The organism is Mycobacterium fragae (genome assembly GCF_002102185.1).
In the GTDB taxonomy this organism is placed as follows: domain Bacteria; phylum Actinomycetota; class Actinomycetes; order Mycobacteriales; family Mycobacteriaceae; genus Mycobacterium; species Mycobacterium fragae.
The window spans coordinates 1-57,671 of sequence record NZ_LQOW01000022.1; the positions used below are offsets into that span (position 1 = coordinate 1).

Here is a 57,671-nt window from a genome sequence, read left to right on the forward strand (position 1 = left end):
TCTCCAGCGGCAGACCAAAAAGAAAACCCGAACCCTAAACGAGGGTTCGGGCTATTCCTATGTCCTGAGACATCACAGTGTGCCCTCGGTGGGATTCGAACCCACACTGTCTGGGTTTTGAGTCCAGTTCCTCTGCCAGTTGGGATACGAGGGCTTGCCCGTCTACGGCCACCCACCATAGAGGATCCAGGTGGGGGCACAGCGTCACAACCCCGAGGTCGATGATCACCACCGGCCACGACAGAATGTCGGCATGACCGGTTCTACGACCGACGTCGAGGCCCCTGCACCTCGCCGAGTTCTCATTGCCGAGGACGAAGCGCTCATCCGGCTCGACTTGGCGGAAATGCTGCGGGAAGAGGGCTATGACATCGTCGGCGAGGCCGGCGACGGCCAGGAGGCCGTCGACCTGGCCGAGCAGCTCACGCCCGATCTGGTGATCATGGACGTGAAGATGCCACGCCGCGACGGGATCGATGCCGCATCGGAGATCGCCAGTAAGCGCATCGCGCCGATCGTCGTGCTGACCGCATTCAGTCAGCGCGACCTGGTTGAGCGAGCACGGGACGCGGGGGCCATGGCTTACCTCGTGAAGCCGTTCACGATCTCCGATCTGATCCCGGCGATCGAACTGGCGCTGAGCCGGTTCAGCGAAATCAGCGCGCTGGAACGCGAAGTGGCGACGTTGTCCGACCGGCTGGAAACCCGCAAGCTTGTCGAGCGGGCCAAAGGTCTCCTGCAGGCCAAACAAGGCATGACCGAGCCGGAAGCGTTCAAGTGGATTCAGCGGGCGGCCATGGATCGGCGTACCACGATGAAGCGGGTGGCCGAAGTCGTGCTGGAAACCCTGGATGCGCCCAAAGAGGCCTAGCCTCTCGGCGTCGAGTGTGCGGTGATGGCGTCGACTGTGCACTCATGGCGTTGCATTCGCCTGGATTCCGCCCTCAGTGCACACTCGACGGCGCGGAATCGCTCACCGGGCGACGATCACCGACGAACCGTGACCGAACAGCCCCTGGTTGGCGGTGATGCCGACCTTCGCGCCCTCGACCTGGCGGCCGGTGGCCTGGCCGCGCAGCTGCCAATGCAGCTCGCAGACCTGGGCGATCGCCTGCGCGGGAATCGCCTCGCCGAAGCAGGCCAGCCCGCCCGACGGGTTGACCGGAATCTTGCCGCCGAGCGTCGTCGCACCGCTGCGCAGCAACCCCTCGGCCTCACCCCGCGGGCATAGCCCCAAGTGCTCGTACCAGTCCAATTCGAGCGCGGTGGACAAGTCGTAGACCTCGGCCACGCTCAGGTCTTCCGGTCCGATTCCTGCCTCCGCGTACGCCGCGTCGATGATCTGATCCTTGAACACCCGCTCCGGTGCCGGTACGACGGCAGTGGAATCCGTTGCGATATCGGGTAATTCGGGCAGATGCTGTGGGTAGCGCGGAGTGACTGTGCTGACCGCGCGCACCGACGGCACGCCCTCGAGCGAGCCGAGGTGCTGACGGGCGAACTTCGCGCTGGCCACGATCAGCGCCGCCGCGCCGTCGGAAGTGGCGCAGATGTCCAACAGCCGCAGCGGGTCGGCCACCACCGGGCTGGCCAGCACGTCGTCCACCGAGGTCTCCTTGCGGAACCGGGCGTTCGGGTTGGACAGGCCGTGACGCGCGTTCTTGACTTTGACCTGCGCGAAGTCTTCGAGGGTGGCGCCGTACAGGTCCATCCGGCGGCGTGCCAGCAGCGCGAAGTAGACGGGGTTGGTGGCCCCGATCAGATGGAAGCGCTGCCAGTCCGGGTCGTTCTTGCGTTCCCCGCCGACCGGCGCGAAGAAGCCCTTCGGCGTGGTGTCGGCTCCGATCACCAGCGCGACGTCGCAGAAACCCGCCAGGATCTGAGCGCGGGCGCTCTGCAGCGCCTGCGAGCCGCTGGCGCACGCCGCATAGCTGGAGCTGACCGACACCCCGTTCCAGCCGAGCTTCTGCGCGAACGTCGCACCCGCGACGAACCCCGGATATCCGTTGCGGATGGTGTCGGCGCCGGCCACCAACTGGATCTGTTGCCAATCCAGGCCGGCTTCGTGCAGGGCGGCACGTGCGGCGGTGACGCCGTATTCGGTGAAGTCGGTGCCCCACTTGCCCCACGGGTGCATCCCGGCGCCGAGGATGTAGACGGGTTGGGGGGTCATGACGCGATCCTCCAGCCGTAGACGATCCGCTCGACGCCGTCGTCGTCGACGAACAACGGCATCGTGGTCAACTCCATCTCCATGCCCACCTTCAGGTCGGCGGCCAGCGTGTCGTCCACCACCTTGCCCAGCACGATCAGGCCCTCTTCGGCCAGCTGCACCGCGGCGACGGCGAACGGCTCGAACGGGTCGGGCGCCGGGTAGGGCGGCGGTGGCGCGTAGCGGTTTTCGGTGTAGCTCCACAGCGTGCCGCGTCGCGACAACGCGACCGACTCCAGTTGGTCGCCGTCGCAGCCCGGGTTGGGGCAGTTGCTGGCTCGCGGCGGGAACACGTATGTGCCGCACTGCGGGCATCTGGCCCCGATCAGGTGGGGTGAGCCGGAGTCATCTTCGGCGAACCAGCCCTCGATGGCGGGCTGCGTGGATGCTGGTGACACGCGGTCAGCGTACCCAGTCGCGCGACGAAACTGAAACGTGTTGCAGTTTGGTGGTTCCGTCGGACCGCATGCATAGAGTAGGGCCGTGAGCCCAGCCAAGACCGCAAGCGCGAAGACGCAAACCGGCCAGTCCGCTGACGGCAAGCCGACGTTGATGCTGCTGGACGGCAATTCGCTCGCGTTTCGGGCGTTCTACGCGCTGCCCGCTGAGAATTTCAAGACGGCCGGCGGGATGACCACCAACGCGGTCTACGGGTTCACCGCCATGCTGATCAACCTGCTGCGTGACGAACAACCGACACATGTCGCAGCAGCCTTTGACGTGTCGCGGCAGACCTTCCGCTCCGATCGCTACCCGGAGTACAAGGCGAACCGCTCGACCACCCCCGACGAGTTCCACGGCCAGATCGACGTCACCAAGGAAGTCCTTGCCGCACTGGGCATCACGGTCCTTGCCGAGCCTGGCTTCGAAGCCGACGACCTGATCGCGACGCTCGCCACCCAGGCCGAAAACGACGGCTACCGGGTATTGGTTGTCACCGGTGACCGTGATTCGCTGCAGTTGGTCAGCGACGAGGTGACGGTGCTCTACCCACGTAAAGGCGTCAGCGAACTGACCCGGTTCACCCCGGAGGCCGTGGTCGAAAAATACGGATTGACCCCTGCGCAGTACCCCGACTTCGCCGCGCTGCGCGGTGATCCCAGCGACAACCTGCCCGGCATTCCAGGCGTCGGTGAGAAGACGGCATCGAAATGGATCGCCGAATACGGCTCACTGCAGTCACTGGTCGACAACGTCGACTCGGTCCGCGGAAAGGTCGGTGATGCGCTGCGTGCGCATCTGGCCAGCGTGGTGCGTAACCGTGAGCTCACCGACCTGGTCCGCGATGTGCCGCTGGCGCAGACCCCCGACACGCTGCGGATGCAGCCCTGGGACCGGGACCAAATTCACCAGCTGTTCGACCAACTGGAGTTCCGGGTGCTGCGCGACCGGCTTTTCGAGACGCTGGCCGCCGTCGAACCCGAGGTCGACGAGGGGTTCGACGTGCGCGGGGAAGCGCTCGAGGCCGGCGCCGTCGGCGCGTGGTTGGCCGCGCATACCGCCGATCGGCGCCGAGCCGGGCTGGCGGTGGTGGGCACGCATCTGCCCTACGACGGCGACGCGACCGCGCTGGCCATCGCCGCGGCCGACGGCGACGGCGCCTACGTCGATACCGCGACGTTGACTCCCGACGACGACTCGGCACTGGCAGCGTGGCTGGCCGATCCCGACAAACCCAAGGCACTGCACGAGGCGAAGCTAGCCATCCACGACCTCGCGGGACGCGGGTGGCTGTTGGACGGAATCAGTTCCGATACCGCGCTGGCCGCCTATCTGGTGCGGCCCGGGCAACGCAGCTTCACCCTCGACGACCTGTCGCTCCGCTACCTGCGTCGCGAACTGCGGGCGGAAACATCTGAGCAGCAGCAGCTTTCGCTTCTCGACGACACGGAAGGCGTCGATGACCAGGCGGTGCAAACCGCCATTCTGCGCGCTCGCGCGGTCACCGACCTGGCCGACGCCTTGGACGCCGAGCTGGAACGGATCGACTCCACCTCACTGCTGGCCGAGATGGAATTGCCGGTTCAACGGGTGCTGGCCGGCATGGAGGCCGCGGGAATCGCCGTCGACTTGGACCAATTGACCGCGCTGCAAAGCCAATTCGGTGACCAGATCCGCGATGCGGCCGAGGCGGCGTATGCCGTGATTGGCAAGCAGATCAACCTCGGCTCACCAAAACAGTTGCAGGTGGTGCTGTTCGACGAGCTGGAGATGCCGAAAACCAAGCGCACCAAGACCGGCTACACCACAGACGCGGACGCGCTGCAGTCACTGTTCGACAAGACCGGGCACCCGTTCCTACAACATCTGCTCGCCCACCGTGACGTTACCCGGCTCAAGGTGACTGTCGACGGATTGCTGAACTCCGTTGCCGCAGATGGCCGGATCCACACCACGTTCAACCAGACCATCGCCGCGACCGGCAGGCTTTCCTCCACCGAGCCCAACCTGCAGAACATCCCGATCCGCACCGACGCCGGCAGGCAGATCCGCGACGCGTTTGTGGTGGGAGCGGGCTACGCGGAATTGATGACCGCCGACTACAGCCAGATCGAGATGCGGATCATGGCGCACCTTTCCGCCGACGGGGGACTCATCGAAGCGTTCCGCACCGGCGAGGACTTGCATTCGTTCGTCGCGTCCCGCGCATTCGGCGTGCCGATCGAGGAGGTGACACCCGAGCTGCGACGCCGCGTCAAAGCAATGTCCTACGGGCTGGCCTACGGGCTGAGCGCCTACGGGCTCTCCCAGCAGCTGAAGATCTCCACCGAGGAAGCCAAGGACCAGATGGACGCCTACTTCGCCCGGTTCGGCGGCGTCCGTGACTACCTGCACGCCGTCGTCGAACAGGCCCGCAAGGACGGCTACACATCGACGGTACTGGGCCGTCGCCGCTACCTGCCGGAGCTGGACAGCAGCAACCGTCAGGTGCGGGAAGCAGCCGAACGGGCGGCACTCAATGCGCCGATCCAGGGCAGCGCGGCCGACATCATCAAGGTAGCGATGATCGAGGTGGACAAGGCACTCAAACGGGCCGGGCTCAGGTCCCGGATGCTGCTGCAAGTGCATGACGAACTGTTGTTCGAAGTCGCCGAGGGGGAACGGGAGCAGCTCGAGGCAGTGGTGCGCGACAGGATGTGTGGCGCCTACCCGCTCGACGTGCCGCTCGAGGTGTCGCTGGGCTACGGCCGCAGCTGGGACAGCGCCGCACATTAGCCGCGCAATTTCACACTCCGCGGCGTGGGCGAGTTTGGCCAGCGTGTGCACAGTCGAGTAGCCTCGACGGGTAACTCAACTGTCCCTACGACCCCAACCTGTCCGGAGCAACCCAACAATATGCCGAGTCCCACCGTCACCTCGCCACAAGTAGCCGTCAACGACATCGGCTCGAGCGAGGACTTTCTCGCCGCCATCGATAAGACAATCAAATACTTCAACGATGGCGACATCGTCGAAGGGACCATAGTCAAGGTTGACCGGGATGAGGTCCTGCTCGACATCGGCTACAAGACCGAAGGGGTCATCCCCTCCCGCGAGCTCTCCATCAAGCACGACGTCGACCCCAACGAGGTGGTGTCCGTCGGCGACAAGATCGAGGCCTTGGTACTCACCAAGGAGGACAAAGAGGGCCGGCTGATCCTCTCCAAGAAGCGCGCGCAGTACGAGCGCGCCTGGGGCACCATCGAAGCGCTCAAGGAGAAGGACGAGGCCGTCAAGGGCACCGTCATCGAGGTCGTCAAGGGTGGTCTGATCCTCGACATCGGGTTGCGCGGCTTCCTGCCGGCGTCTCTGGTCGAGATGCGCCGGGTCCGCGATCTTCAGCCCTACATCGGCAAGGAGATCGAGGCCAAGATCATCGAGCTGGACAAGAACCGCAACAACGTGGTGCTGAGCCGCCGGGCCTGGCTGGAGCAGACCCAGTCCGAGGTCCGCAGCGAGTTCCTCAACCAGCTGCAGAAGGGCGCCATCCGCAAGGGCGTGGTGTCTTCGATCGTCAACTTCGGCGCGTTCGTCGACCTCGGCGGGGTCGACGGCCTGGTGCACGTCTCCGAGCTGAGTTGGAAGCACATCGACCACCCGTCCGAGGTGGTGCAGGTCGGTGACGAGGTCACCGTCGAGGTGCTCGACGTCGACATGGACCGCGAGCGGGTGTCGTTGTCGCTGAAGGCGACTCAGGAAGACCCGTGGCGGCACTTCGCCCGCACCCACGCCATCGGCCAGATCGTGCCGGGCAAGGTCACCAAGCTTGTGCCGTTCGGCGCGTTCGTCCGCGTCGAGGAGGGCATCGAAGGTCTGGTGCACATCTCCGAGCTGGCCGAGCGTCATGTCGAGGTGCCCGACCAGGTGGTGGGCGTCGGCGACGACGCAATGGTCAAAGTCATCGACATCGACCTGGAGCGGCGCCGGATTTCATTGTCGCTCAAGCAGGCCAACGAGGACTACACCGAGGAGTTCGACCCGGCCAAGTACGGCATGGCCGACAGCTACGACGAGCAGGGCAACTACATCTTCCCGGAGGGCTTCGACCCCGAAACCAACGAATGGCTCGAGGGTTTCGACGCTCAGCGCGCCGAGTGGGAGGCCCGCTACGCCGAGGCCGAGCGCCGGCACAAGATGCACACGGCGCAGATGGAGAAGTTCGCCGCGGCCGAGGCGGCTGCGTCCGCCGAGCGGCCGCAGGCCAACGGCAACTCGACCGAGGAAGAGTCGGGCGGCTCGCTGGCCAGCGACGCGCAACTCGCCGCGCTGCGGGAGAAACTCGCCGGCAGCGCCTAGATCCTTGGTCGTCGATATTGACGTTTTGCAGAACAAGTGCGAGTAACCCGCTGCAAAAAGTCGATCTCGGTGTAACCGCATGCTGAGGATCGGGCTGACCGGCGGCATCGGCGCCGGGAAGTCAGCGGTAACCGCCATATTCGAGCAATGCGGTGGGGTTGTCGTCGATGCCGACGTCATCGCCCGCGAGGTAGTGGAGCCGGGCACCGAAGGGCTGGCCGCACTGGTCGAGGCATTCGGTGAGGACATTCTGTCATCCGACGGGTCGCTGGAGCGGCCGGCGTTGGCCGCCAAGGCTTTCCAGGATGACGAGGCGCGCAAGACCCTCAACGGAATCGTTCACCCGCTGGTGGGTAAGCGTCGCGAGGAGATCATCGCCGCGGTCGCCGAGGATGCGGTCGTCATCGAAGACATTCCGCTGCTGGTGGAATCGGGGATGGCGCCGTTGTTCCCGTTGGTCGTGGTGGTGCACGCCGACGCCGAACTACGAGTCCAGCGGCTGGTCGAACAACGGGGCATGGCCGAAGACGACGCCCGGGCCCGTATCGCGGCGCAGGCCGACGACGAGCAGCGCCGCGCGGTCGCCGATGTCTGGCTGGACAATTCGAGCACGCCGGAGGCGCTGGCCGAGGCCGCCCGCGAGGTGTGGAACGACCGGATACTGCCGTTCGCCCGCAACCTCAGCGCCCGTCAGGTCAGCCGTGCACCCGCCCGGCTGGTGCCCGCCGATCCGACCTGGCCCGACCAGGCTCGCCGGATTGTTGCCCGCCTGAAAGCCACATGCGGGGGGAAGGCGTTGCGTGTCGACCATATCGGCTCGACCGCGGTGCCCGGGCTGGACGCCAAGGACACCATCGACATCCAGGTCACCGTCGAAACATTGTCGGCGGCAGACGAACTCGCGGCAGCATTATTGTCGGCGGGCTACCCGCGCATCGAACACATCACCACCGACGTCGCCAGGAGCGACGATCCGACGGTGTGGCAGAAGCGGATCCACGGCTCGGCCGATCCCGGTCGGCCGACCCATGTTCACCTGCGCGTCGACGGCTGGCCAAACCAGCAGTTCGCGCTGCTGTTCGTGGACTGGCTGGCGGCCAATCCCGATGTGCGGGCGGAGTATCTGGCCGTCAAGCGCCGGGCCGAAACGCAGGGAAAAGGCGACAGCGCCGCCTACGTTGCCTCCAAGGAGCCGTGGTTTGCCGACGCCCACCGGCGGGCATGGGAGTGGGCCGATGCCACAGGCTGGCGGCCCTAGCTGGGCAGTGGTGCACCGCAGGGCAACACGCCGTTCATCGGTCCGGCGTTGCCCGGTGCCGGACTGACGAATTGATCGACTTGGGTTGCGACATTGTCGTCCACGTCGATTTCGCAGTGCACCTTTGCCGAATACGGCCAGCGGATCACCACTTGCATACCGGCCTTGGCCGGGTCATCCAGGACGGTGTTGGCCTCGAATGTGTTGCCGGGGATGGAGTTCAACGAAGCGGTGTTCATTTGGTTGTTGTTGGTCACGAACGTGGCCTGGCCGCCGGGGGCCACTCCGTCGATTCGCGCAATGTAGGTGATGTTGTGCAGCTCGGCACGTGCGGTTGCGGGAGCCAGCTGGGAGCTGATCACGGCGCCCAGCAGAGCGGAGAGCGCCATCGGCTTGGTAGAGCTCATGACTGCAGACCTTACCGTCCCGTGCGCCGGTCCGGTTGACAGCGTGGACACCACACCGACGTTCGGCCGCCGATGCGACCACGGGCAAGCCGCACACCACAGCGGGGGCAGCTCGGATCCGGTTCGTCGCGGGCACCGGTGATCCACCGCGACAGCCCGGGCACTCGGCCGTGTCGCACCGAGGTGCGCAGCACGCCGGTCATCGCCGTGTGCAACCGCTTGAGCTCGTCGTCGTCCAACTCGGCAACTGGAAGAGAGGGATACAGCCGGGCACGCCAGCAGATTTCGTCGGTGAGGAGGTTGCCGAGCCCGGCGATCACAGACTGGTCCATCAGTGTCGGTTTCAGGCTGCCGCGACGCCCGGACAGCACCTCGCGGAAGGCGCGCAGGCCAAGGCCCAATGCATCGGGACCCTGCGGACCCGTGACGTCCGCGATGTCGTCTTCGGAATCGGCCAGCCAAACACCGCGCAACTTGCGCAGGTCGGCATAGCGCAGTTCGCCGCGATCCAGCGATACCACCAGCCGCTCATACCCCATTGGGTCCGCGCCGTCTGCGGCGTAGTAGGGATGGCCGGTCATACCGCTGTGCACCAGCATCGTCGGGCCGTCGGTCGGCAAGATCAGCCACTTGCCGTGCCGGCGCGGAGCACCGAAGCGGTGACCGACCAGCCGGCGTTCGAACGCGTGAGCGCTGGTGTTGCGCAGAATGCCGGGATCGCGCACCTCCACCTGCCGAATCCGGCGGCCGGGCAGCGGGCCTGACAGCTCGCGCCGAAACCCTTCCACGTCAGGCAGTTCAGGCACGCAGTTTCGCCACCCGCTTGGCCGGCGCGGTCAATGAGCGGGCGTGCCGTGACATGTCGGCCCACGGATCGCGTTGTCCCGTCATCCGTTTGGGAACGTCGCGGATGGTGAACCGGTCGGCGCGCATGCCACGGCTGTCCAGCTCATCCCATTCCAGCGGGGTGGCCACCGGGGCACCGGCGCGAGCCCGCACCGAATATGACGCAACCGCAGTCTGCGCGTAGGCATTCCGCATCACATCCAAATACACCCGGCCGTCGCGTTTGTCCTTGCGGGCTTCCACGGTTCGGTGCGCGGGATCGTCGGAGACCACCACCTCGGCGACATCGCGGGCGAACTGACGGACGGTGTCGAAGTCGGCGTCGCCGCGCAGCGGTGCCACCACGTGCAGCCCGCGCGACCCGGTGGTCTGCACATAGCGGGCCAGGCCGAGGTCGTCCAGCACCGCGGCCACTGTGCGGGCCGTCGCCCGCACCACCGCGAAATCGCCGTCGGACGGATCGAGGTCGAAGACGAGCCGGTCTGGTGTCTGCAGCCTGGCCCGCCGCGATTGCCAGCTATGCAACGTGATGCAGTTCTGGTTGGCCAACCACGCCAGCGCCTCTCGGCGTTCGGCCACCGGATGCACCACGGTGCCGCCCTCTTTGGCGACTTCTGCGCGGGTCATCCAGTCTGGCAGCGAATCGGCGAAATCCTGTTGGACGAAGCCTTGTTGGCCGATGCCGCGGGGGAACCGTTGCACGGTCAGCGGCCGGCCCTTGAGGTGCGGGAGCATCGTGTCGGCAACTTCGCAGTAGTAGTCGACAAGGTCGCGCTTGGTGATGCCTTTCTTGGCGGAGGAGTCGGGGAACAGCACCCGGTCCGGATGGGTGACGTCAACGTCGATGTGCGGCATCAGCGGGTCTCCCTTACGACGTCGCCGGCGTCCTTGTCGGTACGCAGGCCTTGGTAGCGCGGGTGGCGCAGCTTACCGTCGCGCGTCCATTCGGTGAACCCGATTTGGGCCACCAACTCCGGGCGCACCCATCGCGCGCCGATCTCACGCACCAGTCCACGGGTGAAGGGCGGTGCGTCCTGTTCGATGGCCGACATTCGCTTGTGCAGACTGCGCAGCGTGGCTTCATCGAACCCGGTGCCCACCTTGCCGGCGTAGACCAAGTCGCGGCCCTCGTGGTAGCCGATCAGCAGCGCGCCCAACTCGATTCGGCTGCCCTTTGGGGCCGTGTAGCCGCCGATCACGAATTCCTGGTCGCGCACGCACTTGAACTTCAACCAGTTCGGCGAGCGGCGGCCGTCATAGGGCGAGTCGGCGAGTTTGGCGATCACCCCTTCGTCGCCTCGCCGGCACGCAGCCTGGTAGGCGGCAATGCCGTCCTCAACGCGGTGCGGTGTGTAACGCAGCGGATCACCGCATTGAATTTCGGTGCGCAGCAGTCGTTTACGATCGGCCAAGGGCAGTGCGGTGGTGCACTTTCCGTTCAGGTGCAGTAGGTCGAACAGATAGTAGTAGACCGGGATTCCGGTCGCCCGGGCCTGTTTGGCATCGGTGAGGCCCAGCCGCCCCTGCAGCCGGGCGAAGCTGGTGCGGCGTCCCTCGAACGCGACGACCTCGCCGTCGACGACGAACCGCGTGCTGCGCTGGCCGGCAAGCGCGTCAACGAGTTCCGGGTAGGTGCCGTTGAGCGGCTGGCGATTCCGGGACAACAGCCGCACCCGGTCGCCGTCGCGAAACGCCAGGCAACGCATCCCGTCGAACTTGCGCTCGAAGATCCATTTCGGGTCGGAGAACCGCCTGTCCGTCAGGGTGGCGAGGGTGGGAGCGCGCCACTCGGGCACCGGCTCGTCGGGCAGATCGGCGAAAGCCGTCACGACAGGTCATCCAGCGTGCGCCCGGACAGCACCGATTCCGGCTGGCTGCGCACCGGCTTGCGCCGGGCGTCGGCGTCCTCGTCTCGGCGCTTGACCAGCAGCCAGGTTTCCTCCTTGCCCTCCCGAATCCGGGTGAGCGCGTAGCCGCCGCGCAGCTTCTCGCCGTCCAAGCGAACCGACATGTGGCCGCGTTCGAGGCATTCGGTCATTTCATGCGTGGTCGCGTTGGCGTACGTGCCGTGATCCCAGACGATGACGCCGCCGGCGCCGTACTCGCCTTGGGGGATCACTCCCTCAAACGTCGCGTACTCCAATGGATGGTCCTCGGTGCGACGCGCCATCCGCCTGTCCTTCGGGTTGGTCGACGGGCCTTTGGGAATCGCCCAGGAGACGAGCACGCCATCGATCTCGAGGCGAAAGTCGTAATGGTCGGTGCGCGCCGCGTGGTGCTGGATGACGAAACGGGGGCCGTCCTTCCCGGCGCGCCGACGCGACCGCCGTCCGCGTGGCTCGGGGCTGCGCCCGGATCGTCGTTTCTTGCGGTACTCGTCTAAAGCCATATCTGGGAAGTACCCACGAAATCGAGTAGCGAACTACCCTAGCCAGCCCACCGGGGCGGCACGACCATCGTTGGCCAGGCGGAATCGACGAGGGTGAGGGTTCGCACATGAAGGTTTTCTGCACCGGGGCGACCGGTTTCGTCGGCGCGCACACCGCATTGGCCTTGCTGGATGCGGGGCACGAGCTGCGGCTGCTCGTGCGCAACGAACCGGCGGCGCGGCAGTGGTTCGAGTCGCGCGGGCATCGCATCGAACGGTTCGTCACCGTCGACATCCGCGACAGAGCAGCCGTACAGCAGGCAATGGGCGGATGCGACGCGGTGTTCCACGCTGCGGCGGTCGTGTCGCTCGACCCCCGCAAAGCCAACGAAACTTACGACACCAACGTCGGCGCGACGAAGGCCATGCTGGGCGCCGCATACACGCTCGGCATCGGCAACGTCCTGCATGTCTCCAGCCTCACCGCGCTGTTCCACCCGGGCGTGCCGCGCGTCGACGAATTCATGCCACTGGCCGACGCGACCGGCGCTTACTCGCGCTCCAAGCGCGACAGCGACCAGTACGCGCGCGAGCTGCAGCAGCTGGGCGCGCCGGTGCAGATCACGTATCCGGCCGGCGTCATCGGACCAGACGACCCCAACCTCAGCAGGCTCAATAGGGCGCTGGCCGGCTGGATCTGCCGGGTGCTGCCGCGCACCACGTCGGGCATCCAGGTTGTCGACGTGCGTGACCTAGCGCAGGCACACCGCTGGCTGTTGGAGCATCCGCCCGCGAGCGATTTCGAAGACGCGCGCTATATCGTGGGCGGCCGCTTCTATCCGTGGAGCGAGCTGCACCGACATCTCGAAACGCTACTGGGGCGGCGCCTCTTCAGCCCGCGTCTCGAGCCGGGGCTATTGCGTGCGATGGGCGCAACGGTGGATCGGATCAAGAGGGTGGTGCCGTTGGAGACGCAGATCTCGACCGAGTCCATGGCGATCACCACCCAATGGTCGCCCGGCACGTCGAGCCGCTTCCTGGCGAGGTCGGATCTGCGCTTCCGCTCCGGGGAAGAGACCTTCGGCGACACCATCCGCTGGATGGTCGAGGCCGGGCATATCCCCGCCAGGAAAGCCGGCCGGCTGGCCGGTTCCCCCAGCTCACCGCTCGACGCTAGGGACCCCGCCAGGTGAGCTCCATACCCTTTCCGGCCAGCCAGCGCTGTAGGTCATAGCCATGGCGGGCCAGGCCGTCGATGGCGGCGACGGCGCGGCGTAGTGCCCGCTCACCGACCTCGGGGGTCAGCAGCCCATGCCGAACCGCGTCTAGCAGCTCGTCGACGTCGGTCAGCTCAACGTCCCGGTCTGTGCGGACCTCGAGGTCGAGGTAATGGTCTTCGGAACGCCACCGGGCCGGGCCGGGCGTGTATTCGCCGACGTCGAGGTAGTAGTCGTGGTCGCGTTCGTGGCCCGGGCTGAAATGAAAGACCGTTACGCGTAGACCCAGCGACGGCAGCAACCACGACTCCAGGTAGTGGAACTGGGCGCGGCCGGGCGTCGGGCGCGCCATATACAGGCCCCACGGCCGCACGGTGTAGTCGTCGACGGCCCGCACGATGCCCTTGGGATCAGTGTTGGTGCGAGCAACCAGGTCGAACGTCTCGTTCTTTGGAGGGTGGATAGCAGCCAGGATAGGCCCCGCCGCGGCGGGGAAGGATATCTGTCGGTGCGGGGTTCTACCCTGGTGAACATGGCTTTCGCTACCGAGCATCCGGTTGTCGCGCACTCGGAATACCGCCCTGCCGCAGACGCTGTCGAAGGGTTGGTACGCACCGGCGGCCGCTTCGAGGTGGTCAGCCCGCACGCCCCCGCCGGTGACCAGCCGGCCGCCATCGACGAGTTGGAGCGGCGGATCAGGGCGGGGGAGCGTGACGTGGTGCTGCTCGGGGCCACCGGCACCGGCAAGTCGGCCACCACCGCGTGGCTCATCGAACGGCTGCAGCGGCCCACCCTGGTGATGGCACCCAACAAGACGCTGGCAGCGCAGCTTGCCAACGAGCTGCGAGAGATGTTGCCGCACAATGCCGTTGAGTACTTCGTGTCGTACTACGACTACTACCAGCCCGAGGCGTACATCGCGCAGACCGACACCTACATCGAGAAGGACAGCTCGATCAACGACGACGTGGAGCGGCTGCGGCACTCCGCGACATCGGCGCTGCTGTCCCGGCGCGACGTCGTCGTGGTGGCGTCGGTGTCGTGCATCTACGGCCTGGGCACGCCGCAGTCCTACCTCGACCGCTCCGTCGAGTTGCAGGTGGGCACCGAGGTGCCCCGCGATGGGCTGCTGCGGCTGTTGGTCGACGTGCAGTACACCCGAAACGACCTGTCCTTCACCCGCGGCTCGTTTCGGGTGCGCGGCGACACCATCGAGATCATCCCGTCCTATGAGGAGCTGGCGGTCCGCATCGAGTACTTCGGCGACGAGATCGAGGCGCTGTACTACCTGCACCCGCTGACCGGTGAGGTGATCCGAAAGGTCGACTCGCTGCGTATCTTCCCGGCCACCCACTACGTCGCCGGACCCGAGCGGATGGCACATGCGATCTCCACCATCGAGGAAGAGCTCGCCGAGCGGCTGGCCGAACTCGAGGGCCAGGGCAAGCTGCTGGAGGCCCAGCGGCTGCGGATGCGCACCAACTACGACATCGAGATGATGCGCCAGGTCGGGTTCTGCTCGGGCATCGAGAACTACTCACGGCATATCGACGGTCGCGGCCCCGGTTCGCCGCCGGCGACGCTGCTGGACTACTTCCCGGAGGATTTCCTGCTCGTCATCGACGAGTCGCATGTGACGGTGCCGCAGATCGGCGGCATGTACGAGGGTGACATCTCCCGCAAGCGCAACCTGGTCGAGTACGGCTTCCGACTGCCGTCGGCGTGCGACAACCGTCCGCTGACCTGGGAGGAGTTTGCGTCGCGGATCGGGCAGACGGTGTATCTGTCGGCAACGCCGGGTCCGTACGAGCTCAGCCAGACCGGCGGCGAGTTCGTCGAACAGGTGATCCGCCCGACCGGCCTGGTGGACCCCAAGGTCGTGGTCAAGCCGACCAAGGGGCAGATCGACGACCTGATCGGCGAAATCCGCAAACGCGCCGAGGCGGACGAGCGGGTGCTGGTGACGACGCTGACCAAGAAGATGGCCGAAGACCTCACCGACTATCTGCTGGAGATGGGTATCCGGGTGCGCTATCTGCACTCTGAGGTCGACACCCTGCGCCGGGTCGAACTGCTGCGCCAGCTGCGGCTGGGCGAGTTCGACGTGCTGGTGGGCATCAACCTGCTGCGCGAGGGGCTGGACCTGCCCGAGGTGTCGTTGGTCGCCATCCTCGACGCCGACAAGGAAGGCTTCCTGCGCTCGACGCGCAGCCTGATCCAGACCATCGGGCGCGCCGCCCGCAATGTGTCCGGCGAAGTGCACCTCTATGCGGACACCGTCACCGATTCGATGAAAGAGGCCATCGACGAAACCGAGCGGCGCCGGGCCAAGCAGATCGCATTCAACAAAGAACATGGCATCGACCCCAAGCCGCTGCGCAAGAAGATCGCCGACATCCTGGACCGGGTCTACACCGAAGCGGAGGACAGCGAAACCGTCGAGCTCGGCTCGGGGCGCAGCATTTCACGCGGCCGACGGGCCCAGGGGGAGCCCGGCCGGGTGGTCAGCGCCGGCATCGTCGAAGGCCGCGACACCACTAACATGCCGCGCGCGGAGCTGGCCGACCTGATCAAGGACCTCACCGCGCAGATGATGGCCGCGGCCCGGGACTTGCAGTTCGAACTGGCCGCGCGGTTCCGCGACGAGATCGCCGACCTGAAGAAGGAACTGCGCGGCATGGACGCTGCCGGACTGAAGTGACGGCGCGGGGCGCGGCTTGATCTCAACCGCGGTTGAGCCCATACGGTGGTGGACGTGACCGCGACGACCACCACTACCGACACCGGCAGTTGGCGTGCGCTGCTTGGCCGCAACTATCTGGGCACCTCGACGCTGCTTGCCGGCGGGGTGGCGCTGTATGCCACCAATGAGTTCCTGACCATCAGCCTGCTGCCCAGCACGGTCGCCGAGATCGGCGGCGAACGTCTGTATGCCTGGGTGACCACGCTGTATCTGGTGGGATCGGTGGTCGCGGCCACGACGGTCTACACCGCGCTGCAGCGGATCGGGGCCCGTTCCGCGTATCTGCTCGGACTGGCCGTGTTCGGCATCGGCAGCATGGTGTGCGCAGCCGCCCCGACCATGGAGGTGCTAGTGGCCGGCCGCACGCTGCAGGGCGCGGCAGGCGGCCTGCTTGCCGGCCTGGGATATGCGGTCATCAACGCCGCCTTGCCGCGCTCGCTGTGGACGCGGGCTTCGGCGCTGGTGTCGGCGATGTGGGGTGTGGCGACTGTGGTCGGGCCCGCGATGGGTGGGCTATTCGCCCAATTCGGGCTGTGGCGCTGGGCGTTCGGCGCGGTGGCGGTGCTGACCGCGGCGATGGGCCTGCTGGTCCCCGTAGTGCTGGCCGCGGGCCGGGTCGCGCCGACCGAAACCCTGCCGGCGCTCAAGGTGCCGGTGTCGTCGCTGTTACTGCTGGGCGCCGCGGCATTGGCGGTCAGCGTCGCCCAAGTGCCGCACAACAACATCGCCACCGGCGGGTTGCTGGCCGCGGCCGCGCTCCTGGTCGTGTCGTTCTTGGTCCTCGATCGGCGGCGACCCGCAGCGGTGTTGCCGCCCAGCGCATTTGGCTCCGGTCCGCTGAAGTGGATCTACCTGACCATGGCGCTCGTGATGGCCGCGGCGATGGTCGACATGTATGTGCCGCTGTTCGGTCAGCGGCTGGCCCATCTGACTCCGGTGGTGGCCGGCTTTCTGGGGGCGGCGCTGGCAGTGGGCTGGACGGTCAGCGAGATCCTCAGCGCATCGCTTGGCAGCAGACGCGTCATTGCCGGGGTGGTCGCGGCGGCGCCGCTGATCATGGCCGTCGGCCTGGGGTTGGGCGCGGTCACCCAAGTCGACAACGCTCCGGTCTCGGTCGTCGCCTTGTGGGCGTTCGCGCTGCTGATCACCGGAGTTGGTATCGGGGTGGCCTGGCCGCATCTTTCGGCGTGGGCGATGGCCTGCGTCGACGATCCCGCCGAGGGCAGCGCCGCGGCTGCCGCTATCAACGTGGTGCAGCTGATCTCCGGCGCGTTCGGCGCCGGGTTGGCCGGTGTCGTGGTCAACAGCACCGACGGCGGTGCCGTCATGGCGGCCCGCTGGCTGTTCGCGGTGTTCGCGGTGCTGGCAGCGGTCGGTGTACTGGCCTCCCACCGGGCCACCCGCGGCCAGAGCCGCGCGGCGGAAAGCTAATCTCAGCCGCGTGGACGCTTTCGCTGCCGGGCGGCTGACCCGCGTACTGGACACCCTGCACTCGGTCGTGTATTTCGCGCCGGAAGCCAATGAGAAGTTCGGCGAACTCGGCTTCGATTTCCGCACCCACTACTTCGCCGGCCGGGCGGCGCCGATGGGCGCTGTTTCGGCGAATGTTGTTGCGGCGACGTTCTATAACTTCAACCCGCGATTGGTCGCAAGCGCGATCCCGGCTGCGTGGGAGCTGGCGTCGCCGCCGACGGTCACCCGGGTGCGCTATGAGATCGTCGCGTCAGTGCTGCCCCGGGTGCTCGGTGACGAGCTCACCGGCTCACCGGAGCTGGCCCGCGCAGCGGCGCTGTTGCGACGCGTCGCCGAGTCGATCCCCAACGCCGAGGGCCGGCCGCTATACGCCGCGCACGCCGAATTGCCCTGGCCCGAAACACCTGTCGTGGCACTGTGGCACGCGATCACCCTGCTGCGTGAGTACCGTGGCGACGGGCACATCGCCGTCTTGGTGGCCAACCGGCTCAGCGGCTTGGAAGCGCTGATCACCCATGTGGCAACGGGAATCGGCTTCACCGCCGAATCCGCTCGGCGATTGCGGGGGTGGAGCCGCGAGGAGTGGAGCGCGACCGTCGAAAGCCTGACGTCGCAAGGTCTGCTGCATTGTGAGGGTGAGTTGACGCATGCCGGTACCGAGCTGCGGTCCAGGCTCGAGGACCTCACCGACGAGCTGGGTTATCCGCCGTGGCGGGCGCTGCCGGCAGACCAGGCCGATGAACTGATGGGTTTTGCCCAGGCGGCTCGTGCGGCTGTACAAGCGGCTGGAGCTTTTCCTGCGGGGGTGTTTGGACCGCGGCACGGTCAGCCCCGCTAGCCCGGGTGGACTTGACGACCTGAGTGCGATGGAATTGCCACCGCTCGACGATCCGGAACCCGAGCTCGCCGGCGAATTGATACGCCGGTGCATGGCCCAACAGCGGCCCCGGCGATAATGCTGATCCGGCCTGATGGTCGGGAAGTGTCTTGTCGCGACTGGAAATTGTCCATACCGTGGTGCAGGCGTCGAGCCGATGCAGCACCAGCCACACCGCGACGTGGCCGTCCCACAGCCAGCCGCGATCCACTGCTCGGTCGCCACGTTCGACGTCGACCAACGGCCGAAACGCCGCCGGCCGGGTGGCCAGCAGCGCGCGGATCGGGCCGGGCCTCCATCCCACGGTGTTGTCGACCAACAGGCAGTCGCCGCGTTTGGCGTGCGCGCTGATGAGGTCGGCCACCTGGCTGTAGTCCCAACTTTCTTTGGCGTACGTCGTGCGTTGGGAGAAAAGGTAATTCGGCGCCGCCGCCGCGGCGAACACGACGACCAGTGCGGCGACGGCCCAGCGCCTCTTCGCGACCGTGACGATGCACACCGCGAGCACCACAGCCATCGCCGGCGCGGTGAAGATCACGTAGCGCGGGTAGTACAGCGGCTCGCTGATCGCCGAGTAGATCAAGCTGATGGCGGTCGGCACCACCATCCACGCGGCGCAGACAACCAACAGCGTGCGGGTGTCGCCGCCCGGTCCCGCTCGGCCGGCCAGCCGGCCCGCGATCGCGGCGACGATCACGGCGGCCGCCAGTAGCGCGAACGGGACGCTGTTGTCGAAGTACTGGTGCAGCGTGACGTCGATGATGTTGTGCCAGTTGAGCGGTGAGATCCAGGCGACCTGAAAAACCTGGCCGTGCGCGAACAGCATGAACGGCGTCATGATCGCCACCGCCCCCGCGGAGGCGATCGCCCACCACAGCAGCACGGATTTGCGGCGGGCGATCACCGGCACAACCAACGCGTATGCCGGCACCATCAGCGCAAGGCCGACATTCAGCAGTATCGAAATCATCAGGGCCACGGCGTAAAGCAGCCACAACCACCATCGGTTCCGCCGTATCGAGGCGATCAGCAGCACGGTCAGCCACACTCCGGCGGCGGCCGCGAAGGCATACGAGCGCGCTTCGATGCCGGCCCACGTCATCCGCGGCAGGATGGCGAAGACAACGCCCGCGCATACCGCGACGGAACGGGGCGAGAACTGCTTGGTGAAGACCACGACACCCGCCGCGGCGAGCCCTACCGCCAACGCGCTCGGGACCCGCGACCAGAACTCGGTCGGCGGGAACACGGCAAACCAGCCGTGCATCAACAGGTAGTACAGGCCGTGTACGGCGTCGATATGGCTCAGCAGCCGCCACAGTTCGGTCAGCGAGCGGCTCGCTGACGCTGAGATGGTTGCTCCCTCGTCGAACCAGAGCGAAGGCCGGCTTGCCGCCGCGCCGCTGATCACGGCGGCCAGCACGGTAACCGCCAGCGGGTCCATGAGCCCGCCCCGACGCCGCGGTGGCGTGCCGGCTGCGGCGACGGCGGCCCTGGGCTCGTCGATTGTCGAGGTAGCCATGATGTGTGTCACTGTAAAGCCAGAATCGTGAACCTAATTACCAGTACAGGCGAAACTCAAACAGCTCCGCTGCTCGACACCGAACACGCCGGTGGGCCTGATGCCGATAATGCTCTGGCGCCCAGAACCTTTCGTTCCCAACGGGCATCCATCACCGAGTGTGCGGGGCAATGGCTGCCGTTGCGCGAAGCGATGCTGTGGCGTTTGCCACCGCGTCGGCGTGTCGCGAATCCGACCATCTGCATGCGGCAACGCGTTACTGTCTTGGGTTGGCGTAGCAACCGACACCTGGGAGGGTAAATGAGCGCCTATCGGACCGTGGTGGTAGGAACCGACGGCTCGGACTCATCGCTGCGCGCGGTGGACCGGGCAGGCAACATCGCCGGGGCGGACGCCAAGCTGATCGTCGCGACGGCATACCTGCCCCAGCAGGAGGATCCGCGGGCCGCCGACGCCCTGAAGGAAGAAAGCTACAAGGTGACCGGCAGCGCCCCGATTTACGCAATTCTGCAAGAGGCGAAGGAGCGGGCCCAGGCCGCCGGCGCCAAGAACGTCGAAGAGCGATCGATCGTCGGCGCCCCGGTCGACGCGCTAGTCAACCTCGCGGAGGAGGTTGACGCCGATCTGCTCGTCGTCGGAAACGTCGGCCTGAGCACGATCGCGGGCCGGCTGCTGGGATCGGTGCCGGCCAACGTCTCACGCCGGGCCAAGGTCGACGTATTGATCGTGCACACCACGCCGTGAGTCGCGGAGGGCCGGCTCACCAGCCGCGCTCGCGCCACTCGCCGAGACTGGGACGCTCGACGCCCAGTGTGGTGTCATCGCCGTGGCCCGGATAGACGACGGTGGAGTCTGCGTACACGTCGAACACCCGGGTTGTGACGTCCTTGAGCAGCTGGGTGAAGTCACCGGGCTTCCACGTCTTGCCGACACCGCCCGGAAACAGGCAGTCACCGGTGAACAACTGGGTGGTCCCACCCGTGGCAGGTCCGTCCAGCGCCAGCGCGATCGAACCCGGCGTGTGGCCGCGCAAATGGATGACGTCGAATGTCAGCTCGCCGATCTGCACCGTGTCGCCGCCCGCCAGCAAGCGGTCCGGCTTGAGGGGCAGTTCGTCGGCGTCGATCTTGTGCGCGGCGGTCGGCGCGCCGGTGGCCTCCGCCAAGTCTTTCAGCGCCTGCCAGTGATCGAAGTGCTTATGGCTGGTGACGATCAGCGACACCTTCGGCGCGTGGCTCCGCACCAGGTCGATGAGGACGTCCGCGTCGTTGGCGGCGTCGATCAGCAGTGTTTCGCCCGTCGCGGAACACGTGATCAGGTAGGCGTTGTTGTCCATGGGGCCCACCGACGCCTTGAGGATCGTCGCGCCCGGCAGCGTGCGCCGCGCTGCGGTACCCGGTTCGACGTGCCCGGTGTAGTTGTCGGATACGACGGCCATAGCGGTCAGGTTACTGGTCGCCGAAGGCTTGTCGGTATGGGCACATAGCATGGGAATGAGCTTCGTCTGGAAAGGGCTTGAGTGGCCGACCGCCTGATCGTCAAGGGTGCGCGTGAGCACAACCTGCGCAGTGTCGATCTTGATTTGCCACGCGACGCGTTGATCGTCTTCACCGGGCTGTCCGGCTCGGGCAAGTCTTCGCTGGCGTTCGACACCATCTTCGCCGAGGGCCAGCGGCGCTACGTGGAGTCGCTGTCCGCCTACGCCCGCCAGTTCCTGGGGCAGATGGACAAGCCCGACGTCGACTTCATCGAGGGGCTGTCGCCGGCGGTGTCCATCGACCAGAAGTCGACCAACCGCAATCCGCGATCGACGGTCGGGACCATCACCGAGGTCTACGACTACCTGCGGCTGCTGTACGCCCGCGCCGGCACCCCGCACTGCCCGGTGTGCGGGCACCGGATCGCGCGCCAGACGCCGCAGCAGATCGTCGATCAGGTGCTGGCGATGCCGGAAGGCACGCGATTTCAGGTGCTCGCGCCCGTCGTCCGTACTCGCAAGGGTGAGTTCGCCGACCTGTTCGAGAAGCTCAACGCCCAGGGATACAGCCGGGTGCGGGTCGACGGCGTGGTGCATCCGCTGACCGGCCCGCCCAAGCTGAAAAAGCAGGAGAAGCACGACATCGAGGTGGTGGTTGACCGCCTTACCGTCAAGGCCACCGCCAAGCAGCGCCTCACCGACTCGGTGGAGACAGCGCTGAACCTGGCCGACGGCATCGTCGTGCTGGAATTCGTCGACCACGAACACGACGCGCACAACCGAGAGCAGCGGTTCTCCGAGAAGCTGGCCTGCCCCAATGGGCACTCGCTGGGCGTCGACGACCTGGAGCCCCGGTCGTTCTCGTTCAACTCGCCCTACGGCGCCTGCCCGGAGTGCGTCGGTCTGGGCATCCGCAAGGAGGTCGACCCCGATCTGGTGGTGCCCGACCCGGATCGCACCTTGGCGCAGGGCGCTGTCGCGCCATGGTCGATGGGCCACACCGCGGACTACTTCACCAGGATGATGGCCAGCCTCGGTGAGGCGATGGGCTTCGACGTCAACACCCCCTGGCGCAAGCTACCGGCCAAGGCGCGCAAGGCGATTCTGGAGGGCTGTGACGAGCAGGTGCACGTCCGCTATCGCAACCGGTACGGCCGCACCCGGTCCTACTACGCCGATTTCGAAGGCGTGCTGGCGTTTCTGCAGCGCAAGATGGACCAGACCGAATCCGAGCAGATGAAGGAGCGCTACGAGGGTTTCATGCGCGACGTGCCCTGCCCGGTGTGCGAGGGCACGAGGCTGAAGCCGGAAATCCTGGCGGTGACGTTGGCTGGGGACTTTGGGGGTGAGCGCGCCCAGAAGTCCATCGCCGAGGTGTGCGAGCTGTCCATTTCCGAATGCGCCGAGTTTTTGGGCGCGCTCACCTTGGGCACCCGCGAACAGGCGATCGCCGGACAGGTGCTCAAGGAAATACAGTCGCGGCTGGGCTTTCTGCTTGACGTCGGCCTGGAGTATCTGTCCCTGTCCCGTGCGGCGGCGACGTTGTCCGGCGGTGAGGCGCAACGCATCCGGCTGGCCACCCAGATCGGCTCCGGCCTGGTGGGCGTGCTGTATGTGCTCGACGAGCCGTCGATCGGGCTGCACCAGCGAGACAATCGCCGCCTCATCGAAACCCTCACCCGGCTAAGGGATTTGGGTAACACACTGATCGTCGTCGAGCATGATCTGGACACCATCGCGCACGCCGACTGGATCGTCGACATCGGTCCGGGGGCCGGCGAGCATGGCGGCAGCATCGTGCACAGCGGGCCCTACGATGAGTTGCTGCGCAACAAGGACTCGATCACCGGCGCCTATCTGTCGGGCAAGGAAAGCATTGAGACCCCGGCCATCCGACGTCCGGTCGACCGGCGGCGTCGACTTACGGTGGTCAACGCACACGAGCACAACCTGCGCGGGATCGACGTGTCGTTTCCGCTCGGCGTCCTGACATCGGTGACCGGCGTGTCCGGCTCCGGCAAGTCGACGTTGGTCAACGACATCCTGGCCGCGGTGTTGGCGAACAGGCTGAACAACGCCCGGCAAGTCCCGGGCCGGCACACCCGGGTCACCGGGCTCGACTACGTGGACAAGCTGGTCCGGGTGGACCAGTCACCGATCGGTCGCACGCCGCGGTCCAACCCGGCGACCTACACCGGGGTGTTCGACAAGATCCGCACTCTGTTCGCGGCGACGACCGAGGCCAAAGTGCGCGGCTATCAGCCGGGCCGATTCTCGTTCAATGTCAAGGGCGGTCGCTGCGAGGCATGCACGGGCGACGGCACGATCAAGATCGAGATGAACTTCCTGCCCGACGTGTATGTGCCCTGCGAGGTATGTCACGGCGCCCGCTACAACCGCGAGACGCTCGAGGTGCATTACAAGGGCAAGACCATCGCCGAAGTGTTGGACATGTCGATCGAGGAGGCCGCCTCGTTCTTCGAGCCGATCACCGGGATACACCGCTATCTGCAGACCCTGGTCGATGTCGGGCTCGGCTACGTGCGGCTCGGCCAGCCCGCGCCGACTCTGTCCGGTGGTGAGGCACAACGGGTGAAGCTGGCATCCGAGCTGCAGAAGCGCTCCACCGGGCGCACCGTCTACATCCTCGACGAGCCGACCACCGGTTTGCACTTCGACGACATCCGCAAGCTGCTCAATGTCCTCAATGGCCTTGTCGACAAGGGCAATACAGTGATCGTCATCGAGCACAACCTGGACGTGATCAAGACGTCGGACTGGATCATCGACATGGGCCCCGAGGGCGGCGCCGAAGGCGGGACGATCGTCGCCGAGGGCACGCCGGAGGACATCGCAAATGTGCCGGAGAGCTACACCGGCAAGTTCCTCGCCGACACGCTCGGAGTGCCCACGGTTCCGTCGAAACGGTCCAGCGGACGCCGGCGGGTCAGCGCGTAGCCTCTTATCGCGCTGACTGCTTAGCGCGCGGCCTTCGAGAGCGGCGACGGGAACCGCGGGCTGATCCGTACCCCGTCCAGCCAGCCGGTGAGGTCGTCGGCCCGGCGCTGCAACGCTCGTCGAGCGTCACGGCCGGGGTCCTCCAGCAGCTGCAGCTGCACGCGAGCGTCGGCGTCCTGATACCAGCCGCCCACCACGCGGCCGTTCCACCACGCGGTGGGGCCGGCGTTGCCGGTGCGGTCGAACAACTGGTCGCGGTGTTCACCGAGATACCAGTCGCGTTGGTACCAGCCCATGGTGGTGGCGTCGAGCCCGGGCAGCAGCGCGACCCATTGCGGCACATCCCCCTCGGGCTCCAGGTCATCGGGCAACGCGTAGCCGGGACTGCCATGTAAGTCGACTTCCACCGCGTCGATGTCGGAGAGAGCGTTGCGTGCCGCAGTCAAGGTGGTGTCGATCCACCACTTGACGTCCTCGGCGGTGGCGGGCCCGAACGTGCGCAGCCATCGCCGGGTCAGCTCGGCGCGGGCGGCGTGCGCGGGCATCGGCTCGGCCCGGTCGGTCAGCCACTTGTCGACGGTGGCCCAACGGGGTCGCGACGTGGTCCACGGCCCGTCATTGGGTCCGCGCACAATATCGCCGCGAGCCGAGAGCACCGTAAGCACGCGTGGCGCGAGCGGAACCGTGCCGCCCCAAGGCTTTCCCGGCGCCGGATCGTAGGTTGCGGACAACTCGGGCAGTTCGGCCCGCAACTCGGTGCTGCTGGCGACACCGTGTTCGGCCAGGCGACCCAGCACCGCCGCGCAAGCCTGGTCCAGCCAACGCTCGCCGTCTGCGGCGGCCCCCGCCTTTCGCACGTCGGCGATCAGCCGGCGGCGTTCGTTGTCCGCAACCCGGTCACTTGCCGCCGGCTGAATCATCGCCAGGTCATCGGCGTTAATCAGCCACAGGGTCCGCCGCATCGCCAGATGCCGGACCATAGAACGCTTCTGGTATAACTCGTCGTCCAAGTCGGCAGTTACAAAACCCGACATGCGCGCCCACAGCGACAGGTACGGCGTCGCTGGATCAGTGGCATGTAGACCAACCAGTGCGGTAGTGATCGACGCTATCGAGTCCGACTCGCCATCCGACAGAAAATGCCTGTGCGCCAAGCGGGTCCGTCGCTCAGCGACGCTAAACGTTCGCACCGCTCAATCGGAATCCTCGTGCATTGATTTGCGGATTTCGGCCAGGCGGTCGGCGGCCGCTTGCTGCTGTGCCTGATATTGCTCCTCGACGCTGCGGCCCTCCGCGGTCTCCGCATCTAATTCCGCGGCGCCCAACGACGTTCCGTACCGCGTCTCGATCTTCTCGCGGACCGATTCGAACGTCGGCACGCCCGAACTGTCGTATCCGGGGTCGGGGTCTGGTTCGTCGGGCACGGCTCCACGTTACCGGTGGCGGTCCAGGTAGCGCGCCATTTGCTCCCAGTACACCAGCGTCAGCGCCATCTGCGCCGCGGTCGCGGCGGCCGCTGGTACCAGGCGGTGCCGTCGCGCCGCGACGATCGCGATCACGGCGGCAGCCGAGGTCACTGCGGTCAACGCCGCCGCGGCGTCCTTCGGTCTGCGGGTGATCCACAGTTCTTCGCCGAGCATCGCCCGGGTCGCCCAACTGTGCTCATCGGTGACCTTCGGGAAGATGATCGGGTTGACCGCCAGCCACGCGCCGACCAAGACCGCATGGCTCGGTCGCCGCGTCCACACGGGCACCAACACCAGCGGTGTACTCGCCCAGCGCGTCCACGCGCTCCACGGGTTGGCGTGGCGAGCGAATATCGCGCGGCGAACGCGTGCCAGCAGTGACATGGAGGGGTTACGCGCGCGGAGGGGAGGCGTTCGGTAATAGAATCCGGGGTACGCCCGGCGTGCCCAGCCGGCCGGCCAGCCAGGGCAGTGCAGCCGTGAAGGCCTTACTCGCAAACGGCCAATCGTGTCTGCCGGGCTGGGCGACGATCGCGCAGTCGATGCCGTTGGCGCGGCCGAGGTGGCACAACGACTCAGCGGCGGCGGTCTGCTCGTTGCGCGCAGTGGTCTGCTGGCCGTTGGTTGTTGCCCCGCCGGTCTCGGCCACCGGGGTGCTGCGATGCCGTGGCGGCAGGTTGTCGGAAGAAATATCGAACCAACCCGAAACCCCGGAATAGCGGCCGTGTTTGGTGATCACCGTGGTTGGGTCGAACGCGGCCCACGCTTTGGCGTCGCCGCCGAACAGCCGGGCGATGGTCTGCGCCTTGGTCCCGGTGTCGGGGCCGAAGTCGCCGGCGATGTCGACGAATGAGCTGAACAACTCCGGGTGCATGACGGTGAGATCCAGCGCGCACGTTCCGCCCATGGACCAGCCGACGATACCCCAGTTCGACGGCTTAGCACTGACCCCGAAATGCGAAACCATATACGGAACGACGTCTTTGGTCAGATGGTCGGCCGCATTGCCGCGTGTTCCGTTGACGCATTCGGTGTCGTTGTTGAACGCTCCGCCGGAATCCACGAACACGAACACCGGGGCGTTGCCGCCATGCGCGATCGTGAAGTCGTCGATCGTCGTCACGGCATTGCCGGCCCGCAGCCAATCGGCGGGTGTGTTGAACTCGCCGCCGATCATCATCACGGTCGGCAGCTGCGGCGGTGCTGGTCCTGGATGGGCAAACCATGCCGGCGGCAGGTAGACCAGTTCACCGCGATGCTTGAAGTGCGACGCGTTGTCGGGGATCCTCACCGCCAGCACGCTGCCCCGGTGCGGCCGAATCCCCTTGGCGGCCATGGCGTTGACACTGGCCGGGTCGGTTTCGTCGGGCAGCGGCCCGGCGGTGAGCTGGTTCCACGCGGTTTGCACGGTGGGGAAATAGCCGACCCACATGTTGAGCGCGAGCGCCGAACTGAGCAGACACAGCGGCACCGCCAACACCGATGCGGCGCGCCGCCACCAGCGTGCGCTGGGCCAGCCCAGGACCAGGATCGCTACGGCGGCACCGCTAAAGGCGATCCAGCACCACAGCAGCCACGGCGCCGGGTCGTCGGCCAGGCCGTCGATGGTGATGAACCAGTGCGCCCACGCGGCCACCGCCACCCCGACGCCCGCCGCCACCGGCAACCAGACCAGACGCCAACGGCGCGATCGCCACCCGATCGCCAGCAGCAGCACCGACGCGGTGACGGCCTGGATCGTGCTGGGGACCCAGCCGTGCATCAGCGACGTATGGTGTCCGCTCAGCAGGGGCGCGGCGACGATCACCGTTGAATCTGTCACAGAATCCATTGTGACTCATCCTGACCGACGTTTCTGGTTGCTGTCTGCAAAACGCGGCAGGTACACGCGGTTAACGGGGTTTCGCCAACGGGAACGGCAGGGTCTCTCGGATGCTGCGGCCGGTGACGAGCATGACCACGCGGTCGACACCCATCCCGAGGCCCCCGGTGGGCGGCATCGCGTACTCCATGGCATGCAGGAAGTCCTCGTCGAACTCCATGGCTTCAGGATCCCCGCCGGCGGCCCGCAAGGACTGCTCGTGTAACCGGCGCCGCTGCTCCACCGGGTCGGTGAGCTCGCTGTAGGCGGTCCCCAGCTCCACGCCCCAGGCGACCAGATCCCACCGCTCAGCCAAGCCGGGCTTGCTGCGATGCGGCCGGGTCAGCGGCGACACCGAGGTGGGGAAGTCGATGTAGAACGTCGGTTCCTCGGTCCGAGCCTCCACCAGTTGTTCGTAGAGCTCCAGCACCACGGCGCCGGCGTCCCAGCGCGTCAGGTACGGAATCTGCGCGGCGTCGCAAAGCTTGCGCAGCGTGGACAATTCGGTGGTGGCGTCAACGTGTTCGCCGAGCGCCTCGGACACCGCGTCGTGCACGGTCTTCACCGGCCACTCGCCGGATATGTCGACCGGTTCCAGACAGTCGCCATGGCCGCCCGCACGCGGCCGCATCACCACCCGCGCGCCGTTTGCGGCGTGGGCGGCGTTTTGGATCAGCTCGCGGCAGCCATCGATCCAGTCGGTGTAATCGGCGTGCGCCTGATATGCCTCCAGCAGAGTGAACTCCGGGTTGTGACTGAAGTCGGCACCCTCGTTGCGGAACGCCCGGCCCAGCTCGAAGACTCGTTCCACACCGCCGACACATAGCCGCTTCAGATACAGCTCGGGCGCTATCCGCAGGTACAGGTCGAGGTCGTAGGCGTTGATGTGGGTGACGAACGGGCGGGCGGCGGCGCCGCCATGCACCTGCTGCAGGATCGGGGTCTCGACCTCGACAAACCCCTTGGCGCACAGGGTTTCCCTGATTGCGCGCAGCACGCTGCTGCGAGCGGTGATCAGCTCGCGGGACTCGGGATTGACCGCCAGATCGACATAGCGGCTACGCAAGCGAGCCTCCGGGTCAGTCAGCCCCTTCCATTTGTTGGGCAGCGGCCGCAAGCACTTACCGATCAGCCGCCAGCTGCGAACGATCAGCGACCTTGTTCCCGTCTTGCTGAAGCCCATTTGACCGGTCACCTCGACCAGGTCGCCGAGGTCGATGGCCTTGGTGAAATCCGCGTTGCGCCCGTGTTCCAGAAGCGAATTGTCCAGCAGCAGCTGCACTTCCGCTGACCAGTCGCGCAGCTGTGCAAACAGAACGCCGCCGAAGTCGCGGATCCGCAGCACCCGTCCCGACACGGAGACGGCGGTCTGATCGTCGGCGCCGAGCGCCCGGGCGACGGTGTGGCTGGGTGGCTGTCCCACCGGGTAGGGGTCGACGCCGTTGTCCTGCAGCATCTTCAGCTTGGACAGCCGCACTCGCATCTGTTCGGGTAGCCGGCGTTGGCGCTCGTCGCCGGCTCCCAGCTCAGCGTGGCGCAAGCCGGATACATCCGGCGCCGAGCCGTCGTGGTGCAACAGCCCAGTGGCCACGAGTGTCGGTGGCACGGACGGGTGATGGCCGGTGTGTTGCCTGTTGCGCCGAGTGAACGGCAGCACAAGGAAACCCTCCGCAATCACCGAGGCGACGCCGACCCGAGGGATCATGCGAGCGTCCTCGTAGCAGGCGTACCGCGGCACCCACTCGGGTTGGTACTTCGCGTTCGAGCGGTACAGCGTCTCCAACTGCCACCACCGGGAGAAGAACAGCAAGAATCCGCGCCACAACCGTGCAACCGGGCCGGCGCCGAGTTGAGCGCCCTGCTCGAACGCCGAGCGGAACATGGCGAAGTTCAGCGAAATACGGCTGATCCCAATACGTTCAGCGTGCAAAGCGAGCTCGCTGACCATCAGCTCGATCGTCCCGTTCGGGGACTGCGGAGAACGACGCATCAGATCCAGCGAAGCGCCGTTGTGTCCCCACGGCACCAGCGAAAGCATTGCAACCACAGTGCGGTCGGGTCGGATCGCTTCGACCAGCAGCGAGTCGGCGTCGGCGGGATCGCCCAGCCGGCCCAACGCCATCGAGAAGCCCCGCTCGGATTCGGTGTCCCGCCAGGCATCCGCGCGTTCGATCACCCGGGCCATCTCGTCGGCGTCGACGTCGCCGTGCCGGCGGATCCGCACGGAAAGCCCGGCCCGCCGCGCCCGCGTCACCGCCTGGCGCACCCCGCGCATATCTCGACCGGAGAGTCTGAAATTCGCAGTGTGCAGGATGGCCTCGTCGCCGAGCTCCAGCGCGTTCAGCCCGGCGTCGCGAAATGCCTTGGCCCCTGCCGAACTGGCGCCCATGTTCCCGGGCGTCCAGCCATACGTCTGGCACAGCCGCAACCAGGCATCGATGGCCTGCGGCCACGCGCGTGGGTCGCCGACGGGATCGCCGCTGGCCAGACACACGCCGACCTCGACGCGATAGGTGATGGCGGCGCGGCCGCTCGGCGCGAAAACCACCGACTTGTCCCGGCGAGTGGCGAAGTAGCCCAGCGAGTCGTTCTTGCCGTACAGCTCGAGCAGGCCGCGGATGGCGGATTCGTCCTCTCCGGTGAGGGCGTTTTCGGCGCGCTGCGATTGGAACAGCACAATCGCCGCGGCGATCAGCGCGAGCGCGCTGAACAGCCCGAAGACCGCGTTGAGCAGAACGTGCGGCTTGCCCGTGAACGAGCCCGGCCCGGCCAGGGCGAATCCGACTATGCGGTCCACCACGTAGAAGAACCGGTCCTCGCGCGCCAGCGTGCCGGGAAACATCTCGACCAGCGCCCAGGCCGCCAGGATTCCCATCGCCCAGCCGGCGAACAGCACCCCTGCCGCCTTGTAGAGTGCGCCCGGCCGCACCTTGGCCCAGAACTCCCGGTAGCCCAAAACCAGAATCGCGAGCGCGGCCACGTGCAAGACGAGTCCGAGGTTCTCGCCGAAGAGATTGAACGGGGTATTGAAGGGGATATGGCTGCCGACCGTCAGGTCGGCAATGTTCCACGCGGCCGCCACGACCAGATTGATGACCAGGAGCCACCAGGCGATCCGCTTACGCGCGGTGAGCGCTCCGGCCAGCAACGCCAACACGAACGACCACGCGAAGCTGGTGTCGGGAAAGTTGAATATGTAGTCGTTGATGAACTCGCGCGGCACTTTGATGACCCACCGGACCAGCGGCGACACGCTGGCGATCAACGACAGCGTGGCGATGACGCCGACGGTCCACCCGGCGGCCGCGGGGACCCAGCGGAACCGGCTCCCCGGCCGAGACGCAGTGAGTGTCACAGACCGCGAGGATATTCCCTCAAACTCCGAATCGCCTGCCAGCAACCCGCCGGATATCCGGCTCAGCCATCATCACTGCTAGACTCGTGGACGCGACCGTCCCGGCGAAGGCCAGGGACAGCAAGTGGAGTCCCACTCCCACCGTTGGCCACGAAATCGTTTCAAGGCTCAGCGGTCCGGTCACAGGCACCTCGCGGTGCCTGCTCTGCGCATGACGCAGGCGGCTCGACCCAACGGGCCGTGATCGGTCGGCACAAGGGCCCTGCTTATGCAGGGCCTTTTCGCTGATGGTGTGGTATTTCGACCGCTGGATCTCCGACATCGGCCGGTCGCGACCGAAATACAACCAGGGAGGCCCCATCAGCACTGAGACCCGCGTCAACGAACGCATCCGCGTACCTGAAGTCCGTCTGATCGGTCCGGGAGGGGAGCAGGTAGGCATCGTGCGCATCGAAGATGCACTCCGCGTCGCCGCGGACGCCGATCTCGACCTTGTCGAAGTTGCTCCGAACGCCCGGCCACCGGTCTGCAAGATCATGGACTACGGCAAGTTCAAATACGAGGCGGCGCAGAAGGCGCGCGAGTCTCGCAAGAACCAGCAGCAGACCGTCGTCAAAGAACAGAAGTTGCGCCCCAAGATCGACGATCACGACTACGAGACCAAAAAGGGCCACGTGATCCGGTTCCTGGAGGCGGGATCGAAAGTCAAGGTAACCATCATGTTCCGCGGACGTGAGCAGTCGCGGCCCGAACTGGGCTATCGGCTGCTGCAGCGCCTGGGCGCCGACGTCGCCGACTATGGATTCGTCGAGACGTCGGCGAAGCAGGACGGACGCAACATGACGATGGTGCTGGCACCGCACCGCGGCGCGAAGACTCGGGCCCGTGCCGCGCAGCAAGCCGGCAGCCCCGCGCCCCGGCCGGCGCCCAACAGCGACGTCGAACCATCGGCCAACTGACACAGCAGAACTGAGGACACATGCCTAAAGCCAAGACCCACAGCGGAGCCTCGAAGCGGTTCCGGCGCACCGGAACCGGCAAGCTCGCGCGCCAGCAGGCCAACCGCAGACACAATTTCGAGCACAAGCCGTCTACCCGGACACGCCGGCTGGAAGGCCGCACCGCGGTGTCCGCCAACGACACCAAGCGGGTCAAGAAGCTGCTGAACGGCTAACGATCACGTCCACACGAGGATAGGAACACCCATGGCACGCGTGAAGCGGGCGGTCAACGCCCATAAGAAGCGCCGCACCATTCTGAAAGCCTCGCGAGGCTATCGCGGTCAGCGATCCCGGCTTTACCGCAAAGCCAAAGAGCAGCAACTGCATTCACTGAACTACGCCTTCCGCGATCGCCGCGCACGCAAGGGCGAGTTCCGCAAGCTGTGGATCTCGCGGATCAACGCGGCGGCCCGCGCCAACGACATCACCTACAACCGACTGATTCAGGGCCTCAAGGCCGCCGGTGTCGAGGTCGACCGCAAGAACCTCGCCGAGATCGCCGTGAGCGATCCCGGGGCGTTCACCGCGCTGGTCGACGTCGCCAGGGCCGCTCTGCCCGACGACGTCAACGCACCCTCCGGAGAGGCCGCTTAAGCCCCGCGGCGCCAAGCCGGTGCTCACCGAACGTTCGACCCGCGTGGTCGCGGCGGTCAAACTGCATCGGCATGTCGCGCGGCGCCGGGCCCAGCGGTTCCTGGCCGAGGGTGCAAACCTTGTGGAGGCGGCGTCCCGGCGCGGATTGACCCGCGAGGTCTTCGTCACCGAGGCGGCTTCCCAGCGCTACGCCGCGCTGCTCGCGCAGCAGCATGCACCGGTGCACCTGGTGACCGAGCGCGCGGCAAAAGCGTTGTCGGAAACGGTGACTCCGGCCGGCCTGGTGGCGGTCTGTGAGACCCCCGCCACCGGCCTCGACGACGTGCTGGCCAGCGGTCCGCGGTTGGTCGCTGTCGCTGTGGAGATCGGCGAGCCGGGTAACGCGGGTACATTGATCCGCATCGCCGATGCGATGGGAGCCGCCGCGGTGGTTCTCGGCGGCCACAGCGTCGACCCGTACAACGGCAAATGCCTACGCGCCTCGGCCGGCAGCATGTTCTCGATCCCGGTCGTGGTCGCGCCGGATATCGGCGGGGCTGTCAGTGCGCTGCGCGATGCGGGGCTACAGGTGCTCGCCACCACGGTCGACGGTGAGCTGTGTTTGGACGATGCTGAACTCGCCGAGCCGACGGCGTGGCTGTTCGGCGCGGAATCTCACGGTCTGTCCGCCCAGGTGGCGGGTCAGGCGCACCACCGGGTGCGGATCCCGATGTCGGGCGACGCGCAGAGTCTCAATGTGGCTGCGGCCGCGGCGATTTGCCTTTATCAGAGCGCCCGGGCGCAGTGCTAGTCAGGCGGCCTTGCCGCGACCTCGCGCTGGACGCAGGCCAGCCAACGAGAACGTGGTGTGCACAAGCGACCCTGCGCGCTCGATGATGTTTTTGGCGGGGTGGGTGCGAGGGGGGAAATAGTGCATCGGCAGCCCGCGTCGATCGCGCGGCGGTGCCATGAATCGCGGCGCCTCCACCAACGGCGCGTCGGCGGGGATTCGCCCCTCGGCGCGGCGGTAAGCGGCCAGCGCGCGCGGATGTAACCGAATCTCGTCGGGAACCGCCAAAAACGCCAGCTCGACCACCTTGCCGAACAGGCGCAGCAACACCTCGTCGCCCGGTGTCCAACGCATTCCGGCCTTTTCGCGTACCACCGGGTCGAACAGTCCGGCGGCGATCCAGCGCTGCCCCGCGGCGAGCGGCTTGAACAACTGATCCCAGAGAGGAGTGGGCATCAGCACGAACTTCGGTTTGGGAATGCGGATCTGGAAGATGTCCAGGGTGGCCTGGTTGATCTCCAGCTCCTCGCGGCAGACCCTCTCCCAGTACTCCTGAAACTCCTCCCACGACCTGGGCACCGGTCGCATGCTCATTCCGTACATCCGGTACCACTGCACGTGCTCGTCGAACAGCTGGCGCTTCTCGGCCTCGGTCAATCCGCCGCAGAAGTATTCGGCGACCTTGATCACCAGCATGAAAAACGTCGCGTGCGCCCAGTAGAAGGTTTCCGGGTTCAGCGCGTGGTAGCGACGGCCGACCGCGTCGACGCCCTTGATGGTGCGGTGATACTGCTTGATCTGCCGGCCGGTCTGTGCCGCGCGATTGCCGTCGTAGACAACGCCCATGATCGGATACACCGACCGTGCCACTCGTTGCAGCGGTTCGCGCAGCAGGATGGAATGCTCCTCGACGCCGGCGCCCAACTCCGGATACATGTTCTGGATCGCGCCGATCCACACACCCATCATCCCGGTGCGCAGATCGCCGAAGTACTTCCAGGTCAACGAATCCGGTCCGAGCGGCTCGGCCTGGACGGCGCGCTCTGCGTGCTCAATCGAGTCCTGCGTCATCACGGCCTCCTGGGTCCCTGATGCGTCCCACGATAATGTTGACAACGTATGTTGTCTATGATTTCCCGGCGTGCCGCGCCGTACTGTTATCGACCGCCGTAACCGGGTGATCAGTGCGCTTGACCGACACGGTGGCGCACACCACGACAGCGGTCGTTGCCCGTCTCTTCGGACACCACCTACCCTGGGCGATGTGGAACTCGGGCCCAACCCGGCGTCCGGCGAGCCCGAGCAAACGGCGACCACGTCGGATCCGCCTGGTTCAAAACGTCGCAGTCCGGAGTGGATGCATAACGCTGCGGACTGGCTGCGCAGCAGAAACCACAGTCCCGGCATGGTCGAGCTGGTCCGCCGGGCCCGGCGCGCCTTGCCCGGTGATCCCGATTTCGGTGATCCGCTCTCCACCGCCGGCGAGGGCGGGCCGCGGGCCGCGGCGCGGGCCGCGGGCCGTCTGCTGGGGGACCGCAACGGTGCGTCCCGCGAGGTCAGCCTCGGCGCACTTCAGGTGTGGCAGGCAATGACCGAGGCGGTTGCCCGACGCCCGGCCAATCCCGAGGTGACACTCGTCTTCACGGACCTGGTCGGTTTCTCGTCGTGGGCCCTGCAGGCCGGCGACGACGCGACCCTCAAGCTTTTGCGGCGGGTAGCCCAGGCGGTGGAACCGCCACTGCTGGATGCGGGCGGGCACATCGTCAAACGAATGGGCGACGGCATCATGGCGGTGTTCTCCGATCCGCTGGTGGCGGTGGAGTCGGTCTGCGCCGCTCAGCGGGAGGTGAAGTCGGTCGAGGTGGAGGGCTACAAACCGCGAATGCGCGTCGGTGTCCACACCGGGCGACCGCAGCGGCTGGCCGCCGACTGGCTGGGCGTCGACGTCAACATCGCCGCCCGTGTCATGGAGCGCGCAACCAGGGGAGGGGTAATGGTGTCCGGGCCCACGCTGGACCGGCTTGCGCAGAAGGATTTGGAGGCCTTGGGAATCACCGCCAAGCGGGCGCATCGACCACTGTTCGCAGCCAAAACTCCCGGGCTGCCGGGGGACATGGCCGTCTACCGGCTCAAAGCGGTCGGCGAAACTGGCAGGGATTTGTCAGGCCTGGACGATACAGAAGACGAAAATTCGCAGGCATAGTAGAGGCCGATGATCTTCAATATTTTGTCCCGGCTGGCCCGGGTCCGGATGACGCTGGGCTACGCCGCCGCTCTGGTCACTGTCAGCACCGTCCTTCTGGTTCTCGGTCCGCGGGTGCGCGAGCAGGTCATCCGGTACGCCAGCACCAACGTGCACAACTTGGCGCACGGTCACCTGGGCACCCTGTTCGGCAGCGCATTCGTCACCGATACCGGCCCGATCTACTTCTGGTTGCCCGGCTTGTTTTGCCTGCTGGCCCTGGCCGAACTGATCTGGCACAGCGGCCGGGTGGCCGCGGTCTTCGTCACCGGCCACATCGGCGCGACGCTGGTGGTGGCCGCCGGTATCACCGCGGCAATCGAATTTGGCTGGCTGCCGCTGTCCATCGCCCGCGCCAGCGATGTCGGCATGAGCTACGGCGCCGTGGCGGTGCTGGGCGCGCTGACCGCGGCCCTGTCGGCCCGGTGGCGGCCCGCGTGGATCGGCTGGTGGGTCCCGGCCGGAATCGCGGCAGCGGTCTTGGGCGCCGATTTCACCGACGTCGGGCACGCCGTCGCATTGTTGCTCGGCATGCTGGTCGCCACCCGGTTGCGGGGACCGGCTCGCTGGACCCGGTTGCGTTACCTGCTGCTGGCTGTCGCCGCGCCCTTCGGATTCCTTCTGCTGGCGCACAACGGATGGTCGGCACTGGTTGCGGTGGGCGTCGGCGCAGTGGGCGCGCTGGCGGCCGAGCGGATCACCCGCTCACGCATGCCGCGCCGTGCGCTGCCGGTGGCTGCGTTGGCGGCCGCGCAGCCGGCACGCAACGCTTGACACGTCCGCGATCGGCCTCGTTTCACCGCATATGATCGGCATTTGCGCGTCACGCCCGTGTCGTGAATCCCTGATCAGCGAGGAGACTGTCGCCGCGTGCCCGATCAGCCGGTCGATCTGTCGCCGGAGGCGTTGACCGAAGCGGTCGACGCAGCCCGGCAAGCCTTCGACGCCGCGGCCGATCTCGCTGCCCTGGCACGCGCCAAGACCGTCCACCTCGGTGACCGCGGGCCGCTGGCGTTGGCGCGCCAGGCATTGGCCGGCCTGCCCAAGCCCGAGCGCGCTGACGCCGGCCGCCGCGTCAACACCGCCCGCGCCGACGTTCAACGGTCCTACGACCAGCGGCTGGCGGCATTGCGCGCCGAGCGGGATGCCGCCGTGCTGATCGCTGAGCAAATCGACGTGACCTTGCCGTCGACCCGCCAGCCGGCCGGCGCGCGGCACCCGGTGTCGATACTGGCCGACCACATCGCCGACACCTTCATCGCGATGGGGTGGGAACTGGCCGACGGGCCGGAGGTCGAGACCGAGCAGTTCAACTTCGACGCGCTGAACTTCCCCGCCGATCATCCCGCGCGCAGCGAGCAGGACACGTTCTACATTGCGCCGGAGGGTTCCCGGCAGGTGCTGCGCACCCACACCTCGCCGGTGCAGGTACGCACCCTGCTCGACCGCGAGCTGCCCGTCTACGTCATCTCGATCGGCCGCGCGTTTCGCACCGATGAGATCGACGCTACCCATACGCCCGTCTTCCATCAGATCGAGGGGTTGGCGGTGGATCGTGGGCTGTCGATGGCTCATCTGCGAGGGACGCTGGACGCGTTCGCCCGCGCGGAATTCGGGCCGTCCGCCCGAACTCGGATCCGGCCGCACTTCTTCCCGTTCACCGAGCCGTCGGCCGAGGTCGACGTGTGGTTCGCCGGCAAGAAGGGCGGTGCCGGCTGGGTGGAGTGGGGTGGCTGCGGCATGGTCAACCCAAACGTGTTGCGCGCCGCAGGCATTGACGCGCAAGAGTATTCGGGTTTCGCGTTCGGCATGGGGCTGGAGCGCACCCTGCAATTCCGTAATGGCATCCCCGACATGCGCGACATGGTCGAGGGTGACGTGCGGTTCTCGCTGCCGTTCGGGGTGGGGGCCTGATGCGCGTCCCATACAGCTGGCTGCGCGAGGTCGTCGCCCGCGGAGCGCCCGGCTGGGATGTGCCCGCGGAAGAACTCGAGCAGACGCTGCTGCGCATCGGCCACGAGGTCGAGGAGGTGATCGCGCTCGGCAGCGTCGACGGACCGCTGACTGTGGGGCGAGTAGTCGAGATCGAAGACCTCACCGAATTCAAGAAGCCGATCCGGGCCTGCCGGGTCGATGTGGGAGAAGATAAAGCGCGCGAAATCATCTGCGGGGCAACCAACTTCGTGGTCGGCGACTTGGTGGTGGTGGCGTTGCCCGGGACGGTGCTGCCGGGCGGCTTCACCATCACCTCGCGCAAGACCTACGGCCGCACCTCAGACGGCATGATCTGCTCGACGGCCGAACTCGGTTTGGCCGCAGACCATTCCGGGATCCTTGTGCTGCCGCCGGGAACCGCCGAGCCGGGTGCCGACGGCGTCGACGTGCTCGGGCTGGACGACGTGGTCTTTCACCTGGCCATCACCCCCGACCGCGGCTACTGCATGTCGGTTCGCGGGCTGGCGCGCGAGATCGCCTGCGCCTACGACCTCGACTTCGTCGACCCGGCCTCCAGCGATGTCGTGGAGGCGTTACCTGTTGAGGGACAGGCCTGGCCGCTGACCGTGCAACCCGGGACCGGTGTGCGCCGCTTCGCGCTGCGCCCGGTCACCGGGATGGACCCGACCGCCGTCACACCGTGGTGGCTGGAGCGACGGCTGCTGCTCTGCGGCATCCGGGCGATCTCGCCGGCCGTCGACGCGACGAACTACGTGATGCTCGAGCTGGGCCATCCGATGCACGCGCACGACCTCAAGCGGATCAGCGGCGGCTTCGACGTGCGGTTTGCCCGGCCCGACGAGACCGTGGTCACCCTCGACGGCATCGAGCGCCGGCTCAATGACGCCGACGTGCTCATTGTCGACGACGTCTCGACCGCCGCGATCGGCGGCGTGATGGGGTCGGGCAGCACAGAGATGCGCGACGACTCCACCGACGTGCTGCTGGAGGCCGCGGTCTGGGATCCCGCGGCGATCACCCGCACCGCGCGCCGGCTGCACTTGCCCAGCGAGGCCGCCCGACGCTACGAGCGTGCGGTCGACCCGGCCATCTCGGTGGCCGCGCTGGATCGTTGCGCCGCGCTGCTCGCCGAAATCGCGGGCGGCGTGGTGTCGCCGGCGCTGACCGACTGGCGGGGCGACCCGCCGGTGGGCGACTCGGCCGCCGACTGGGCTGGGCCGCCGATCCGGATCGGCGTCGACCTGCCCGACCGAACAGCCGGGCTGCAGTACCCGCCGGGTACGACGGCCAGACGGCTGACCCAGATCGGCGCCGCGGTCAGCGGTGACGGCGAAACCCTGACCGTCACGCCGCCGAGCTGGCGGCCCGATCTGCTGCAACCGGCCGATCTGGTCGAGGAGGTGCTGCGGCTGGAGGGGCTGGAACCCATCCCGTCGGTGCTGCCGTCGGCGCCGGCCGGACGTGGACTCACCGCCGAGCAGAAGCGGCGCCGCGCGATCGGCAAGGCGCTGGCGCTGTCCGGTTATGTCGAGGTGCTTCCGACGCCGTTTCTGCCGGCCGGCGTGTTCGACGACTGGGGGCTGCCCGCCGACGACCCGCGGCGTACCACCACCAAGGTGCTCAACCCGCTGGAGGCCGACCGACCGGACTTGGCCACCACGCTGCTGCCCGGGCTACTGGAAGCGCTGGCACGCAACGTGTCCCGCGGCATCGTCGACGTCGCGTTGTTCACCATCGCGCAGGTGGTCCAGCCGACCGAGCGGACCCGCGGTGTCGCGCTGATCCCCGTGGACCGCCGTCCCACTGATGCGGAGGTCGCCGAGCTCGACGCGTCTTTGCCGCGCCAACCACGACACGTCGCGGCGGTGCTGTCGGGGCTGCGGGAGCCGCGCGGCCCGTGGGGTGAAGGCCGGCGCGCCGAACCGGCCGACGCGTTCGAGGCGGTCCGGATCATCGCCCGCGCCAGCGGGATCGCGGTGGTTCTGCGGGCTGCGCAATACCTGCCGTGGCATCCCGGCCGCTGCGCGGAAGTACTCATCGGCGACACGACGGTCGGCCACGCTGGGCAACTGCATCCTGCGGTGATCGAACGATCCGGCCTGCCGAAGGGCGCGTGCGCGGTCGAGTTGAACCTCGACGCGATGCCCATTGTCGATGCGTTGCCTGCGCCGCGGGTGTCGCCGTATCCGGCGGTATTCCAGGACGTCAGCATGGTGGTGGACGCGAGCGTCGCGGCGCAGACGGTCGAAGATGCGGTGCGCGACGGCGCAGGGGAGTTGCTGGAGGATATCCGGTTGTTTGACGTGTACACCGGCCCGCAGGTCGGGGCGGATCGCAAGTCGTTGACGTTCGCCCTGCGGTTCCGAGCACCGGACCGCACGCTCACCGAGGACGAGGCCAGCGCGGCGCGGGACGCCGCGGTGCGCTGTGCCGCCGACCGCGTAGGCGCGGTCCTGCGGGCTTAGCTTGACCGTTTGACCACTCGAGCGTCGAGTTGTTGGGTCGGAGAACCGGCAAATGGCCCAACAAGTCGACGTTGGGCCGAGAAGTGCGGAATGGATTTGCAGCTCGATGCATAATCATGCAGAATGGACGGTCATGACCATACGGGTAGCGGTGGCCGGAGCCAGCGGCTACGCCGGCGGCGAGATCCTGCGGCTTCTGCTCGGACATCCGGCATACGCCGACGGCCGGCTGACGATCGGCGCGCTGACCGCCGCCGCCAGCGCGGGCAGCACGCTGGCCGAACACCATCCACACCTGCTGCCGCTGGGTCAACGGGTACTCGAGCCTACCGACGCCGAGGTACTGCACGGTCATGACGTGATTTTCCTCGCGCTCCCGCACGGGCATTCGGCGGCGTTGGCAGAGCGGCTCAGCGCTGAGACGCTGCTCGTGGACTGCGGCGCGGACTTCCGGCTCACCGAGGCGAGCGCATGGGAGCGCTTCTACGGTTCCGCGCATGCCGGCAGCTGGCCATACGGACTGCCGGAGTTGCCGGGTGCGCGGGAGACACTGCGGGGTGCCCGTCGCATCGCGGTACCGGGCTGCTATCCGACCGCGGCGTTGCTGGCTCTGCTTCCGGCGCTCGCCGACGACCTCGTCGACCCCGCCGTCACGGTGGTCGCCGTCAGTGGTGCCTCCGGGGCCGGCCGCGCCCCGAAGACCGACCTGCTGGGCTCCGAACTCATCGGTTCGGCGCGGGCCTACAACATCGCCGGCGCACACCGGCACACCCCGGAGATCGTCCAGGGGCTGCAGCAGGTCACCGACCGGGACGTCACCGTGTCGTTCACACCTGTGCTGATCCCGACTTCGCGCGGCATCCTGGCCACCTGCACCGCCCGCACCCAGGCGCCGGTTTCGCAGTTGCGCGCCGCCTATGAGAAGGCCTACCACGCAGAGCCTTTCGTTCACCTGCTGCCTGAGGGACAACTGCCGCGCACCGGCGCCGTGATCGGCAGCAACGCCGCGCACATCGCCGTCGCGGTGGACGAGGACGCCGCCACCTTCATCGCGATCGCAGCGATCGACAACCTGGTCAAGGGCACCAGCGGTGCCGCTGTGCAGTCGATGAACCTGGCGCTGGGCTGGCCCGAAACCGAGGGCCTTTCGGTGGTCGGGGTGGCGCCGTGACCAATCTCGCCGACGCCGTACGGCTGCTGCGCACGCAAGGCGTCACGGCTCCGGAGGGCTTTCGAGCCGCCGGCATCGCCGCCGGGATCAAGAACTCGGGAGCGTTGGACCTCGCGCTGATATTCAACGAAGGCCCCGACTACGCGGCCGCCGGTGTGTTCACCCGCAACCAGATCAAGGCGGCGCCGGTGCTGTGGACCCAGCAGTTGTTGACCACCGGGCGACTGCGGGCGGTGATCCTGAATTCGGGCGGGGCCAATGCCTGCACCGGGCCGGCCGGCTTCCAGGACACCCACGCCACCGCCGAGGCCGTCGCCGCGTCGTTATCGGACTGGGGCACCGAGACCGGGGCGATCGAAGTCGGCGTCTGCTCAACCGGATTGATCGGCGACCGGCTGCCGATGGACAAGATACTCGCCGGTGTCGGCCACATTGTGCATGAGATGTCCGGCGGGCTTACCGGCGGCGAGGAGGCCGCGCGTGCCATTCTGACCACCGATACTGTGCCCAAACAGGTCGCACTGCATCATCCGGAGAACTGGACGGTCGGTGGAATGGCCAAGGGCGCAGGCATGTTGGCGCCGTCGCTGGCCACGATGCTGTGCGTGCTCACCACCGACGTCGTCGCCGACGCCGCCGCGCTCGACACTGCGCTGCGGCGCGCCAGCGGTCAAACCTTCGACCGCCTCGACGTCGACGGCAGCTGCTCCACCAACGACACGGTGCTGCTGCTGGCCTCGGGTGCCAGCGAAATCTCCCCGGCGCAAAGCGATCTCGACGATGCGGTGCTGCGGGTCTGCGATGACCTGTGCGCCCAGCTGCAAGCCGACGCGGAAGGCGTCACCAAGCGGATCACGGTGACCGTGACGGGCGCCGCCTCCGAAGACGATGCCGTCACCGCGGCCCGCAGGATCGCGCGCGACAGCCTTGTCAAGACCGCGCTGTTCGGCTCCGATCCCAACTGGGGACGAGTGCTCGCGGCCGTCGGCATGGTGCCGTTCACTGTCGATCCGGATCGGATCACCGTGTCGTTCAACGGGTCTGCGGTGTTCACCGCCGGCACCGGGACGCCGGGCGCCCGCGAGGTGGATCTATCCGGCCCCGACATCGACGTCACCGTCGACCTCGGCGCCGGCAACGGTCGAGCCGCCATCCGCACCACCGACCTGTCACACGGCTATGTCGAAGAGAACTCGGCCTACAGCTCATGACTACAAGCGAACTGCCCGCCCGGGTCAAGGCCCAGGTGCTGGCCGAGGCCCTGCCGTGGCTCAAGCAGTTGCACGGCAAGATCGTCGTCGTCAAATACGGCGGCAACGCGATGACCGACGACGTCCTGCGACACGCGTTCGCCGCCGACATGGCGTTCCTGCGTAATTGCGGCATTCATCCCGTGGTGGTGCACGGCGGAGGGCCGCAGATCAGCGCCATGCTGCAGCGGCTCGGCATCCACGGTGACTTCAAGGGCGGCTTCCGGGTCACCACGCCCGAAGTTCTCGACGTAGCGCGGATGGTGTTGTTCGGCCAGGTCGGCCGCGAACTGGTCAACCTGATCAACGCGCACGGGCCCTATGCCGTCGGCATCACCGGTGAGGACGCACAGCTGTTCACCGCGGTGCGGCGCAGCGTCACCGTCGACGGCGTGGCCACCGACATCGGGCTGGTGGGAAACGTCGACCACGTCAACACCGCCGCGGTGCTTGATCTCATTGCAGCGCATCGCATCCCCGTAGTCTCGACGCTTGCGCCGGACAGTGACGGCGTGGTGCACAACATCAACGCCGACACCGCGGCGGCGGCACTGGCCGAAGCGCTGGGCGCCGAAAAGCTCTTGGTGCTCACCGACATCGACGGGTTGTACACCCGGTGGCCGAACCGCGATTCGCTGGTCAGCGAAATCGACGCTGCCACATTGGCGCAGCTGCTGCCGACGCTGGAGGCCGGCATGATCCCCAAGGTCGAGGCGTGTCTGCGCGCTGTGGGCGGCGGTGTGCCGAGCGCGCACATCATCGACGGCCGGGTCGAACACTGCGTGCTGGTCGAGCTGTTCACCGATGCGGGCACCGGCACCAAGGTGGTGAGCGCGTGAGCAATACGACAGAGATGCAGCAGCGCTGGTCGGCGGTGATGATGAACAACTACGGCGTTCCGCCCGTGGCATTGGCCAGCGGTGACGGCGCCGTGGTCACCGACGTGGACGGCAACTCCTACCTGGACCTGCTCGGCGGGATCGCCGTCAACGTCCTAGGGCATCGCCACCCCGCGGTCATCGACGCGGTGACTCGGCAGATGTCGACGCTGGGTCACACCTCCAACCTGTACGCCGCCGAGCCTGGTATCGCGCTGGCGGAGGCACTGGTTGCGCTGTTGGGCGTCGAGGCCCGGGTGTTCTTCTGCAACTCCGGCACCGAGGCCAACGAGTTGGCGTTCAAGCTGTCCCGGCTCACCGAGCGGACGAAATTGGTTGCGGCCCAAGAGGCTTTCCACGGCCGGACGATGGGATCGCTGGCGCTCACCGGGCAACCGGCCAAGCAGGCGCCGTTCGCGCCGCTGCCCGGTGACGTCACACACGTGCCGTACGGCGACACCGACGCGCTGGCCGCCGCGGTCGGCGACGATACAGCCGCGGTTTTCCTGGAACCGATCATGGGGGAGAGCGGTGTGGTCGTCCCGCCCGACGGCTACCTCGCCGCCGCCCGCGATATCACCTCCGAACACGGTGCTTTGCTGGTTCTGGACGAGGTGCAGACCGGGATGGGTCGCACCGGAACGTTTTTCGCTCACCAGCATGACGGCGTCACGCCCGATGTGGTGACCCTGGCAAAGGGTCTCGGCGGCGGGTTACCGATCGGGGCGTGCCTGGCGGTCGGTCCGGTCGCGCAGCTGCTCACGCCCGGTCTGCACGGCAGCACCTTCGGCGGCAACCCGATCTGCGCCGCGGCGGCGCTGGCGGTGCTGCGCGTGCTGGCCGCCGAGGATCTGGTGCGCCGCGCCGAAGTGTTGGGAAAGTCGTTGCGCCACGGCATCGAATCGCTGCATCACCCGATGGTCGACCACGTTCGCGGCCGCGGGCTGTTGTGCGGTGTGGTGCTGCGTTCCCTCGCCGCCAAGGACGTCGAAATCGCCGCCCGAGCCGCCGGGTTCCTCATCAACGCCGCGGCACCCGATGTCATCCGGCTGGCGCCGCCGTTGATCATCACCGAGCACCAGATCAACGCGTTCGTCACCGCGCTGCCCGGCATCCTGGATACCGCCGGGGGGACACCATGACTCGGCACTTCCTGTGCGACACCGACCTCTCACCCGTTGAGCAGGCCGAGGTGCTGGACCTGGCAGCCGAGCTGAAAAAGGATCCGCTGAGCCGTCGTCCCCTCGAGGGGCCACGCGGGGTCGCGGTGATCTTCGATAAGAACTCCACCCGTACCCGGTTTTCCTTCGAGGTGGGCATCGCACAGCTCGGCGGCCATGCCGTCGTCGTCGATGGCCGCAGCACCCAGCTCGGACGCGACGAGACCCTTGGCGACACCGCAAAAGTGTTGTCCCGCTATGTCGATGCGATCGTCTGGCGAACATTCGGACAGGATCGGCTGACCGCGATGGCCGGGACCGCGACAGTGCCGGTCATCAACGCGCTCTCCGACGAGTTCCATCCCTGCCAGGTGCTCGCCGACCTGCAGACCATCGCCGAGCGCAAGGGATCGCTACGGGGACTGAAGCTCTCCTACTTCGGCGACGGCGCCAACAACATGGCCCACTCACTACTACTGGGCGGTGTCACCGCCGGCATCCATGTGACAATCGCCGCCCCCGACCGCTTCACGCCCGACCGCTCGGTGCTAGCCGCTGCCGAGCAGCGCGCCGCGAACACCGGCGCGTCGGTGACCGTAACCGCCGACCCCCAAACGGCCGCGGCCGGCGCCGACGTGTTGGTCACCGACACCTGGACGTCGATGGGTCAGGAGAACGACGGGCAGGATCGGATGCAGCCGTTCCGGCCGTTCCAGGTCAACACCGAGCTGCAAGCCCTCGCCGATTCGGAAGCCGTTGTGCTGCACTGCCTTCCGGCCCATCGCGGTCACGAGATCACCGACGAGGTGATCGACGGGCCGCACAGCGCGGTATGGGACGAAGCCGAGAACCGGCTGCACGCGCAAAAGGCGCTGCTGGTGTGGCTGCTGGAGCGATCCCGATGACACGTTCGAAATCCACGCCGGACGTCACCCGCGCGGGGAGGCAGGCCCGCATCGTGTCGATCCTGTCGTCGGCGGCAGTGCGCAGCCAAAGCGAGTTAGCTGCATTGCTCGCAGCCGAAGGCATCGACGTCACCCAGGCCACGCTGTCGCGGGATCTCGAAGAACTCGGCGCGGTCAAGCTGCGCGGAGCCGACGGCGGCGTCGGTGTCTACGTCGTGCCCGAGGACGGCAGCCCGGTTCGTGGGGTATCCGGTGGCACCGGACGGCTTTCGCGGCTGCTCGGCGAATTGCTGGTCTCTACCGACGCCAGCGGAAACCTCGCCGTGCTGCGCACCCCGCCCGGCGCCGCCGACTACCTGGCCAGCGCCATCGACCGGGCGGCACTACCCTACGTCGTCGGCACCATTGCCGGCGACGACACCATCTTCGTGGCGGCTCGCGAACCGATGACCGGCGCCGAGCTCGCGGCCGCCCTGGCAGACCTCAAATAACGTAAGGAGATTGGTCGATGTCCGAGCGCGTCATCTTGGCGTATTCCGGCGGTCTGGATACCTCCGTGGCGATCAGCTGGATCGGCAAGGAGACCGGCCGGGAGGTCGTCGCGGTCGCGATCGATCTGGGCCAGGGCGGCGAGGACATGGAGGTCGTTCGCCAACGTGCACTCGACTGCGGCGCGGTCGAGGCGGTCGTCGTCGACGCGCGCGACGAGTTCGCCGACGAATATTGCTTACCCACCATTTTGTCCAACGGGCTGTACATGGACCGCTATCCGCTGGTGTCGGCGATCAGCCGGCCCCTCATCGTCAAGCATCTGGTCGCCGCCGCCCGTGAGTACGGCGGCGTGATCGTCGCCCACGGCTGCACCGGCAAGGGCAACGACCAGGTCCGCTTCGAGGTCGGATTCGCCTCGCTGGCACCGGATCTGGAGGTGCTGGCCCCCGTTCGCGACTACGCATGGACCCGGGAGAAGGCCATCGCGTTCGCCGAAGAGAACGCCATCCCGATCAACGTGACCAAGCGCTCGCCGTTCTCGATCGATCAGAACGTGTGGGGCCGCGCGGTGGAAACTGGCTTCCTGGAACACCTCTGGAATGCACCCACCAAGGACGTCTACGCCTACACCGAGGATCCCACCGTCAACTGGAACACCCCGGACGAGGTGATCGTCGGGTTCGAGCGCGGCGTGCCGGTGTCGATCGATGGCAACCGCGTTTCGGTGCTGCAGGCGATCGAGGAACTCAACGGCCGCGCCGGCGCCCAGGGAGTCGGTCGACTCGACGTCGTCGAGGACCGGTTGGTCGGTATCAAAAGCCGTGAGATCTACGAGGCGCCAGGGGCGATGGTGCTCATCACCGCGCACACCGAACTCGAACACGTCACGCTCGAGCGCGAACTCGGGCGGTTCAAGCGCCAAACCGACCAGCGCTGGGCGGAGCTGGTGTACGACGGGTTGTGGTACTCGCCGTTGACGGCCGCACTGGAAGCCTTTGTCGCCAAGACACAGGAACACGTGACCGGCGAAATACGCATGGTCTTGCACGGCGGGCACATTGCCGTCAATGGCCGGCGCAGTGCCGAGTCGCTGTACGACTTCAACCTGGCCACCTACGACGAGGGCGACAGCTTCGACCAGTCCAAGGCGAAGGGCTTCGTGTACGTGCACGGGTTGTCGTCGAAGCTTGCGGCTCGCAGGGACCTGCGCGCCGAGGAACCATGAGCACCAACGAAGGATCGCTGTGGGGTGGGCGGTTCAGCGTGGGCCCGTCGGACGCGTTGACTGCGTTGAGCAGATCCACGCATTTCGACTGGGTGCTGGCTCCCTATGACATCACCGCGTCGCGGGCACACACACTGGTGCTGTTCCGGGCCGGTTTGCTCACCGAAGAGCAGCGCGACGGGCTGCTGGCCGGGCTGGACAGCCTCGCCGAGGACGTGGCCGACGGCAGCTTCGGCCCGCTGGCCACCGACGAGGACGTGCACGCCGCGCTGGAGCGCGGGCTGATCGACCGGGTGGGGCCCGACCTGGGTGGCAGGCTGCGCGCGGGCCGATCGCGAAATGACCAGGTGGCCACCCTGTTTCGGATGTGGCTACGCGACGCGACACGCCGGGTCGCCGCCGGCGTGCTCGACGTGGTCGACGCGCTGACCGCCCAGGCCGCCGCCCACCCCACTGCCATCATGCCCGGCAAGACCCATCTGCAGTCCGCTCAGCCCATCCTGCTGGCCCACCATCTGCTCGCCCACGCTCACCCGCTGCTGCGCGATGTCGGGCGGATCGTCGACCTCGACGGACGCACTGCGGTGTCGCCTTATGGCTCCGGAGCGCTGGCCGGTACGTCGCTGGGGCTTGACCCGGACGCGATCGCCGCGGAGCTCGGGTTCCTGCACGCGGCCGACAACTCCGTCGACGCCACGGCGGCAAGGGATTTCGCGGCGGAAGCGGCGTTTGTGTTCGCGATGATCGCCGTCGACCTGTCCAGGCTGGCCGAGGACATCATCGTCTGGAGCTCAACGGAATTCGGCTACGTGACTTTGCACGATTCGTGGTCGACCGGTAGCTCGATCATGCCGCAGAAGAAGAACCCCGACATCGCCGAGCTGGCCCGCGGCAAATCCGGTCGGTTGATCGGCAACCTGGCCGGGCTGCTGGCCACGCTGAAGGCCCAGCCGCTGGCCTATAACCGGGACCTGCAGGAGGACAAGGAGCCGGTGTTCGACTCGGCGGCGCAACTGGAGCTGCTGCTGCCGGCGATGGCAGGACTGGTGAGCACGCTGACCTTCAACGTCGAGCGGATGGCCGCGCTGGCCCCGGCCGGATATACCCTGGCAACGGATATCGCCGAATGGCTGGTACGCCAGGGTGTTTCGTTCCGGGCCGCTCATGAGGCGGCCGGGGCGGCCGTGCGGGTCGCCGAGGAGCGCGGCGTCGGGTTGGAAGAGCTGAGCGACGACGAGCTGGCCGCCATCAGCAGCGCCCTGACTCCCGAGGTCCGTGACGTGCTGAGCATCGAGGGCTCGGTGTCGTCACGCGACGCGCGGGGCGGCACCGCGCCGACCCAGGTGGCCGGGCAATTGCAGGCGGTTCGTGAGGCCGCCGGACGGCTCCGTCGGCGCCTGGGCCGCCGATAAGGATCCCACAAACTTTGCTGGGCTGCGCCTATGTCCCGGGCTGACCCTCGAAATCGAAGCGATCAAGTAAACTGCCGGGATTGGGCTATCCGGTTGAACCCCTCAGCCGGGATCCTCGTGTACAGGGGATGGGCACTATGAGCGTCATCGCCGGTGTGCAATGCGCATTGCCACCGCACCGCTACACCCAAAGCGAGATCACCGATGCCTTTGTCGCCTTCCCGCGTCTGGCAGGCCACGAGAAGATACTTCGGCAGCTCCACGCGAGCTCCAAGGTGAACGCCCGTCATGTCGTGCTGCCGCTGGAGAAAATCGGGTCACTGACCGGCTTCGCCGCGGCGAATGAAGCGTTCATCGAACACGCCGTCAAACTCGGGTCTGCGGCGCTGGCGGGGGCACTCGAGGAGGCGGGCCTAAAGCCCCAGGACCTCGACGTGATCATCACGACGACCGTCACCGGCATAGCGGTGCCGTCGCTGGACGCTCGAATCGCCGCAGAGCTTGGCCTGCGCCCTGACGTGCGGCGCCTCCCGATCTTCGGCCTGGGCTGCGTTGCCGGCGCGGCCGGCGTAGCCCGACTGCACGATTATCTGCGCGGCGCGCCCGACGACGTCGCGGCCCTGATATCGGTGGAGCTGTGCTCACTGACCTACGCCGGGGCCAAGCCGACGTTGCCCACGCTGGTCGGCAGCGCGCTGTTCGGTGATGGGGCAGGTGCAGTGGTGGCGGTCGGCGAGCGTCGGGCCGAACAGATCCGCGCCGGCGGTCCCGCGGTCATCGATTCGGTCAGTCATCTCTACCCGGATTCCCTGCGCACGATGGGCTGGGATGTCGGCGACAACGGGCTCGAGCTGGTGCTGTCACCGGACCTGCCGGCAGTCGTCGAGCGGTTCATGCCTGACGACGTCACCAAGTTCCTGGCCGGGCACGGCCTGACCACCGCCGACATCGGCGCCTGGGTCAGCCATCCGGGTGGTCCCAAAATCATCGAGGCGCTCGTCGAAACCCTCGGCCTGCCTCCAGACGCGCTGGAGCTGACCTGGCGGTCACTCAGCGAGGTGGGCAATCTGTCGTCGGCATCGGTGCTGCACGTATTGCGCGACACCATCTCCAAGCCGCCGCCCAGCGGAAGCCCGGGGCTGATGATGGCAATGGGCCCGGGATTCTGCTCTGAGCTCGTGTTGTTGCAGTGGCGCTGAACGAGGCCTACTCGAGCATTTCCGAAAGCTCCAGCCAGCGGTTTTCCAACCCGGCGACGTCGTCTTCCAGACCGCGTAACTCCTGGCTCAGCCGGGTTACACCGACGTGGTCGGACTGGTCATGCGCGGCCAGTTCGGCGTGCTTTGCAGAGATCTGATCGCCCAGCCGCCGCAGCCGGCGATCGATCGCGGCGATCTCCTTCTCGACGGCGCGCAACTCGGCGCCGGACGCCGACTTGGGGGCGGCAGCTTGCGGGCGCCTGGCCGGCTCGGCAGCGAGTTTCAGGTATTTGTCGATGCCACCAGGCAGATGCCGCAGCCGGCCATCCAGAATCGCGTATTGCTGATCGGTGACCCGCTCCAGCAGATAGCGGTCATGTGAGACGACGATCAATGTGCCCGGCCACGAGTCGAGCAGGTCTTCGGTGGCGGCGAGCATGTCGGTGTCCACGTCGTTGGTGGGCTCGTCGAGCAGCAGCACGTTGGGCTCGGCCAGCAGTGTGAGCATCAGCTGCAGCCGGCGGCGCTGACCGCCGGAGAGCTCACCGATCCGCGCCGACAGCTGATCGCGCGCGAACCCCAACCGCTCCAGCAGCTGCGACGGGCTGACCTCGCGGCCGTCGACTTGATACCCACTGCGTAGCCTGCCCAGCACGTCGGCCACTCGGTCGCCGGCTATCGACGCCAGATCAGCGCCCTGCTGGTCAAGCATCGCCAACCGAACGGTCTTGCCGCGCTTGACTTTCCCGCTGTCGGGACAGATCGCGCCGCTGATAAGTGCGAGCAACGTGGATTTTCCGGCGCCGTTGGCACCAACGATGCCGCTGCGTTCCCCGGGAGCGATTCGCCATTCGATGTCGCGCAACACGGGATGGCCGTCAAACGACACCGAAACGTCGAGCAGGTCGATGACGTCCTTGCCGAGCCGCGCGGTGGCCAGCTTCGCCAATTCGACGGTGTTGCGCAGCGGCGGCACATCGGCGATCAGCTTGTTGGCGGCGTCGATCCGGAACTTCGGTTTGGAGGTGCGCGCCGGCGGGCCGCGGCGCAGCCAGGCCAGCTCCTTGCGCATGAGATTCTGCCGCTTGGCCTCGGCCAGCACGGCCCGCCGGTCCCGCTCGACGCGTTGCAAAACATATGCCGCGTAACCACCCTCGAACGGCTCGACGATTCCGTCGTGCACTTCCCATGTCGCGGTTGCCACCTCGTCGAGAAACCATCGGTCATGCGTCACCAGCAGCAACCCGCCGGTGTTGCGGGCCCAGCGCCGTTGCAGGTGATCGGCCAGCCAGGTGATGCCTTCGATGTCGAGATGGTTGGTCGGCTCGTCCAGAGCGATCACATCCCAGTCGCCGATCAGCAGCGCGGCCAGCTGGACCCCCCGTCGCTGGCCACCGCTGAGGGTGGCGATCGTTGCCTCCCAACCAATGTCGGACACCAGTCCGCCGACCACGTCGCGGACCCGCGGATCGCCGGCCCACTCGTGCTTGGGCCGCCCGCCGACCAGCGTCGCGCCGACGGTGCGGCCCGAATCGAGGGTGTCGCCCTGGCTCAGCGCGCCGACCCGCAGACCGCTGCGCCGGGTCACCCGCCCGGAGTCCGGGCGCACCCGGCCGCTGAGCAAACCCAGCAGGCTGGATTTCCCGTCGCCGTTTCGTCCCACGATGCCGATCCGGTCGCCGTCGCTCACCCCCAGGGTCAGCGCGTCGAAGACCACCTGGGTCGGGTATTCGAGGTGCACGGCCTCGACGCCAAGCAGGTGCGCCACAGCCCCAAACTACGACGGGCGCTACGGTGTCCAAAGCGCCGGGCCCGACCTCGGTGATGTGCCAGAATGTGCAGGTCAATCAGGGGAGCAACGGTGGATTTGAATCTATCAGCGATCACTCGACCGGTTTCAGCGGTCACCAGACCGGTCGAGCGGTTGATGGCGACAGCGCAGAACGGCCTGGAAGTCTTGAGGCTCGGCGGATTGGAGACCGGTACGGTCCCGTCGCCGTTCCAGGTCGTCGAGAGCGTGCCGATGTACAAACTCCGGCGGTACTTTCCGCCGGACACCCGGCCCGGCCAGCCGCCCGCGGGACCCCCGGTGTTGCTGGTGCACCCGATGATGATGTCGGCGAACATGTGGGACGTCACCCGGGACGAAGGGGCGGTCGGCATTCTGCACGCCGCCGGCCTGGACCCCTGGGTGATCGACTTCGGCTCACCGGACAAGGTCGAGGGCGGCATGCGCCGAAACCTCGCCGACCACATCGTCGCGCTGAGCGAGGCAATCGACACGACCGTCGAGGCCACCGGTCAGGACGTCCATCTGGCCGGCTATTCCCAGGGCGGGATGTTCTGCTACCAGGCGGCGGCCTACCGACGGTCGAAAAGCATTGCCAGCGTTGTGGCGTTCGGTTCGCCGGTCGATACCCTGGCGGCGCTACCGATGGGCATTCCGCCCAACCTGGCCGCGGCCACCGCCAACTTCATGGCCGACCATGTCTTCAACCGGCTTGATATTCCAAGTTGGTTGGCGCGCATGGGCTTTCAGATGATGGATCCGCTCAAGACAGCCAAGGCGCGCATCGACTTCGTGCGCCAGCTGCACGATCGCGAGGCGTTGCTGCCCCGCGAAGCGCAGCGCAGGTTCCTGGAGTCCGAGGGTTGGATCGCCTGGTCCGGCCCGGCGGTCTCGGAGCTGCTCAAGCAGTTCATCGCCCACAACCGGATGATGACCGGCGGTTTCGCGATCAACGGGCAACTGGTGACGCTGACCGACATCACCTGCCCCGTACTGGCTTTCGTCGGCGAGGTCGACGACATCGGGCAGCCGCCCGCCGTGCGCGGGATCCGGCGCGCGGCCCCCAATGCCGAGGTGTACGAGTACTGCCTGCGCGCGGGCCATTTCGGTTTGGTGGTGGGCTCCAAGGCGGCGCAGCAGTCTTGGCCTACTGTCGCCGATTGGGTGCTGTGGATTTCCGGGCGGGCACCCAAACCGGAGAGCATCGTGCTGATGGCCGATCAGCCGGCCGAGAGCACCGATCGGGGCGTGGCGATGAGTTCCCGTGTGGCGCACGGCATCGGCGAGGCGTCCGAGGTGGCGCTCGCACTCGCCCGCGGCGCAGCCGACGCGGTGGTGGCGGCGAACAAGTCCGTTCGCACCCTGGCCGTCGAGACCGTGCGGACGTTGCCGCGACTGGCCCGGCTGGGGCAGATCAACGACCACACCCGCATCTCGTTGGGCCGGATCATCGGGGAACAGGCGCATGACGCACCCGACGGCGAATTCCTGCTCTTCGACGGGCGCGTGCACACCTACGAGGCGGTGAACCGGCGGATCGACAACGTCGTGCGCGGCCTGATCGACGTGGGGGTCCGCCAGGGTGAGCACGTCGGCATGCTGATGGAAACCCGGCCGAGCGCCCTGGTGGCGATTGCCGCGCTGTCGCGGCTGGGTGCGGTCGCAGTGCTGTTGCGCCCCGACGCCGATCTGGCCGAATCGGTCCGGATCGGGGGAGTGACCGAGATCCTCACTGATCCACCGAATCTCGAAACCGCACGCCAATTGCCCGGCCAGATACTGGTTCTCGGTGGCGGTGAATCCCGCGACCTGCACGTCCCGGATGACGCCGGCGTCATCGACATGGAGCAGATCGACCCAGACGCCGTCGAGTTGCCCGCCTGGTACCGGGCCAATCCGGGGCTGGCGCGGGATCTGGCGTTCGTCGCGTTCAGCACAGCCGGCGGCCAGCTTGTGGCCAAGCAGATCACCAACTACCGATGGGCGCTCTCGGCGTTCGGAACCGCCTCGACCGCAGCCCTGGGCCGCGGCGACACCGTGTACTGCCTGACTCCGTTGCACCACGAGTCGGGGTTACTGGTCAGCCTGGGCGGCGCAGTGGTCGGCGGCGCGCGCATCGCGTTGTCTCGCGGTCTGCGCCCCGACCGGTTCGTCGCCGAAGTGCGCCAATACGGCGTCACCGTGGTGTCCTACACCTGGGCCATGCTTCGCGAAGTCATCGACGACCCGCAGTTCGTGCTGCACGGCAATCACCCGGTGCGGCTGTTCATCGGCTCAGGTATGCCGACCGGGCTGTGGCAGCGGGTTGTCGACCTGTTCGCGCCCGCACATGTGGTCGAGTTCTTCGCGACCACCGACGGGCATGCGGTGCTGGCCAACGTGTCCGGCGCCAAGATCGGCAGCAAGGGGCGGCCGCTGCCCGGAGCCGGACGGGTGGAACTGGGCGCCTACGACGCCGATGGCGACCTGATCCGGGAAAACGACCGCGGGCTGGTCCAGGTCGCAGCTGCGGACGAAGTTGGCGTCCTGCTCGCCGAGCCGCGCGGACCGATCGATCCCAGCGCCTCGGTCAAGCGCGGCGTGTTCGCTCCGGCCGACACCTGGATATCCACCGAGTATCTGTTCCGTCGCGACGCCGACGGGGATTTCTGGCTGGTGGGCAGGCGCGGCTCTGCGGTGCGCACCCCGCGCGGCCTGGTGTATTGCGAACCGATCACCGATGCGCTCGGCCTCATCCCGGCTGCCGACCTGGTGGTGACCTATGGGGTGCCGGCGCACGGCAAGCTGCTCGTTGTGTCGGCGCTGACGCTGCGGCCGGGGGCGTCGATCACGGCGGCGGATCTGACCGAGGCGGTGGCGGCGATGCCGACCGGGTTGGGACCCGATGTCGTATACGTGGTGCCGGAGATGAAGCTGAGCGCCAGCTACCGTCCGATGGCCGGCGCCCTGCGCGCGGCCGGGATTCCCAAGCCGGGACGCCATGCCTGGTACTACGACGCCGCGGTCAACCAATTCAAGCGGTTGACGGCCACCGTACGAGCCGAGATGACCGGCGGCCACGCGTGATCGACGAAACGCTGCTGAGCATTCTCGTGTGTCCGGCCGACCGCGGTCCGCTGCTGCTGGTCGACGAGATGCTCTACAACCCGCGACTGCGGCGCGCCTATCGAATCGAGGACGACATCCCGGTGCTGCTGATCGACGAGGCCACCGAGGTGAGCGACGACGAGCACGCCCGGCTCATGGCGCGGGCCACTCCGGCAGCTCCCCAGTGAGATAGCGCTGCAGGTTCGGTGCGATGGTCTCGGCGATCTGCTCCGCCGGCAGCGACGCGAACGGCTGCAGCTCGAGGATGTAGCGTGCCATCAGAACACCGGCGACCTGCGATGCCACGAATTCCGCACGGATGATTCCGCTTCCGGGCGGGTTGTCCACCCGCGCGGCGATTTCTTCGATGACCACCTCGCGCATGAACGTTCGCACCAGACCGACGTCGGCCCCGGAAAGCAGCGACCGAATCGTCGCGATCACGATGGCGCCGAGTTCAGAGTCCCACAGCGGCAACAACAGTGACGGCAGTTTGTAGCCGAGTTCCTCGACGGGCGCGTCGCGCAACGGCCCGAGTATCGTCATCGGGTCGATCGGGATGCGGATCGCGGCGGTGAACAACCGCTCCTTGGTTCCGTAGTAGTGGTGCACCAGCGCCGAATCCACACCGGCCGCGGCCGCCACGGCCCGTATCGACGTCTTGTCGAATCCGTTGCGGGCGAACAACTCCCGGGCGTTGACCAGGATCCGCTCGCGAGTGTCGGAGGCGCCGGGAGGACGTCCGGGCCGTTTGCGGTTCGCGTGGGTGACCATCGAGTCAGGGCGTCCGCCGGCGCAGCGTCGCGGCGGCCAGGCACAGCGCCGCGACAGCGAAGCACATCACCACGACGATGTCGCGCACCGCGATCCCGGTCAGCTCGGTATGTGCGCCCACCTGTTGCAGGGCCTCCAGCGCATAGCTGGCCGGCAGCACATTGCTGATCCACTGCAGCCAGGTCGCCATAAGCGCCCGGGGGACGATGATCCCGGCCAGCAGCAGCTGGGGAACCATCACCAGCGGTATGAACTGCACGGCTTGAAACTCGGTGCGGGCGAAAGCACTACAGAGCAGCCCCAGGCCGACGCCGAGCACGGCGTTGACGATCGCGATCACGAATACCCATAGCGGACTGCCCGCGGTGTCGAAGCCGAGGAACCAAAACGACACGATGCAGGCCAAAACGGCTTGTGTGGCTGCGGCGATCGAGAACGCGGACCCGTAGGCGATGAGCAGGTCGAGCCTGCGCAGCGGCGTGGTCAGGATCCGCTCCAGCGTCCCCGAGGCGCGTTCGCGCTGCATCGTGATCGACGTGATGATGAACATCAAGAAGAGCGGGAAGAGGCCCAGAAGGATCAGGCAGGCGTTGTTGAACGGCGACGGCGTGCCCGGCGGGTGCGGCGCGTTCTCGAACATGAAGTACATCAGCGTGATGACCAGGATCGGCACCAGCAATATCATCGCGATGCTGCGCCGGTCGGCGGCCAGCTGGCGCAAAATCCGCGCCGTGGTCGCGGTGTAACCCTTCAGCCCTAGCCGGCTTGGCGCATAGTGCTGCGCTTGATGATGGACAGAAACGCGTCCTCCAGTGACGTGCATCCGGTGTCCTCTCGTAGTTGGGTCGGGGTGGTGTGGGCGACCAGGTGACCGTCCCGCAACAGCAGCAGGTCACCGCAATGGTCGGCTTCGTCCATCACGTGGCTGGAGACCAGCAGTGTGGTCCCGGCGCGGGCCAGTTCGTTGAACTGCTCCCAAAGATCCGCCCGCAGCACGGGATCCAGGCCCACTGTGGGTTCGTCGAGGACCAACAACTCGGGCTGGCACACCAGCGCACAGGCCAGCGACACCCGGGTGCGTTGCCCGCCGGACAGATTGCCGCAATAGGCGGTGCGGTGATCGGCCAGTCCCACCCGTTCGATGGCGAAGTCGGCGGCGTGGCTGTCGAAACCGTAGAGCGATGCAAAATAGCGAACGTTGTCGATGATGCGTAGGTCGTTGTAGATGGTCGGGTCCTGGGGCAGGTATCCGACCCGGCGGCGCAGGGCGGCGGACCCGGCCGGTTGGCCGAGAACGGTGACGCTGCCTGAAGCCACGATCTGAGTGCCCACCACGCACCGGATGAATGTGGTTTTGCCGCAACCGGACGGACCAAGCAGACCCGTGATGGCGCCGCGGGCTATCTGCACCGAGAAGTCATGCAGGGCGGGGCGTTTGCCGCGGATCACCCGCAAGTGCTTGATGTCGATGGCGGTCTCGCGGCCGTTCGAGAATAATTCATCACTTGATGAAGTCATCATATGATGAAATATCCGCCCCTCTTGCTCAGTTGTCAAGAGGGATCCTTGCTGAAGTCGCGACCGGTCGAGGTCAGCCGCCAAAACGGAGGGTGATCACCAGGGCGATCAGCGCCAACACGCCGGCCAGAAGCATTGCCGTCCTCGGATTGCCGAAGTTCAGCGACCATCCCAGGCCGAACCGGCGCGGAACCAGCAGCGCCCGGTCTTCGCGATTGATGTAGATCAGGCCGCCCCGCCAGTACTTGTCGTCGTCCCGGTGGGTCAGGCCGGTGTCCTCCTCGCCCTCGTCCGGGACACGGTTGTTCATGGCCAAGACCACGACGGCCACGAGGACGGCGGCCAGGATCGGGAGCACGACCACCAGCGGCGCCCATGAGGTGACCGTCCCGGTCCACATCAACAGCGATGAACCCAGCATCCCCACGTCGATCATCGCGACCAGCCCGAGCAGCGCCCGAGCGCTCAATGCCATATATCGGCGATGCCAGCGCGCGGAGCCCACCGGGTGAGCCGGGTCGATGTCGGGGCGACTGCTGCGGAAGATGCCCGCCGCGATACCCGCCAGCAGCGCGGTGACGCCGATCTGCACGAACACAAGCGCGAACGCGGTGCCGACGGACTTGGCGGCCAACCGGTTGGGGACGCCGTTTGCGCCGTAGTGCACCGCGAGCACCTCGGGCATGGACGGGTAGCTGATCACGCCGATCACCACCGTGGCGATCGTGACGATGAGCGAAGGTGCCAGCCAGAGCCACGGAAACCGCGGTGGATCGGTCCGCAATTCCGTGTCGACCGCGATGCCTTGGCGCAGGCCCTCATACCAGCCCCCGGCGGCCTTCGCGACCCGGATCTCGTGGTTGGCCAGGAAGAAGCAGCCGTACCAGACGCCGACCAGCACCAGCACCGACAACGGCAGCAGTAACGTTTCGCCGGTCACCCGGTAGATGACGACGCCGACCCCGGCG

Annotated in this window: 49 protein-coding genes, 1 tRNA gene and 1 pseudogene (1 of these 51 running past the window's edge); 29 read left to right on the top strand and 22 right to left on the bottom strand. The window is 67.0% G+C overall.

The window, feature by feature from the left end; genetic code table 11:
* Positions 1-80: 80 nt before the first annotated feature.
* Positions 81-154 (bottom strand) — tRNA-Leu (locus AWC06_RS10580).
* A gap of 99 nt (positions 155-253) precedes the next feature.
* Here AWC06_RS10580 and AWC06_RS10585 point away from each other — a divergent pair.
* Positions 254-871: an ANTAR domain-containing response regulator gene (locus tag AWC06_RS10585; protein WP_085197145.1), complete on the top strand. Its 618-nt coding sequence runs from the start codon at positions 254-256 to the stop codon at positions 869-871.
* 102 nt (positions 872-973) lie between these two features.
* Here the strand turns inward: AWC06_RS10585 and AWC06_RS10590 are convergent, their stop codons facing one another.
* Together AWC06_RS10590 and AWC06_RS10595 are read right to left on the bottom strand one after the other, a co-directional pair.
* Positions 974-2,173 (bottom strand): lipid-transfer protein, encoded by a 1,200-nt coding sequence (locus AWC06_RS10590; RefSeq protein ID WP_085197147.1) that lies wholly within the window; start codon positions 2,171-2,173, stop codon positions 974-976.
* Complete coding sequence (locus AWC06_RS10595) at positions 2,170-2,610, bottom strand: Zn-ribbon domain-containing OB-fold protein (RefSeq protein WP_085197148.1); 441 nt, start codon at positions 2,608-2,610, stop codon at positions 2,170-2,172. The genes AWC06_RS10590 and AWC06_RS10595 overlap by 4 nt, the downstream gene beginning before the upstream one ends.
* A 154-nt stretch (positions 2,611-2,764) precedes the next feature.
* On the opposite strand from AWC06_RS10595, the gene polA reads away from it, so the two are divergent.
* From polA to coaE, 3 genes are all read left to right on the top strand, one after another.
* Positions 2,765-5,428 (top strand): DNA polymerase I, encoded by a 2,664-nt coding sequence (polA, locus tag AWC06_RS10600; protein WP_085197231.1) that lies wholly within the window; start codon positions 2,765-2,767, stop codon positions 5,426-5,428.
* Between the two features lie 120 nt (positions 5,429-5,548).
* Positions 5,549-6,988, top strand: a complete 1,440-nt coding sequence (gene rpsA, locus AWC06_RS10605) for a 30S ribosomal protein S1 (RefSeq protein WP_085197150.1) — start codon at positions 5,549-5,551, stop codon at positions 6,986-6,988.
* 79 nt (positions 6,989-7,067) lie between these two features.
* Complete coding sequence (gene coaE / locus AWC06_RS10610; protein WP_085197152.1) at positions 7,068-8,246, top strand: dephospho-CoA kinase; 1,179 nt, start codon at positions 7,068-7,070, stop codon at positions 8,244-8,246.
* On the opposite strand, the gene AWC06_RS10615 is transcribed toward coaE, so the two are convergent.
* The 5 genes from AWC06_RS10615 to AWC06_RS10635 are packed head-to-tail and all read right to left on the bottom strand — an operon-like array spanning position 8,243 to position 11,888.
* Positions 8,243-8,653 (bottom strand): hypothetical protein, encoded by a 411-nt coding sequence (locus AWC06_RS10615; protein ID WP_085197154.1) that lies wholly within the window; start codon positions 8,651-8,653, stop codon positions 8,243-8,245. The genes coaE and AWC06_RS10615 overlap by 4 nt on opposite strands.
* Before the next feature lie 11 nt (positions 8,654-8,664).
* A complete protein-coding gene (locus AWC06_RS10620; RefSeq protein ID WP_085197156.1) occupies positions 8,665-9,459 on the bottom strand; it encodes an Fpg/Nei family DNA glycosylase in 795 nt (264 codons plus the stop codon).
* The gene (gene ligD, locus AWC06_RS10625) at positions 9,452-10,354 is read right to left on the bottom strand and encodes a non-homologous end-joining DNA ligase (RefSeq protein WP_085197158.1); all 903 of its coding nucleotides are present in this window, start codon (positions 10,352-10,354) and stop codon (positions 9,452-9,454) included. Before ligD (AWC06_RS10625) ends, AWC06_RS10620 begins: the two co-directional genes overlap by 8 nt.
* Complete coding sequence (gene ligD, locus AWC06_RS10630) at positions 10,354-11,328, bottom strand: non-homologous end-joining DNA ligase (protein ID WP_085197160.1); 975 nt, start codon at positions 11,326-11,328, stop codon at positions 10,354-10,356. The genes ligD (AWC06_RS10625) and ligD (AWC06_RS10630) overlap by 1 nt, the downstream gene beginning before the upstream one ends.
* Positions 11,325-11,888: a DNA polymerase ligase N-terminal domain-containing protein gene (locus tag AWC06_RS10635; protein WP_085197162.1), complete on the bottom strand. Its 564-nt coding sequence runs from the start codon at positions 11,886-11,888 to the stop codon at positions 11,325-11,327. Before AWC06_RS10635 ends, ligD (AWC06_RS10630) begins: the two co-directional genes overlap by 4 nt.
* 107 nt (positions 11,889-11,995) lie before the next feature.
* Between AWC06_RS10635 and AWC06_RS10640 the strand changes: the two genes are divergently transcribed.
* Entirely contained in the window at positions 11,996-13,060 is a 1,065-nt protein-coding gene (locus tag AWC06_RS10640; protein ID WP_085197164.1) for an NAD-dependent epimerase/dehydratase family protein, read from the top strand.
* On the opposite strand, the gene AWC06_RS10645 is transcribed toward AWC06_RS10640, so the two are convergent.
* Complete coding sequence (locus AWC06_RS10645; RefSeq protein WP_169715332.1) at positions 13,041-13,481, bottom strand: ribonuclease FAU-1 family protein; 441 nt, start codon at positions 13,479-13,481, stop codon at positions 13,041-13,043. The genes AWC06_RS10640 and AWC06_RS10645 overlap by 20 nt on opposite strands.
* Before the next feature lie 135 nt (positions 13,482-13,616).
* On the opposite strand from AWC06_RS10645, the gene uvrB reads away from it, so the two are divergent.
* From uvrB to AWC06_RS23965, 3 genes are read left to right on the top strand one after another with little or no spacing between them, the layout of a single operon-like run.
* Entirely contained in the window at positions 13,617-15,785 is a 2,169-nt protein-coding gene (uvrB, locus tag AWC06_RS10650; RefSeq protein WP_085197168.1) for an excinuclease ABC subunit UvrB, read from the top strand.
* 54 nt (positions 15,786-15,839) lie between these two features.
* Complete coding sequence (locus AWC06_RS10655; protein ID WP_211281944.1) at positions 15,840-17,258, top strand: MFS transporter; 1,419 nt, start codon at positions 15,840-15,842, stop codon at positions 17,256-17,258.
* Positions 17,259-17,268: 10 nt separating this feature from the next.
* Positions 17,269-18,138, top strand: a complete 870-nt coding sequence (locus tag AWC06_RS23965) for an SCO6745 family protein (RefSeq protein ID WP_085197170.1) — start codon at positions 17,269-17,271, stop codon at positions 18,136-18,138.
* A gap of 1 nt (position 18,139) precedes the next feature.
* On the opposite strand, the pseudogene AWC06_RS23870 reads toward AWC06_RS23965, so the two are convergent.
* Positions 18,140-19,699: pseudogene (locus AWC06_RS23870) on the bottom strand (mannosyltransferase); the annotation flags it as partial.
* A 300-nt stretch (positions 19,700-19,999) separates the two neighbouring features.
* Between AWC06_RS23870 and AWC06_RS10670 the strand changes: the two are divergent.
* On the top strand, positions 20,000-20,443 hold the full coding sequence (locus AWC06_RS10670) for a universal stress protein (RefSeq protein WP_085197172.1): 444 nt from the start codon (positions 20,000-20,002) through the stop codon (positions 20,441-20,443).
* Positions 20,444-20,459: 16 nt separating this feature from the next.
* On the opposite strand, the gene AWC06_RS10675 is transcribed toward AWC06_RS10670, so the two are convergent.
* Entirely contained in the window at positions 20,460-21,137 is a 678-nt protein-coding gene (locus tag AWC06_RS10675; RefSeq protein ID WP_085197174.1) for an MBL fold metallo-hydrolase, read from the bottom strand.
* Positions 21,138-21,218: 81 nt separating this feature from the next.
* Here AWC06_RS10675 and uvrA point away from each other — a divergent pair, with 81 nt between their 5' ends.
* Positions 21,219-24,134 (top strand): excinuclease ABC subunit UvrA, encoded by a 2,916-nt coding sequence (gene uvrA / locus AWC06_RS10680; RefSeq protein ID WP_085197176.1) that lies wholly within the window; start codon positions 21,219-21,221, stop codon positions 24,132-24,134.
* Positions 24,135-24,154: 20 nt separating this feature from the next.
* Here uvrA and AWC06_RS10685 read toward each other — a convergent pair whose 3' ends face one another.
* From AWC06_RS10685 to lysX, 5 genes are all read right to left on the bottom strand, one after another.
* On the bottom strand, positions 24,155-25,324 hold the full coding sequence (locus AWC06_RS10685; protein ID WP_085197178.1) for a winged helix DNA-binding domain-containing protein: 1,170 nt from the start codon (positions 25,322-25,324) through the stop codon (positions 24,155-24,157).
* 3 nt (positions 25,325-25,327) lie between these two features.
* Positions 25,328-25,558, bottom strand: coding sequence for a PspA/IM30 family protein (locus tag AWC06_RS10690; RefSeq protein ID WP_085197180.1), 231 nt, complete (start codon positions 25,556-25,558; stop codon positions 25,328-25,330).
* Positions 25,559-25,567: 9 nt separating this feature from the next.
* Positions 25,568-25,984 (bottom strand): DUF6653 family protein, encoded by a 417-nt coding sequence (locus AWC06_RS10695; protein ID WP_085197182.1) that lies wholly within the window; start codon positions 25,982-25,984, stop codon positions 25,568-25,570.
* A 7-nt stretch (positions 25,985-25,991) separates the two neighbouring features.
* Entirely contained in the window at positions 25,992-27,431 is a 1,440-nt protein-coding gene (locus AWC06_RS10700; protein WP_211281945.1) for an alpha/beta hydrolase, read from the bottom strand.
* A 61-nt stretch (positions 27,432-27,492) separates the two neighbouring features.
* Positions 27,493-30,816, bottom strand: coding sequence for a bifunctional lysylphosphatidylglycerol synthetase/lysine--tRNA ligase LysX (lysX, locus tag AWC06_RS10705; RefSeq protein ID WP_211281946.1), 3,324 nt, complete (start codon positions 30,814-30,816; stop codon positions 27,493-27,495).
* 359 nt (positions 30,817-31,175) lie between these two features.
* Here lysX and infC point away from each other — a divergent pair, with 359 nt between their 5' ends.
* The 4 genes from infC to AWC06_RS10725 are packed head-to-tail and all read left to right on the top strand — an operon-like array spanning position 31,176 to position 33,201.
* Positions 31,176-31,775 (top strand): translation initiation factor IF-3, encoded by a 600-nt coding sequence (gene infC, locus AWC06_RS10710; RefSeq protein WP_169715334.1) that lies wholly within the window; start codon positions 31,176-31,178, stop codon positions 31,773-31,775.
* Positions 31,776-31,795: 20 nt separating this feature from the next.
* The gene (gene rpmI / locus AWC06_RS10715) at positions 31,796-31,990 is read left to right on the top strand and encodes a 50S ribosomal protein L35 (RefSeq protein WP_085197188.1); all 195 of its coding nucleotides are present in this window, start codon (positions 31,796-31,798) and stop codon (positions 31,988-31,990) included.
* A 31-nt stretch (positions 31,991-32,021) separates the two neighbouring features.
* Positions 32,022-32,411 (top strand): 50S ribosomal protein L20, encoded by a 390-nt coding sequence (gene rplT / locus AWC06_RS10720; RefSeq protein WP_085197190.1) that lies wholly within the window; start codon positions 32,022-32,024, stop codon positions 32,409-32,411.
* A gap of 19 nt (positions 32,412-32,430) precedes the next feature.
* Positions 32,431-33,201 (top strand): TrmH family RNA methyltransferase, encoded by a 771-nt coding sequence (locus AWC06_RS10725; protein ID WP_085197192.1) that lies wholly within the window; start codon positions 32,431-32,433, stop codon positions 33,199-33,201.
* Here the strand turns inward: AWC06_RS10725 and AWC06_RS10730 are convergent, their stop codons facing one another.
* On the bottom strand, positions 33,202-34,251 hold the full coding sequence (locus AWC06_RS10730; RefSeq protein ID WP_085197236.1) for an oxygenase MpaB family protein: 1,050 nt from the start codon (positions 34,249-34,251) through the stop codon (positions 33,202-33,204).
* A gap of 193 nt (positions 34,252-34,444) precedes the next feature.
* Between AWC06_RS10730 and AWC06_RS10735 the strand changes: the two genes are divergently transcribed.
* The 13 genes from AWC06_RS10735 to AWC06_RS10795 all read left to right on the top strand — a co-directional run bounded on the left by AWC06_RS10735 (position 34,445) and on the right by AWC06_RS10795 (position 49,535).
* Positions 34,445-35,383 carry an adenylate/guanylate cyclase domain-containing protein gene (locus AWC06_RS10735; protein ID WP_085197194.1) on the top strand — a complete coding sequence of 313 codons (939 nt, stop codon included), beginning with the start codon at positions 34,445-34,447 and terminating at the stop codon, positions 35,381-35,383.
* A 9-nt stretch (positions 35,384-35,392) separates the two neighbouring features.
* Positions 35,393-36,196: a rhomboid-like protein gene (locus tag AWC06_RS10740; RefSeq protein ID WP_085197195.1), complete on the top strand. Its 804-nt coding sequence runs from the start codon at positions 35,393-35,395 to the stop codon at positions 36,194-36,196.
* A gap of 96 nt (positions 36,197-36,292) precedes the next feature.
* Positions 36,293-37,336, top strand: coding sequence for a phenylalanine--tRNA ligase subunit alpha (pheS, locus tag AWC06_RS10745; protein ID WP_085197197.1), 1,044 nt, complete (start codon positions 36,293-36,295; stop codon positions 37,334-37,336).
* Entirely contained in the window at positions 37,336-39,843 is a 2,508-nt protein-coding gene (gene pheT / locus AWC06_RS10750) for a phenylalanine--tRNA ligase subunit beta (RefSeq protein WP_085197199.1), read from the top strand. Before pheS ends, pheT begins: the two co-directional genes overlap by 1 nt.
* Before the next feature lie 133 nt (positions 39,844-39,976).
* Positions 39,977-41,014: an N-acetyl-gamma-glutamyl-phosphate reductase gene (gene argC, locus AWC06_RS10755; protein WP_085197200.1), complete on the top strand. Its 1,038-nt coding sequence runs from the start codon at positions 39,977-39,979 to the stop codon at positions 41,012-41,014.
* The gene (gene argJ / locus AWC06_RS10760) at positions 41,011-42,225 is read left to right on the top strand and encodes a bifunctional glutamate N-acetyltransferase/amino-acid acetyltransferase ArgJ (RefSeq protein ID WP_085197202.1); all 1,215 of its coding nucleotides are present in this window, start codon (positions 41,011-41,013) and stop codon (positions 42,223-42,225) included. Before argC ends, argJ begins: the two co-directional genes overlap by 4 nt.
* Positions 42,222-43,103 (top strand): acetylglutamate kinase, encoded by an 882-nt coding sequence (argB, locus tag AWC06_RS10765; RefSeq protein ID WP_085197204.1) that lies wholly within the window; start codon positions 42,222-42,224, stop codon positions 43,101-43,103. The genes argJ and argB overlap by 4 nt, the downstream gene beginning before the upstream one ends.
* A complete protein-coding gene (locus tag AWC06_RS10770) occupies positions 43,100-44,284 on the top strand; it encodes an acetylornithine transaminase (protein WP_264033162.1) in 1,185 nt (394 codons plus the stop codon). Before argB ends, AWC06_RS10770 begins: the two co-directional genes overlap by 4 nt.
* A complete protein-coding gene (argF, locus tag AWC06_RS10775) occupies positions 44,281-45,207 on the top strand; it encodes an ornithine carbamoyltransferase (protein ID WP_085197206.1) in 927 nt (308 codons plus the stop codon). The genes AWC06_RS10770 and argF overlap by 4 nt, the downstream gene beginning before the upstream one ends.
* Positions 45,204-45,698, top strand: a complete 495-nt coding sequence (locus tag AWC06_RS10780) for an arginine repressor (RefSeq protein ID WP_085197208.1) — start codon at positions 45,204-45,206, stop codon at positions 45,696-45,698. Before argF ends, AWC06_RS10780 begins: the two co-directional genes overlap by 4 nt.
* Positions 45,699-45,715: 17 nt before the next feature.
* Positions 45,716-46,924, top strand: coding sequence for an argininosuccinate synthase (locus tag AWC06_RS10785; RefSeq protein ID WP_085197210.1), 1,209 nt, complete (start codon positions 45,716-45,718; stop codon positions 46,922-46,924).
* Positions 46,921-48,336: an argininosuccinate lyase gene (argH, locus tag AWC06_RS10790; protein WP_085197212.1), complete on the top strand. Its 1,416-nt coding sequence runs from the start codon at positions 46,921-46,923 to the stop codon at positions 48,334-48,336. The genes AWC06_RS10785 and argH overlap by 4 nt, the downstream gene beginning before the upstream one ends.
* A 137-nt stretch (positions 48,337-48,473) precedes the next feature.
* Positions 48,474-49,535: a type III polyketide synthase gene (locus AWC06_RS10795; protein ID WP_085197240.1), complete on the top strand. Its 1,062-nt coding sequence runs from the start codon at positions 48,474-48,476 to the stop codon at positions 49,533-49,535.
* A gap of 7 nt (positions 49,536-49,542) precedes the next feature.
* Here the strand turns inward: AWC06_RS10795 and AWC06_RS10800 are convergent, their stop codons facing one another.
* Positions 49,543-51,303 carry an ABC-F family ATP-binding cassette domain-containing protein gene (locus AWC06_RS10800; protein WP_085197214.1) on the bottom strand — a complete coding sequence of 587 codons (1,761 nt, stop codon included), beginning with the start codon at positions 51,301-51,303 and terminating at the stop codon, positions 49,543-49,545.
* 159 nt (positions 51,304-51,462) lie between these two features.
* Here AWC06_RS10800 and AWC06_RS10805 point away from each other — a divergent pair, with 159 nt between their 5' ends.
* Both AWC06_RS10805 and AWC06_RS10810 read left to right on the top strand, forming a co-directional pair.
* The gene (locus tag AWC06_RS10805) at positions 51,463-54,390 is read left to right on the top strand and encodes an acyl-CoA synthetase (protein WP_244899073.1); all 2,928 of its coding nucleotides are present in this window, start codon (positions 51,463-51,465) and stop codon (positions 54,388-54,390) included.
* Positions 54,387-54,599: a Trm112 family protein gene (locus AWC06_RS10810; protein WP_085197217.1), complete on the top strand. Its 213-nt coding sequence runs from the start codon at positions 54,387-54,389 to the stop codon at positions 54,597-54,599. The genes AWC06_RS10805 and AWC06_RS10810 overlap by 4 nt, the downstream gene beginning before the upstream one ends.
* Here AWC06_RS10810 and AWC06_RS10815 read toward each other — a convergent pair.
* From AWC06_RS10815 to AWC06_RS10830, 4 genes are all read right to left on the bottom strand, one after another.
* Entirely contained in the window at positions 54,565-55,185 is a 621-nt protein-coding gene (locus AWC06_RS10815; protein WP_085197219.1) for a TetR/AcrR family transcriptional regulator, read from the bottom strand. The two genes, AWC06_RS10810 and AWC06_RS10815, sit on opposite strands and share 35 nt — an antisense overlap.
* A gap of 4 nt (positions 55,186-55,189) precedes the next feature.
* Complete coding sequence (locus AWC06_RS10820) at positions 55,190-55,939, bottom strand: ABC transporter permease (protein WP_372458201.1); 750 nt, start codon at positions 55,937-55,939, stop codon at positions 55,190-55,192.
* Positions 55,940-55,941: 2 nt separating this feature from the next.
* On the bottom strand, positions 55,942-56,706 hold the full coding sequence (locus AWC06_RS10825; RefSeq protein ID WP_085197222.1) for an ABC transporter ATP-binding protein: 765 nt from the start codon (positions 56,704-56,706) through the stop codon (positions 55,942-55,944).
* A 70-nt stretch (positions 56,707-56,776) separates the two neighbouring features.
* Positions 56,777-57,671: the 3' portion of a DUF1648 domain-containing protein gene (locus AWC06_RS10830; protein WP_085197224.1), read on the bottom strand. Its footprint extends 191 nt past the window's final position; 895 of the gene's 1,086 nt are visible here — the last part of the coding sequence; its start codon lies beyond the right edge, outside the window; its stop codon occupies positions 56,777-56,779.

Bases quoted from the DNA above. Each gene is read 5' to 3' on its own strand.
- AWC06_RS10585 (WP_085197145.1), top strand. From the start codon at position 254: ATGACCGGTTCTACGACCGACGTCGAGGCCCCTGCACCTCGCCGAGTT.
- AWC06_RS10590 (WP_085197147.1), bottom strand. From the start codon at position 2,173: ATGACCCCCCAACCCGTCTACATCCTCGGCGCCGGGATGCACCCGTGG.
- polA (WP_085197231.1), top strand. From the start codon at position 2,765: ATGCTGCTGGACGGCAATTCGCTCGCGTTTCGGGCGTTCTACGCGCTG.
- rpsA (WP_085197150.1), top strand. From the start codon at position 5,549: ATGCCGAGTCCCACCGTCACCTCGCCACAAGTAGCCGTCAACGACATC.
- coaE (WP_085197152.1), top strand. From the start codon at position 7,068: ATGCTGAGGATCGGGCTGACCGGCGGCATCGGCGCCGGGAAGTCAGCG.
- AWC06_RS10615 (WP_085197154.1), bottom strand. From the start codon at position 8,653: ATGAGCTCTACCAAGCCGATGGCGCTCTCCGCTCTGCTGGGCGCCGTG.
- ligD (WP_085197158.1), bottom strand. From the start codon at position 10,354: ATGCCGCACATCGACGTTGACGTCACCCATCCGGACCGGGTGCTGTTC.
- AWC06_RS10635 (WP_085197162.1), bottom strand. From the start codon at position 11,888: ATGGCTTTAGACGAGTACCGCAAGAAACGACGATCCGGGCGCAGCCCC.
- AWC06_RS10640 (WP_085197164.1), top strand. From the start codon at position 11,996: ATGAAGGTTTTCTGCACCGGGGCGACCGGTTTCGTCGGCGCGCACACC.
- uvrB (WP_085197168.1), top strand. From the start codon at position 13,617: ATGGCTTTCGCTACCGAGCATCCGGTTGTCGCGCACTCGGAATACCGC.
- AWC06_RS10670 (WP_085197172.1), top strand. From the start codon at position 20,000: ATGAGCGCCTATCGGACCGTGGTGGTAGGAACCGACGGCTCGGACTCA.
- AWC06_RS10675 (WP_085197174.1), bottom strand. From the start codon at position 21,137: ATGGCCGTCGTATCCGACAACTACACCGGGCACGTCGAACCGGGTACC.
- AWC06_RS10695 (WP_085197182.1), bottom strand. From the start codon at position 25,984: ATGTCACTGCTGGCACGCGTTCGCCGCGCGATATTCGCTCGCCACGCC.
- AWC06_RS10700 (WP_211281945.1), bottom strand. From the start codon at position 27,431: ATGGATTCTGTGACAGATTCAACGGTGATCGTCGCCGCGCCCCTGCTG.
- rpmI (WP_085197188.1), top strand. From the start codon at position 31,796: ATGCCTAAAGCCAAGACCCACAGCGGAGCCTCGAAGCGGTTCCGGCGC.
- rplT (WP_085197190.1), top strand. From the start codon at position 32,022: ATGGCACGCGTGAAGCGGGCGGTCAACGCCCATAAGAAGCGCCGCACC.
- AWC06_RS10730 (WP_085197236.1), bottom strand. From the start codon at position 34,251: ATGACGCAGGACTCGATTGAGCACGCAGAGCGCGCCGTCCAGGCCGAG.
- AWC06_RS10740 (WP_085197195.1), top strand. From the start codon at position 35,393: ATGATCTTCAATATTTTGTCCCGGCTGGCCCGGGTCCGGATGACGCTG.
- pheT (WP_085197199.1), top strand. From the start codon at position 37,336: ATGCGCGTCCCATACAGCTGGCTGCGCGAGGTCGTCGCCCGCGGAGCG.
- argC (WP_085197200.1), top strand. From the start codon at position 39,977: ATGACCATACGGGTAGCGGTGGCCGGAGCCAGCGGCTACGCCGGCGGC.
- argB (WP_085197204.1), top strand. From the start codon at position 42,222: ATGACTACAAGCGAACTGCCCGCCCGGGTCAAGGCCCAGGTGCTGGCC.
- argF (WP_085197206.1), top strand. From the start codon at position 44,281: ATGACTCGGCACTTCCTGTGCGACACCGACCTCTCACCCGTTGAGCAG.
- AWC06_RS10780 (WP_085197208.1), top strand. From the start codon at position 45,204: ATGACACGTTCGAAATCCACGCCGGACGTCACCCGCGCGGGGAGGCAG.
- AWC06_RS10785 (WP_085197210.1), top strand. From the start codon at position 45,716: ATGTCCGAGCGCGTCATCTTGGCGTATTCCGGCGGTCTGGATACCTCC.
- argH (WP_085197212.1), top strand. From the start codon at position 46,921: ATGAGCACCAACGAAGGATCGCTGTGGGGTGGGCGGTTCAGCGTGGGC.
- AWC06_RS10795 (WP_085197240.1), top strand. From the start codon at position 48,474: ATGAGCGTCATCGCCGGTGTGCAATGCGCATTGCCACCGCACCGCTAC.
- AWC06_RS10805 (WP_244899073.1), top strand. From the start codon at position 51,463: ATGGCGACAGCGCAGAACGGCCTGGAAGTCTTGAGGCTCGGCGGATTG.
- AWC06_RS10815 (WP_085197219.1), bottom strand. From the start codon at position 55,185: ATGGTCACCCACGCGAACCGCAAACGGCCCGGACGTCCTCCCGGCGCC.
- AWC06_RS10825 (WP_085197222.1), bottom strand. From the start codon at position 56,706: ATGATGACTTCATCAAGTGATGAATTATTCTCGAACGGCCGCGAGACC.